Source organism: Streptomyces sp. MMG1121, from assembly GCF_001280015.1.
Classification (GTDB): Bacteria; Actinomycetota; Actinomycetes; order Streptomycetales; family Streptomycetaceae; genus Streptomyces.
In genome coordinates this window covers 1-44,919 of sequence record NZ_LGDV01000217.1, presented here as the reverse complement: position 1 = coordinate 44,919, position 44,919 = coordinate 1, and the positions used below count along the sequence as shown (strand labels likewise).

The following is a 44,919-nucleotide window of genomic DNA, read 5'->3' as shown; positions in this document are numbered from 1 at the left end:
CTCGGCGGTGGCCGCGGTCTTGCGGGTGCGGCGGGGCTTGGCCTCCGTGGCTTCTGCCGTGTCGACGGCGGTTTCGGCTACGGCGGCGGCCGTCTTGCGCGTGCGGCGCGGCTTGGCCTCCGTGGCTTCTGCCGTGTCCGCGGTGGTCTCCGCTGCGGTGGCCGTCTTGCGGGTGCGGCGCGGCTTGGCCTCGGGGGCGGGCTCGTCCGTGACCTCGACGGTCTCGGCCGTGGCGACGGCCGTCTCCGCGGCGGGCGCGGCCGTCTTCCGCGTGCGACGGCGCGGCTTCGCCTCCGGCGCTTCCACGGTCACGGTGTCGGACGCCGTCACGGTCTCCGTCACCGTCACGATCGTCTCGGCCACCGGCTCGGCGGCAGGCGCGGGCACCGTCGGCTCCGCCGTCTTGCGGGTGCGGCGACGGCGCGGTGCCTCCGGGGCGTCCGGCGCGGCCGGGGTCTCGACCGTCTCCACTGCCTTGACAGCGGACTCGGCGGACTCGGCGGCCGGCACGGGCTGCGTCGACGCTCCGCCGCGCGTACGGCGACGGCGGCGCAGGGTGCGGGGCCCGGACGGGGACTCCTCCGCCGGGCCGGACTCGGCGGCCGGAGCCGTCGTAGCGGCCGGCGTGGCAGTGGTGGCGTCCAGCGGGGTACCACCGCGCGTGCGACGGCGACGGCGCGGCGTACGGGACGGACGCTCGCGCTCGGCCGGGGCGGCGGCCACCTCGGCGCGGCCACCTCGGCCACCTCGGTCACCGCGCTCCCCTCGGCCACCGCGACCGCGCGCACCGCGGCCACCGGTCTCGCCCAGGTCCTCCAGCTCCTCCGCGTCCAGACCCGCACGGGTCCGCTCCGAGCGCGGTAGGGTGCCCTTGGTGCCCGCGGGGATGCCGAGGTCGGAGAACAGGTGCGGAGAGCTCGAGTACGTCTCCAGCGGGTCGTTGAAGTCCAGCTCCAGCGCCTTGTTGATCAGCTGCCAGCGCGGGATGTCGTCCCAGTCGACGAACGTGATCGCCGTACCCTTGGCGCCCGCGCGGCCGGTTCGTCCGACCCGGTGGAGGTACGTCTTCTCGTCCTCGGGGGACTGGTAGTTGATGACGTGGGTGACACCCTCGACGTCGATGCCGCGCGCGGCGACGTCGGTGCAGACGAGGACGTCGACCTTGCCGTTGCGGAAAGCCCGCAGCGCCTGCTCGCGGGCGCCCTGGCCGAGGTCGCCGTGGACCGCGCCGGAGGCGAAGCCGCGGCGCTCCAGCTGCTCGGCGATGTCGGCGGCCGTGCGCTTGGTCCGGCAGAAGATCATCGCCAGTCCGCGGCCGTCGGCCTGCAGGATGCGGGCGACCATCTCCGGCTTGTCCATGTTGTGCGCGCGGTAGACGAACTGCTTGATGTTCGCGACCGTCACGCCCTCGTCGTCCGGCGCGGTGGCACGGATGTGCGTGGGCCGGGACATGTACCGGCGGGCGAGGCCGATCACCGCGCCCGGCATGGTCGCCGAGAACAGCATGGTCTGCCGCTTGACCGGCAGCATGTTGATGATCTTCTCGACGTCGGGCAGGAAGCCCAGGTCGAGCATCTCGTCGGCCTCGTCGAGGACCAGGCTCTTGATGTGCTTCAGGTTCAGCTTCTTCTGGCCCGCGAGGTCGAGCAGTCGGCCCGGGGTGCCGACGACGACGTCGACGCCCTTCTTCAGGGCCTCGACCTGCGGCTCGTAGGCCCGGCCGCCGTAGATCGCCGTCACGCGCACGTTACGGACCTTGCCGGCCGTCAGCAGGTCGTTCGTGACCTGCTGGCACAGCTCGCGCGTCGGGACGACGACGAGCGCCTGCGGGGCGTCCGTGAGGGCCTCGGGAGCGGCGCGTCCGGCCTCGACGTCGGCGGGGACGGTGACGCGCTCCAGGAGCGGGAGGCCGAAGCCGAGCGTCTTGCCGGTGCCGGTCTTGGCCTGGCCGATGACGTCCGTGCCGGAAAGGGCGACCGGGAGCGTCATCTCCTGGATGGGGAAGGGCGAGATGATGCCGACGGCCTCCAGGGCCTCGGCGGTCTCGGGAAGGATTCCGAGTTCTCGAAACGTCGTAGTCAGGGTGCTGCCTCTTCTGTGTGGTGCGGTGCGAGGCGAGCGCGGGGGTCATGACTGACCGTGCCGGGGACGTCGGCTGCCGTACGGGCGAACCACTCGGGCAAGCCGTATGACACGGGACCTCTGCCGACGCTCTAGCGCTCGTACCGCTGAGGGTGTCCCTCCGGTCGTCGTACGTACTGAAAGCCGTACGGCCAGGGAGGGCTGTCGGGTCGGAGCCGATCGGGCCACCGACCGGGCATCCTCATGCGTGCGGCCTGTCGGGACACGTCGAACATCGTCAACGCACTCATCAGGCGCATTACCACCATACCCCGGATCGGCGCACATGCGATGGCCGATTTGGTCACGTAGTCGTGGTCACACTGATCGGCCAGGCACTTCCGGGGCGGCGCAAGCGGACTATTGTGCGCCTCATGACTAGCTCTGACAAGCCTGAGAACGCGTCCGCCGCTTCCGCCGGACCCACCGGTGTCGCCGCCCAGGACTGGGCGCAGGCCTCCGCCGAACCGCAGTACCGTGCCGCGGTCGTGGACCTGCTCGGTGCGCTCGCGTACGGGGAGCTGGCGGCGTTCGAGCGGCTCGCGGAGGACGCCAAGCTGGCGCCGACCCTCGCGGACAAGGCCGAGCTGGCGAAGATGGCCTCGGCCGAGTTCCACCACTTCGAGCGCCTGCGGGACCGGCTGACCGAGGTCGGCGAGGAGCCGACGGCCGCCATGGACCCGTTCGTCGCGGCGCTGGACGGCTTCCACCGGCAGACCGCGCCCTCGGACTGGCTGGAGGGCCTGGTCAAGGCGTACGTCGGCGACTCGATCGCGAGCGACTTCTACCGCGAGGTCGCCGCCCGGCTCGACTCCGACACACGCGAGCTGGTCCTCGCCGTGCTCGACGACACCGGGCACGCCGGGTTCGCGGTGGAGAAGGTACGGGCCGCGATCGACGCCGACCCGCGCGTGGGAGGCCGGCTGGCGCTGTGGGCGCGGCGGCTGATGGGCGAGGCGCTGTCGCAGTCCCAGCGGGTGGTCGCGGACCGGGACGCGCTGTCCACGATGCTCGTGGGCGGGGTGGCCGACGGGTTCGATCTCGCGGAGGTCGGCCGGATGTTCTCGCGGATCACCGAGGCTCACACGAAGCGGATGGCCGCGCTGGGCCTGGCCGCGTAGCGCTCCGTGGGGCGGGTGCGGTGCGTTGCGCGGCCGCGGGTCACTCGTGGCTGGTCGCGCAGTTCCCCGCGCCCCTCGGGGCGCGGTCCTACGCCGTCGCTGATCGGCGCAGGCCCGTCGACGGGCGCAGGAGGAGGGACAGGGAGGCTGCCGAGACGACGGCGGCTCCCGCGAGGCTCAGCCAGGCGACGCCGGGGCCCAGCGCGGTGTGGGTGACGAAGTCGCCGAAGAGGGCTCCGGCGATGCCTGTCGAGAACACCAGGGGGCGGGCCGGGAGCCGGTGGGAGAGGCGGTGCGCGGCCGCCCACGCCAGGGCGAGACCGAGCACAGCGGATCCGAGCGCTTCCAGGATCATCTCGAGGTCCTCCCACGGCACGCCTGCCCTTGACGGTCGTAGCCCGTCATACCCGTGACCTGCGGACGGCAATCCTCCGCTGTGCGGGAGTTGTGCGCCGTCTGTGCGCATATGCCCATGAAGAAAGGGCCCGGCGGCGACAAGCCACCGGGCCCTTCTCACTACGTCGGCCTACAGCGTGCCGAATCCGACCTTGCGCACGGTCGGCTCGCCGATCTCGACGTACGCCAGACGGTCGGTCGGCACGAGGACCTTGCGGCCCTTCTCGTCCTGGAGGCTCAGCAGCTGCGTCTTTCCGGCCAGCGCGTCGCTCACCAGACGCTCGACCTCCTCGACGCTCTGACCGCTCTCCAGAACGATCTCGCGGGGCGCGTACTGCACGCCGATCTTGACCTCCACGGCTATGTCCCTCCGACGGCCAGTGATGTGCGCGATCTTCCGCGCCGTACGCAGCACACATTAGCCCGGTGAGGGGAGGTACACGCTCCCGGCCGGAACGCCATCAGCGAACAGCTGCCGGGAACAAACGGCCGTCAGTGGGGTTCGGTGCCGTGCAGCGGGAAGCCGGCGATGCCCCGCCAGGCCAGCGAGGTCAGCAGCTGCACCGCCTGCTCGCGCGGGACGCTGCGGTCGCTGTGCAGCCAGGAACGGGCCACCACCTGGGCGAGACCGCCGAGACCGGAGGCGAGCAGCATCGACTCCGCGCGCGAGAGCCCCGTGTCCTCGGCGATGACCTCGCAGATCGCCTCGGCGCACTCGTTCGTGACCTTGTCGACGCGCTCGCGCACCGCGGGCTCGTTCGTCAGGTCCGACTCGAAGACCAGCCGGAAGGCGCCGCCGTCGTCCTCGACGTACGCGAAATAGGCGTCCATGGTGGCGCGCACGCGCTGCTTGTTGTCCGTCGTGGACGCGAGTGCGGTGCGCACGGCCTGGATCAGTGACTCGCAGTGCTGGTCCAGCAGGGCGAGGTACAGGTCGAGCTTGCCCGGGAAGTGCTGGTAGAGCACCGGCTTGCTGACGCCGGCCCGCTCGGCGATGTCGTCCATCGCCGCGGCGTGATAGCCCTGCGCGACGAAAACCTCCTGTGCGGCGCCCAGCAGCTGGTTCCGCCGGGCTCGGCGCGGTAGACGCGTGCCACGCGGGCGTGCTGCCTCAGTCTGCTCGATGGCTGTCACGCCGCCTCCCAAAGTCGTCCACATGCGGTGTCGGCCGCGCGGCCATCGTACTTTTCGGTAACCCTGGTGTGCGCGGTGCGAGCGCAGAATTTCACGTACCGGACGTCGGCGAAAGCCGCAACGAGGGCCTTGTGAGGCCGGAGGCGTCCGCCGAGGTCACCGGAGGGGTCCGCCGCGGGAGCCCGCGGGGTCAGCGGTAGTCGTCCTCGTCGAGCGCGACCACCCGTGACTGTTCGACCAGATCGGCCACGTTCGCGCGGTCCTGGTTCACTCCCGTCAGCGGGTCGTCGCGGAGCGGCGCGATGTCGGCGTGCTGTTCCGCGGCGTCCACTTCGGGGGCCTCGACGTCGACCTCCGCGGCCGTCTCGGCCTCCAGGTCGTCGGTCACATCGGGCTCTGTGGGGTCATAGGCCATGGTGGGCTCCCTTCCTACGAACGTCCCTGGAAGCAGCAGGGGCCACAATGCGGGTGCCCTGGGTACGAGCCTAGGAGAGAGCAGATCCGGACGCCATGCATCGCACCCCTTCGCCGCCCGGTTCACCGGACTCGTGCGACTCACGCTGTGACGGCGAACACACGAGCCCCGGCGTGATCACCTCGTAACATTGCCGCATGTCTTCGACCGAGTCGCCGTCCGTGCCGGCCGCCAGTGTGCTTCACCCGGCGTCGCCCGTACGGGTCGGTGAGGGCGAGCGGCTGCGGCCCGTGGGGCTGCCCGGTGTCACCCTGTCGATCCGTTCCCGCCGTCCCGCGCGCGAGGGCCTGCCGCCCGCGCTCTACGTCCATGGGCTCGGCGGTTCCTCGCAGAACTGGTCGGCACTGATGGCCGAGCTGGACGGCGTCGTCGACAGCGAGGCGCTCGACCTGCCGGGCTTCGGCGACTCCCCGCCCCCGGACGACGGCGACTACTCCGTCACCGGGCACGCGCGCGCGGTCATCCGCTATCTCGACGCCTGCGGCCGTGGCCCGGTCCACCTCATCGGCAACTCGCTGGGCGGCGCCGTCACCACGCGCGTGGCCGCCGTACGCCCCGACCTCGTCCGTACGCTCACACTCGTCTCGCCCGCCCTGCCCGAGCTGCGCATCCAGCGCACCGCGGCACCGACCGCCCTGCTCGGGGTGCCCGGCATCGCCGCCCTCTTCACCCGGCTCACCCGCGAGTGGACGGCCGAGCAGCGGGTGCGCGGGGTCATGGCCCTCTGTTACGGCGACCCCGGGCGAGTGTCACCGGAGGCGTTCCGGTACGCCGTCGAGGAGCTGGAGCGGCGGCTGGGGCTGCCGTACTTCTGGGACGCGATGGCTCGCTCCGCGCGCGGGATCGTCAACGCCTACACGCTCGGCGGACAGCACGGGCTGTGGCGCCAGGCCGAGCGCGTGCTCGCGCCGACCCTGCTGATCTACGGCGGCCGTGACCAGCTGGTCGGCTTCCGCATGGCCGCCAAGGCCGCCCGTTCCTTCCGCGACTCCCGCCTGCTGTCCATGCCGGACGCCGGGCACGTGGCGATGATGGAGTACCCGGAGGTGGTGGCCGGGGCGTTCCGGGACTTCCTGGCCGGTACCGGGGAGTCCGGAACGGGCGCCACGCGCGTGTCCGCGGCCGGCGACGTCACTGCCCCGGGCGCGGGGAGCTGAGGCCGGCGTGGGACGCCACAGCCGCCGCGGACCGGCCCCCAAGGGCAACGCCGCGGACATAGCCGCGAGGCGCGCTCAGAACGCTGAGAGTGCTGCGAGTGCCGAGAACGCCGAGAACGCCGAGAGCGCCGCGAACCCGGACAGGGCGGTTCGGGCGGAACGGAGGGTGCCGCCGCCTGTGCGCGGGGTGCCCCGGCTGCCCGACGGCACGCCCGCCCATGGGGTGCCGCGTCTTCCTGACGGCACGTCTGCGCATGGTGTGCCGGGTTTCGCCGGTGGCCCTCGCGCGCGCGATGTGACTCGTTTTCCCGACGGGACGCCCGCTCAGGGGGTGCCCCGGCTGCCCGACGGCACGCCCGCCCATGGCATGCCCCGATTTCCTGACGGCACCCCGGCTCACGGTGTGCCCCGGTTCCCCGATGGCACCCCCGCCCACGGTGTGCCCCGTCTCCGTGAGGGCGGTCCCGTGCGGGGCGGCCATCCCGAGCAGCGGGAACGTGGCGGTGGCTGGGGGGAGTTCGCCGACCGGGCCCGGGCCGCCGAGGGACCCGGTGTCGTGCTTCCGCGGCAGCGGCAGGCGGGGCCGGGGGGCGGGCCCCGGCAGGACTACCTCGACGCCTTCGGCGATGCGCGTGGCAGCGGTGCGGACCTTGAGGACGTCGACGTCTTCGCGGCCCGCGCGCGCGGGCCACGCCGTATCGACGAGATGCCGGCGGACGCTCCGGACGCTCCGGACGCTCCCAAGGCTCCGGGCGAGGCGAACGAGGGGGACGGCGGCGATGTACCACCCCCCGTCGCCCTGCCCGCGCAGCGCTCCGGCGGCAAGGGGCGGGCCTTCACCGGTGTCGCCGCGGCCGCCGTCACCACCGTGCTCGCCGTGATCGTCGCAGGTCAGGTGACCGGCAGCCGGGACGGCGGCGCCACGCGGTCGCGGTCCGCCACCGACCAGGCCGGTGACGCGCGGGCCCCGGGAGAGTCGACGCCCTCCCCCTCGGCGAGCGCGGCGACGCTGACGTACGAGCAGGCGATGGACCGGACGTACCCGCTCAGCGCCAAGCTGAAGGCTTCGGGGAGGTTCGACGCCGTGCCCGGTTTCGACAAGGCGCCCGGCGGCGGGCGCAAGTACACCTACCGCGTGGACATCGAGCAGGGGCTGGGGCTGGACGGCGCGCTGTTCGCCGAGGCCGTGCAGAAGACCCTGAACGACAAGCGCAGTTGGGCCCACGGCGGGGCCCGTACCTTCGAGCGGATCTCCTCCGGCAAGCCCGACTTCGTGATCACGCTGGCCAGCCCCGGCACGACCGCCGCATGGTGCGCCAAGTCCGGGCTGGACACCACGGAGGACAACGTCTCCTGCGACTCCGCTTCCACCGAACGAGTGATGATCAATGCATACAGGTGGGCACAGGGCAGCGTGACATATGGGGACAAAATCCACCCGTACCGGCAAATGTTGATCAATCATGAGGTCGGGCACCGGCTCGGCTACGGCCACGTGACCTGTCAGAAGAGCGGCGAACTCGCCCCTGTCATGCAGCAGCAGACCAAGTTCCTCGACCATGACGGAATCCACTGTCTGCCCAATCCCTGGCCTTATCCCGGGAGTTGACAGGAGCCGCTCATGTCACATTGACATGAGCCGCAAGTTCGTTCATATTTCTGCGCATGTGGTCTAGTCATGCCGTCCGTAGGAGCGCCGCCATCGAGCTGGCGCTCATCGGCGTGACCGCGCTCTGCGTGGCCGACATCCACTGTCGCTGACGCCGCCTCCCTGGCGTTCGCGTCGCGACTCTTCCTTTTCCTCTCCGTCCGTGACCCTGTCACGGGCTTTTCGACGACCCGGCGCCGGGGCCGACGTCTGCTCGCAGTCGTCTCACTCCTCGTCCACATGTCTCACTCTTCGAGAAAACCTCGATCAGTCCCCGAGAGGTCGTCATTCCGATGCGTCAACCGTCCGTCATAGCGCGCCGCGTGGCAGCGGCATCCGTCAGCCTGGTCGTGGCAGCGGGCGCCGCCGCCTGCGGCCCGAAGGACAGCGATGCCAAGGGCTCCGGTGGCGACTCCACGCCCCACAAGGGCGGCACCCTGACGGTGCTGAACTCCCAGCCCCAGACCGACTTCGACCCCGCCCGCCTCTATACGTCCGGCGGCGGAAACGTCCCCTCGCTCGTCTTCCGCACCCTCACCACCCGCAACCGCGAGAACGGCGCGGCCGGCTCCAAGGTCGTCCCCGACCTCGCCACCGACACCGGGCGCCCCAACAAGGACGCGACCGTGTGGACGTACACCCTGAAGAAGGGCCTCAAGTACGAGGACGGCACGCCGATCACCTCGGCCGACATCAAGTACGGCATCGAGCGCTCCTTCGCCCCCGAGCTGTCCGGCGGTGCCCCCTATCTGCGGGACTGGCTGGCCGGCGCGGCCGACTACCAGGGCCCCTACAAGGACAAGAAGGGGCTCTCGTCGATCGAGACGCCCGACGCCCGGACTATCGTCTTCCACCTGGACAAGCCCGAGGGCGAGTTCCCGTTCCTCGCCACGCAGACGCAGTTCACGCCGGTGCCCCAGAGCAAGGACGACGGCACCAAGTACGAGGAGCACCCGATCTCGTCCGGCCCGTACAAGGTCGTCAAGAACGAGAACGACGGCGAGCACGTGCTCCTCGAGCGCAACACGTACTGGTCCGCGGCCACCGACGACGAGCGCAAGGCGTACCCGGACACCATCGACGTCCGCTCCGGCCTCGACTCCTCGGTGATCAACCAGCGGCTGTCCGCGTCCCAGGGTGCGGACGCGGCCGCGGTCACCACGGACACCAACCTCGGCCCGGCCGAACTCGCCAAGGTCAGCGGCGACAAGGGCCTCGCCGCGCGTGTGGGCACCGGCCACTTCGGCTACACGAACTACATCGCGTTCAACCCGACCGTGAAGCCGTTCGACAACCCCAAGGTGCGGCAGGCGATCGCGTACGCGGTCGACCGGTCCTCGGTGGTCAACGCGGCCGGCGGCAGCGCGCTCGCCGAGTCCGCGACCACCTTCCTGCCCAACCAGAAGTCCTTCGGCTACACGCCGTACGACCCGTTCCCGGCGGGCGCGTCCGGCAACGCGGCCAAGGCCAAGGAGCTGCTCGCGCAGGCCGGTTACAAGAACGGGCTCACCGTCACGCTGACCCACTCCAACGCCAAGGACTTCGAGACCAGCCCGGAGATCGCGACCGCCGTCCAGGACGCGCTCAAGAAGGCCGGCATCACGGTCAAGCTGCAGGGCCTGGAGGACAACGACTACCGGGACACGATCCACACCGTGAAGACCGAGCCCGGCTTCTTCCTGGCCCACTGGGGTGCCGACTGGCCCTCCGGCGGCCCCTTCCTCGCCCCGATCTTCGACGGCCGGCAGATCGTCAAGGACGGCGCGAACTTCAACACGGGCCTGCTCAATGACAAGTCGGTCAATGACGAGATTGATGCGATCAACAAGTTGACCGACCTCGACGCCGCCGCCCAGCGATGGGGCGCACTGGACAAGAAGATCGGCGAGCAGGCCCTCGTCGTGCCGCTGTTCCACCCGGTCTACAAGCGCCTGTACGGCTCTGACGTCAAGAACATCGTCATCAGCGACTGGACCGGCGTCCTCGACATCTCCCAGGTCGCGGTGAAGTAGCGCCGTGAGCGAGGCACTTGTCGCCGTCGAGACCGCCGGGACGGATCCGTCCGTCCCGGCGGCCTCGGGGGCACGTCAGTTCTGGCGGCGGCTGCGCACACAGCGCGCCGCCCTGGTCGCCGCGGCCGTCGTCGCGCTGCTCGTCCTGATCGCGCTCGCCGCGCCGCTGCTCACCGCCCTGGAGGGCCAGGACCCCACCACGTACCACCCGTCCCTGATCGACTCCGCGCGCGGGGGCGTGCCCATCGGCTCCTTCGGCGGCATCGGCGCCGACCACTGGCTGGGCGTCGAACCGCAGACCGGCCGCGACATGTTCGCCCGGCTCGTCTACGGGGCTCGCGTGTCACTGGGTGTCGCACTCGCGGCCACGGTGGTGCAGGTGGCCCTCGGCGTCGCCGTGGGCGTGGCCTCCGGTCTGGGCAACCGCTGGGTCGACCTGGTGCTGAGCCGGATCACCGACATCTTCGTCTCGATGCCGCTGATGATCATGGCGCTGGCGCTGTTGGCGGTCGTCCCGAACAGCTTCCCGCGGCCCGTGCTCGTCGCCCTCGTCATCGCCCTGGTCTCCGGCTGGAGCACCACGGCGAAGATGGTGCGCGCCCAGACCCTCACCCTGAAGAACCTCGACTACGTCGCCGCGTCCCGGCTCAGCGGCTGGAGCACCTGGCGCACCGCCGTACGCGAACTGCTCCCGGGCCTCGCCGCCCCGGTCATCACGTACTCCGCGCTGCTGATCCCGTCGAACATCAGCGCCGAGGCGGCCCTGTCCTTCCTCGGTGTCGGGGTGAAGCCGCCGACGGCCTCGTGGGGACAGATGCTCACCTCCGCCGACGTCTGGTACCAGGCCGCGCCGCAGTATCTGCTGCTGCCCGCCGCCGCGCTGTTCGTGACCGTGCTCGCGCTGACCGTCCTCGGCGACGGCGTGCGCGTCGCCCTCGACCCGCGCGCGGCCTCGCGCCTGCGCATCGGCACCGGCCGCAAGCGGGAGTCCCGCGCCAGGACCGCCGTACCGAAGCGGGAGTCCCGCGCCGAGACCGCCGTACCGAAGCGGGAGACCCGCGCGGAGACGGTCGCACCGAAGAAGGAGGACCGGGCATGAGCGGCCTCACCGGCTTCGTCCTGCGCCGCGTCATCGGCGCCGTGGTCACCCTGTTCGCGCTCTCGGTGATCATCTACGTCGTCTTCTACGTCACCCCCGGCAACGTCGCCCAGATCACCTGCGGACCGCGCTGCTCCCCGGCACAGGTCCACCAGGTGGCCCAGCAACTGCACCTGGACGACCCGCTGTACGTGCGCTACTGGCACTTCCTCCAGGGCCTGTTCGTGGGGCAGGACTTCTCGACCGGTACGTCCGTCGAGCACTGCTCGGCGCCCTGCCTGGGCCAGTCGTACCAGACCGACCAGCAGGTCACCGACATCATCCTGACCAAGCTGCCGGTCAGCTTCTCGCTGGTGCTCGGCGGAATGGTGATCTGGCTGGTGCTGGGCGTCGGCACCGGTGTGCTCTCCGCCTGGCGGCGCGGCCGGTTCAGCGAGCGCGTGCTGACCGCGATCACCCTGGCGGGCACGGCCACGCCCGTCTTCGTGATCGGCCTGATCCTGATGATCGTGGTCTGCGGCGAACTCCAGCTGCTGCCCTTCCCGGAGTACGTGAACTTCACCGACGACCCCGAGCAGTGGGCGTGGAACCTGCTGCTGCCCTGGCTCTCGCTCGCCCTCATCGAGGCGGCCGGCTTCGCCCGCCTCACGCGCGCGTCGATGCTGGAGACGCTCGCCGAGGACCACATCCGCACGTTCCGCGCGTACGGCGTCGGCGAGCGCGCGATCATCGCCCGGCACGCGCTGCGCGGCGCGACCGCGTCCGTCATCGCGCTCAACGCGGTCACCTTCGGCTCGGCCGTCGGCGGCGCCGTCCTCACCGAGACCCTGTTCGGGCTGCCCGGCATCGGCCAGGAGCTGGTGCACGCGGTGCAGGTCGTGGACCTGCCGGTGGTCGTCGGCATGGTCCTGGTCATCGGCTTCTTCGTGGTCCTCGCCAACGCTGTCGCGGACGTGCTGTACGCGGTGGCCGACCGACGGGTGGTGCTCGCATGAGTCTGGTGGACGTCACGGACCTGACCGTCGAGTTCGGCTCCCTGCGGGCCGTGGACGGACTCTCCTTCAGCCTGGCGAAGGGCGCCGCCCTGGCCCTCGTCGGCGAGTCCGGCTCCGGCAAGTCCACGGTCGCGGGAGCCCTGCTGGGCCTGCACCGGGGCACCGGGGCACGGGTCGCCGGCTCGGTCCGGGTGGCCGGCACCGACGTCCAGGACGCCTCCGACGAGGAACTGCGGCGGCTGCGCGGCGCCAAGGCCGCCATGGTCTTCCAGGACCCGCTGTCCTCGCTCGACCCGTACTACGCGATCGGCGACCAGATCGCCGAGGTCCATCGCGTGCACACGCGCGTGTCGCGTCGCAGCGCACGCGCGCGTGCCGTGGAGGTGCTGGAGCGGGTTGGAATTCCGGACGCGGTACGGCGGTCCCGGTCCCGCCCGCACGAGTTCAGCGGCGGCATGCGCCAGCGCGCCCTCATCGCCATGGCCCTCGCCTGCGAGCCGGACCTGTTGATCGCCGACGAGCCGACCACCGCCCTCGACGTCACCGTCCAGGCCCAGATCCTCGACCTGCTGCACACGCTGCGCGAGGAGACCGGCATGGGCCTGCTGCTCGTCACCCACGATGTGGGCGTCGCAGCCGAGAGCGCGGACGACATCCTCGTCATGCGGCACGGCAGGGCCGTCGAGCACGGCCCCGTCGGCACCGTCCTCGCGGCGCCCGACCAGGCGTACACCCGCGCACTCCTCGACGCCGTCCCGCGCGTGGACGCGCGCCGCACCGGCTCCCCGGCCACCGAGGAGGTCGTGCTGGAGGCCACCGGGCTGCGACGCGAGTTCGGGCGCGGCAAGCGGGCGTTCGCGGCCGTGGACGGCGTCTCGCTGACCGTCCGCCGCGGCGAGACCCTCGGCGTGGTCGGGGAGAGCGGCAGCGGCAAGACCACGCTGGGCCGGATGCTGGTGGGCCTGCTGGAGCCGACCGCCGGCGCGATCCGCTACGAAGGCCACCCGCACACCGCGGTGGATCCGGCGGTCCAGATGGTCTTCCAGGATCCGGTCTCCTCCCTCAACCCCCGCCGCAGCGTGGGCGAGTCCATCGCCGACCCACTCCGCGCGCGTGGCGAGGGGGACGAGCAGCGCGTCCGGGGGCGCGTGGCGGAACTGCTGGAGCGCGTGGGGCTCGAAAGGGCGCACTACGACCGCTACCCGCACGAGTTCAGCGGTGGCCAGCGCCAGCGCATCGGCATCGCCCGCGCGCTCGCCGCCGAACCGCGCGTCATCGTCTGCGACGAGCCCGTCTCCGCGCTCGACGTCACCACGCAGGCCCAGGTGGTCGACCTGCTCGGCGAACTCCAGCGGGAACTCGGTCTCGCGCTGGTCTTCATCGCCCACGACCTCGCCGTCGTACGGCAGGTCAGCGACCGGGTCGCGGTCATGCGGCGCGGCCGGGTCGTCGAGTACGGCCCCGCCGACGAGGTGTACGACAGCCCGCGCGAGCCCTACACCCAGCAGCTCCTGGCCGCCGTACCCGCGCTCGACCCGGCGCTGGCGGCCCAGCGGCGCGCGGCCCGCCGGGAACCGGCCGTGGCGTAACGTTTCGTGCATGGTTGATCGCCGTATGAAGCCTTAGCGCGGCGGAACGCGACCCGCACGCGAAAGTTACGACCGTTCACCCCTTTTGGTGGCGCGATGGACAACCGTCCGTCGCGCCACCGCCTCGCCCCCTTACGTTCGTCCCGCTGCGAGCCGCCGGGACAACGGCGGCTCCCCAAACGGGAGATCGGGGGTGCACGCGTGCGCATCGGACTGATTACGGAGGGTGGCTACCCGTATGTGAGCGGTGACGCCGGACTCTGGTGCGACCGGCTCGTGCACGGGCTCGAGCAGCACGAGTTCGACCTCTACGCGCTCAGCCGCGGCCGGCACCAGGAGGACGAGGGTTGGGTCCCGCTCCCGCCGCAGGTCGGCCGGGTGCGTACGGCACCGCTGTGGACGGCGGAGGACGACGGGGTCACGTACGGACGGCGCGCGCGCCGGCGCTTCACCGAGTGCTACGGGGAACTGGTCGGCGCGGTGTGCGCCGGAGCCGCCCCGGCGGTCGACGGCGCGTCCGGGCAGGGGGCCAGGGGCGGGGTCGGGGCCGGGGGTGGGGCCGAGGATCTGGCGGACCGTTTCGGCAGCGCGCTGTACGGACTCGCCGACCTCGCGCGTGAGAAGGGCGGACTGGTCGGCGCCCTGCGCTCGGACGCCGCCGTACGCACCCTGGAACGCGCCTGTCGCGCCCCCGGCGCGCTGCGCACGGCGCGCGAGGCACGCGTCCCCGACCTGCTCACCGTCACCGCGCACCTCGAACGCGCCCTGCGGCCGCTCTCCCTCGACTGGTACGGCGACGACGGCCTCGGCGCGGCCGACCTCTGTCACGCCACCGCCGGCGGCTCCGCCGCCCTTCCCGGGCTGCTCTCCCGGCACTTCGGCGGCGTACCGCTGCTCGTCACCGAGTACGGTGTGCCGCTGCGCTCGCACTACCTGGCGCTCGGCCCCGACGCCGCCGCCCCCGCCGTGCGCGCGCTCCTCGGCGCCTTCCACGGCCGGCTCGCCGCCGAGGTCTACCGGTGCGCCGAGATCCTCACGCCCGGCAACGCCCATGCCCGCCGCTGGCAGGAACGGTGCGGCGCCGACCGGGCCCGGATCCGCACGGTCTACCCGGGCATGGACGCCACCCGCTTCGCGGAGGTCGGCGAGTCCGCCGACCGCGCCGACCCCGACACCCTGGTCTGGGTCGGGCGCGTCGAACCCGCCAAGGACCTGATCTCGCTCCTGCACGCCTTCGCCGAGGTCCGCAAAGAGGAGCCCAAGGCGTGCCTGCGGATCGTCGGCGCGCCCGTCGGCCCCGAGGGCGCGGCCTACCTCGGACACTGCCGGGCGCTCGCCGCCCAGCTCTTCCCGGACGAGGCGGAGGGCGTGCACGCCGTCGGCGACAACCCGGTCTCCTTCGAGGAGATCGGCGGCCCCGAGGCTCCGACGTTGGCCGACGCGTACGCCGCCGGCGCGGTCGTCGTGCTGTCCAGTGTGGTGGAGGGCTTCCCGATCAGCCTCGTCGAGGCCATGCTCTGCGGCCGGGCCACGGTGTCCACGGACGTCGGCGCGGTGGTGGAGGTCATCGGCGGCACGGGACTGGTCGTGCCCCCGCGCAATCCACGGGCGCTCGCCGAGGCCTGCGTGGCGCTGCTGCACGACCCCGAGCGCCGTGAGCGCCTCGGCGCCGCCGCACGCGCCCGCGCGCTCGAACTGTTCACCGTCGAGCAGAACATCACGGCATTTAACGGCATTTACTTGCAGATCGTGTCGCACTGCCCGGTGCGCCGGGTCGTCCTCGACGAGGCCGGCGGACCACGGCCGTTCGCCGCCCCCGCCGAGTCCCACGTCCCAGGCCGCTGGACCGGCCCCACGGCCCGCGTGCTGCCCAGGACCGCCCCCGGCTGGGCCACGACCGCACCGGTACGCGCGACACCACTGGCGGCTGCGGAGGGGGCGTGATGGACGTACGGGACGACGGCAACGGCAACGGCCGCGGCAGCGGGGACGGGCTCAGCAGATCGGGGCTGCCCGGAATGCCCAGCGGCGCGGAGCCGTGGGACTCGAGGACGGGGGAGTGGTTCGGGCAAGAGGACCGAGAGGACCGAGAGGGCCAAGAGGACAGGGACAAGCACAGGGGCGCGCGGAGCGCTGTGGGAGCAGGCGGTGGGGAGGCCACGTCCGCCGCGCCTGCCGAGACCTCGCCCGACGGCCCTGGGTCTTCTGTGCCGACGGCCTCCGTGAGCGCCCCCGGCGCGTCGGTGCGCACCGCGCCCCGGCGTGGAGCCGCCGACCCCGTGAAGGCCCTGCTGCACCGGCACCGTGAGCTGTGTGAGCGGGCCGTGGACCCGCTGGAGATCGCCGCCGGGCTGGAGGCGCACGGCATCACCGATCGGACCGCCGCCCGGTTCCGTCACCGTGACGTCTTCTCGCTGGCCGAGGAGCTGTACGCGCGCGTGCCGCGCAGCAGTGGTGACGCCTGTTCCGCGCCCGACCCCCTTCCCGTGCCCCGTATCCGGGCCGACTGGGTGCTGCTCTCCCTGCTGCCCGGTGCCCTCGGCGCGGCCACCGCGGCCGGAGTGCGCCTCAGCCACGGGCAGCTCCGTCCCCTCGTGGCCCTGGCCGGCCTCCTCGCCGTCGCCTTCGCCACGCGCACGGCGCTGCGCCGCGGGCCCCTCGCGGACCCGACCGGCACGCCCGCGTGGCGCACGGCCTGCGGCACGCGGGCGTGGACCCTCTGGCTGCTCGGGTACGCCGTCTTCGGCGACGGTCTCCTCGACGCCGTCCTGACCGGCGGCCCCGACGCCCTCCCGACCGGCGCCCCGGACGGCCCCTGGCCCACGGCCACCGCGCCCGCCCTGGCCCTCACGCTGGCCTGCGCTCCGGCGGCCTGGTGCGCCCGTCTGCTCAGCGCGGGAGCCCGCCGCAGGCTCGTCGGCAGCCGGGGCCTGGAGGACTTCAAGGCCGCCGCGAAACCCCTGCTGTTCGGCGCGTTCGCCCTGTTCCTCGGCGCGCTCACCGCACTGCTCCTGCTCTGCGGCACGCTCCTGCACGAGCCCGCGGCCTACGCACAGGCCCTCACCCTGGGCGCCCTGCTCCTGCTCGCCCGACTGCTCGTCGTGCACCACCACCGACGCGCCCCGGCCCTCACGCTGGGCGCCGCGGCGGCGACGGAGGTGGCTGCCAACGCCCTGCCGCTGGCCGGCCGGCTGCCCGGCTGCGCCTTGCTGGCGACCCCCGTCCGGACCCTCGTGAACACGTGGGGCGTCGCCGCCGTCCCGGCCCTCGCCTGCGGCGTCGCGGCCCTGGCCCTGCTCCTGCACGCCGGCCGCACCCTCACCCAGGCCTCGGCACACGCGCCCACGGGAGCCCCCGAGTGAACCCTCCGCCGACGGCCCACCGCCGCAGGCACCCGCGCCACCCCTTCGAAGGAGAAGACCAGATGACCACCTCCCGACCCGGAGCGTCCGGAGCCACCGGAACCGCCGGAGCGCCCGCAACGACCGGAGCCTTCGCCACGGCCGGTTCCGCCGGCGCGCACACCCCGGGAGCCGACCGATGAGGGTCCTGCTGATCGGAGCCAACGGATACATCGGCCGCTTCGTCGCCGACCGCCTGCTCGCCGACCCGGCCGTCCAGCTCACCGCGCTCGGCCGCGGCGACGACGCCGACGTCCGCTTCGACCTCGCCAGCGGCAGCCCGGGCGCACTCACCCGCTTCCTCGACGCCGTCCACCCCGGAGTCGTCGTCAACTGCGCGGGCGCCACCCGTGGCGGCGCCCGCGAACTCACCCGGCACAACACCGTCGCCGTCGCCACCGTCTGCGAGGCCCTGCGCCGCAGCGGCTGCGGCGCCCGCCTGGTGCAGATCGGCTGCGGCGCGGAGTACGGACCCAGCCAGCCCGGCTCCTCCACCGCCGAGGACGCCGTGCCCCGTCCCGGCGGTCCGTACGGCGTCAGCAAGCTCGCCGCGACCGAACTGGTCCTCGGCTCGGGCCTGGACGCCGTCGTGCTCCGCGTCTTCTCCCCGGCCGGACCGGGCACCCCGGCCGGTTCCCCGCTGGGCCGGCTCGCCGAGGCCATGCGCCGCGCCATGCAGTCCGGAGACGGCGAACTCAAGCTCGGCGGGCTCGGCGCACAGCGCGACTTCATCGACGTACGCGACGTCGCCCGCGCCGTGCACGCCGCCTCACTCTCCGCCGCGCAGGGCGTCATCAACATCGGCTCCGGCCGCGCCGTCCGGCTCCGCGACGCCGCCGCCGTCCTCGCCCGGGTCGCCGGGTACGGCGGCGCCCTGCACGAACTCGACGCCCCGCCCGGGCCGCTGCGCGCCACGATCGGCCACCCCCGCTCCGACCCCGACCACGCGGCCCCGGTCGCCTACCCGTACCCGGACGGCTGCGGCAGCTGGCAGCAGGCCGACGTGCGCACCGCGCGGGACCGGCTCGGCTGGCGGCCCCGCATCAACCTCGAAGAATCCCTGGCCGACATCTGGATGGAGGCGGCATGCCGCATCTGACCAGCACCACAGCGGGCGCCACGAGCACCGGCCTGCGCACCGCACTCGGCGTCCCCGGCTACGCCCACCCGCTCGTCGCCCCCGCCCAGTGGGCCGAACTCGCCCGTCCGGGCACCCCGCTGGACTGGGTGGTCCTCAACGTGTCCGCGGGGCCCGGCACCCGCCCCGACCCGCACTGCCTGGAGGCCGTGAGCCGACTGCGCAACGTCGGCGTCCGCGTCCTCGGTCAGCTGGACGTCACCTACGGCGCCCGCCCCTTCGCCGACCTGCTCGGCGACGCGCACCGCCACCTCGACTGGTACCGCGTCGACGGCTTCCTGCTGGACCGCTGCCCCACCGAGCGCACCGCGCTCCCCGAGGTCCGCCGGGCCGTCACCACGCTCCGGGCGATCAGTGACAGCGCCCACATCGTCCTCGGCCACGGCAGCCACCCGCACCCCGGCTACGCGGAGAACGCCGACCAGCTGGTGACCTTCTCCGGCTCCTGGTCCGACTACCGCTGGTCGCAGGTCGCCGAGTGGACCGCCGACTTTCCGCCGGACCGCTTCTGCCACTTCGTGCACGGCGTACCCCGCGGTCATCTGGACGAGGCACTGCGCATCGCCCGCTGGCAGGGAGCCGCGACGATCTACATCACCGACCGCACGGACCGGGGCGGCCGCACCGACCCCTGGGAGACGATGCCCGGCTACTGGGACGAAATCGTCTCGCGTATCGGAACAGGTGTCTCGGAATGAAGAAGGCCGTGGCAGTGTTACGGGGAGAACAACTGTAGTGATTGACCGACCAACGGAGTCCCCGTGTCGCTGCCACCCCTGGTCGAGCCAGCTTCTGAGCTCACCGTAGACGAGGTCCGCCGGTACTCCCGCCACCTGATCATCCCCGACGTGGGCATGGACGGGCAGAAGCGGCTGAAGAACGCCAAGGTGCTCTGTGTCGGCGCCGGCGGCCTGGGCTCGCCCGCGCTGATGTACCTGGCCGCCGCGGGCGTGGGCACGCTCGGCATCGTGGAGTTCGACGAGGTCGACGAGTCGAACCTGCAGCGCCAGATCATCCACAGCCAGGCCGACATCGGCCGCTCCAAGGCCGAGTCGGCGCGTGACAGCGTCAAGGGCATCAACCCGTACGTGAACGTGATCCTTCACGAAGAGCGGCTCGAAGCCGAGAACGTGATGGACATCTTCAGCCAGTACGACCTGATCGTCGACGGCACCGACAACTTCGCGACCCGCTACCTGGTCAACGACGCCTGCGTGCTGCTGAACAAGCCGTACGTGTGGGGATCGATCTACCGCTTCGACGGCCAGGCCTCCGTCTTCTGGTCCGAGCACGGCCCCTGCTACCGCTGCCTCTACCCGGAGCCGCCGCCCCCCGGCATGGTCCCCTCCTGCGCCGAGGGCGGCGTCCTGGGCGTGCTGTGCGCGTCCATCGGCTCCATCCAGGTCAACGAGGCCATCAAGCTCCTGGCGGGCATCGGCGAGCCGCTGGTCGGCCGCCTGATGATCTACGACGCCCTGGAGATGCAGTACCGCCAGGTCAAGGTCCGCAAGGACCCGAACTGCGCGGTCTGCGGCGAGAACCCGACCGTCACCGAGCTCATCGACTACGAGGCCTTCTGCGGCGTCGTGTCCGAGGAGGCCCAGGAGGCGGCCGCCGGTTCGACGATCACTCCGAAGCAGCTCAAGGAGTGGATCGACGACGGCGAGAACATCGAGATCATCGACGTCCGCGAGCCGAACGAGTACGAGATCGTCTCCATCCCGGGCGCCAAGCTGATCCCGAAGAACGAGTTCCTCATGGGCACCGCCCTGCAGAGCCTCCCGCAGGACAGGAAGATCGTCCTGCACTGCAAGACCGGTGTCCGCAGCGCGGAGGTCCTCGCGGTCCTGAAGTCCGCCGGCTTCGCCGACGCCGTCCACGTGGGCGGCGGCGTCATCGGCTGGGTCAACCAGATCGAACCGCACAAGCCGGTCTACTGAGCCGGTTCCCGGTGCGGATGGCGGGGGCTTCGGGCGCGTACGGCGCCCGGGGCCCCCGTCGCCGTCAGGAGCAGACCTTCCCGTCCTTGGGCACCGTCCCGTTCAGCAGGTAGCTGTTCACCGTGCTCTGCACACACTTGTTCTTGCTGTCGTACGCGCCGTGCCCCTGGCCCTTGTACGTCAGCTCGACGCCGACTCCCCTGCCGAGCGCGTCGACCATCTTCTTCGCGCCCTCGTACGGGGTGGCGGGGTCGCCGGTGTTGCCGACGACGAGGATGGGTGCCGACCCGGGTGCGCTGACGTCGGGATGGTCGGCGGCGCCCGGCACGGCCCAGTTGTTGCAGCTGATCAGGCCCCAGGCCAGGTAGTCCCCGAACAGCGGGGCGGCGGCGCGGAATTCGGGCACCTTGCGCTGGATGTAGTCCACGCTGTACCGCGGCTTCTCGTCGGCGCAGTTGATCGCGATGTTGGCCGCGGTGAGGTTGCTGTACTGGCCGTTCTGGTCGCGGCCGTTCAACGCGTCGGAGAGCAGCATGAGGATCTTGCCGTCGCCGGCGTAGGCGTCCTCCAGGCCCTCGGTCAGGTACTCCCAGAAGTCCTTCGAGTACAGGGACTGCGCGATGCCGTTCGTCGCGGCGGTCTGGGTGAGCTGGCGCGGGGGGATGCCGGGGATCGGGTTCTTCTCCAGGTCGTTCAGCAGTTTCGCGATGCGGTTCTTCACGTCCTGCGGGGTGTCGCCGATCGGGCACTGCGTGGTCTTCGACGTGCAGTCCTCGGCGAAGTTGTCCAGCGCGAGCTGGAAGCCCTTGGCCTGTCCGAGCGCGCTCTGCTCGGGGTTCTGCGTGGGGTCGACGACGCCGTCGAATACGGCCCGGCCGACGTTCTGGGGGAACAAGTGGGCGTACACGCCGCCGAGTTCGGTGCCGTAGGAGATGCCGAAGTAGTGCAGCTTGTCGTCTCCGAGCACCTGGCGCAGCAGGTCCATGTCGCGGGCCGCGTCCGTGGTCGCCACGTGCGGCAGGACCTTCTTGGAGTTCTTCTCGCAGGCCGCGTTGAACTGGTTGGTGCGGTCCACCAGTTGGGTGCGCTCGGCGCTGGTGTCGGGTGTGGCGTCCTGCTGGAAGTACACGTCCAGCTGGTCGTCGCTCTCGCATTTGACCGGCGCGCTGCGGCCGACCCCGCGCGGGTCGAAGCTGACCAGGTCGTAGCGGGTGCGCAGGACGTCGTAGTCCGAGCCGAACGCGGGCAGCGTGCTCACACCGCTGCCGCCGGGGCCGCCGAAGTTGAACACGAGTGAGCCGATCCGCTTGCTCGCGGGTCCGCTGGTCCTGGCCCGGATCAGGGCGATGTCGATCGTGTCGCCCTTCGGGTTGCCCCAGTCCAGGGGCGCCTTCATGGTGGCGCACTGCCATGTGCCGCCCTTCGGCAGCGGGGACGGAGCAGTGCCGCCGCCCTCGGCCTGGGACGGGGACGGGCAGTCCTTCCAGTCCAGCTTCTGCGCCGTGAGATCCCCGTCCTTGGCGCTGCCGTCGCCGCATCCGGCCAGCAGCGCGGACAGCAGCACGGCGGTGGTGGTGAGGACGGCGGCGCGCAGCCGGGAGGGGTTCGCCATGCATCCATCGTGGCGGCGGGCACGCCGGGGCGCGCGGGGCGCGGGCCGTACGAGGTACGGCCCGCGGTCCTACAGGGCGCCCTTGCGGGTGAGCTGGTTGAAGGCCAGCCAGCCGGGCAGCACCGGCAGCCACAGGGTCAGCAGCCGGAACAGCAGAACGGCCGGGGCGGCGACCTCCTTGGGCAGGCCGAAGGCGATCAGACCGAGCGTGAGGCTCGCCTCGACCGCACCGACACCGCCCGGGGTGGGCGCCGCGGAGCCGAGCGCGTTGCCGGCGAGGAAGACGACGGCGACGCTGGCGATGCTCAGCGAGGTCGTGCCGTCGCCGAACGCGCGGACGGAGGCGTCCAGGCACATCACGAAGCAGGCGGTCAGCAGCAGCATCCCGCCGATGCCGGTGATCAGCTTCTGCGGCCGCTGGAGCACGTCGAGCATGCGCGGGACGACACCGGCGAACAGCGACCTCACGCGCGTGACGACGAATTTCCGCAGGAACGGCACCGAGGTCACCACGAGCACCAGCACCGCCACGGTCAGCAGACCCGCGATGACCGTCCTCGACGGCGACAGCGACGGTGTCTTCTCGGTGCCGGTCAGATAGCCGAAGGACAGCAGCATCAGGATGTGACAGCCGAGCCCGAACAGCTGCGAGGCGCCCACGCTCGCCACCGCGAGCCCCGGGCGCACGCCGGTGCGCTGCAGGAAGCGCGTGTTGAGAGCGACACCGCCGACCGCGGCCGGTGCCACGATCTTCACGAAGGATCCGGCGACCTGCGCCGCCACGGTCCGCAGGAACGGCACCCGCTCCGGTACGAAGCCCAGCAGCGCCATCGCCGCGGCGACGTAGCTGAGCGCGGAGAACACCACCGCGGCGGCCACCCAGCCCCACTGGGCCTGGGCGAACAGGGTGCCGAACTCGATGTGGGTGAGCTGCGTCAGCAGGTAGTACGCGCCGATCGCGCCGGCGATGAAGCTGATGAGCGTGCGCGGCCGCACCCGCTCCAGCCGGGCCGGTTCCACGGGCGCCTGCGGCCTGATCCGCAGCACCTGGTGCCGGATCTGGGTGAGCAGGTCCTCCTCGCGGGCCTCGTCGACGGCTTCGTCGATGGCCCGCTGCTCGGCGCGCTGCTCGGCCCGGACGGTCTTCTTGTCGGGCTTCTCGAGCACGGGCCGGGTCGTCTCGGCCGCCTCCTCCAGGCGGGCCTGCTTCGCCTGCCGGGACGCCTCCAGGACCGCTTCGCGTTCCCGCTCGGCGCGCTCGCGGCCCAGCCGGCGCAGCGTCGCGCGCGTGGAACGCGTCAGCGCGATCGGCTGGAGCATGGGCAGGCAGTCGGCGACCGCGTCAGGGCCGAGCACCCCGACCGCCGAGGCCACCGCCCGCTCGGCGCCCACCCGCAGAGCGAGGGTGGTGACCAGCTGGGCCACGTCCATGCGCAGCAGCAGTTCGCCGGCCGCGATCTCGCCGCCGCGCAGTTCGGCGAGGATCACCGTGCCGGAACGATCCACCAAAATGGCGTCACCCGCGAGCCTGCGGTGCGCGATGCGCCGCGACTGCAGCGCCCGCACCTGGTGCCAGGCGTTGCGCAGCAGCTCGTCGGTGATCTCCTCGTCGGCCAGCGAGTCCAGCGTGCGCCCGCCGGTGTGCTCGTAGACGAGCATGACCGCGTCGGGGCCGAGTTCGGAGGTGGCGATCAGCTTGGGGGCGTTGGCGCCGGCCGCGATCGCCGCGTACGCCAGCAGAGCCTCCTGTTCCAGCGCCTGGCGCAGCGACTGGAGGCTGGAGCGGGTGGCGAAACCGCGCAGGGTCAGATTGCGCCACGCCCGGTAGAAGAAGCCCTGGGCCTGCTGTTCCCGGTCCACGACCGTGACGTCCAGCGGCGGGCCGTCCTCCAGGGTGACGAAGTAGCGTCGGCCGCGGTCGCCGTTCTCCGTCTCCACGGCGTCCTCGCGGGCCGCGCCGACGGGATGGAAGCCGACGTGCCGGAGGCCCGCCATGAGAGTCTGCCCGGTGGGGCGGACGTTGGGGGAGCCGACGGCGTACAGCGTGCCGTAGGCGACGGTCCAGCCGATCAGCACCGTCAGGATGATCGAGAACGGCGTCGTGTAGCCCGTGACCAGCATCGAGAACGCGTCGAGCAGCAGCACGATCCACAGCACCGCGCGCCATCTGGGTCTGCGGGACATGCCGACGGCCGTCATATAGGCGATGACGGGTGCCAGATAGCCGTGCACGGGGTCGGTCAGGGCGTGCAGGTCGCCCGGCGAGGGCTGGGTGAGCGCCTCCTGGATCGAGCCCGGGGCGGCCCGGGCGACCCACAGGTCGGTGGCGAGGGTCACCCCGTGGGCGAGGACGGCCGCGAGGACGCCGTCCGCGATGCGCAGCCCGTCGCGTTTGATCAGCCGTTCGATCGCGAAGGCGACCGGCACCAGCAGGATCGCGATGCTGGACGCCAGCCCCGCGAACCTGATCAGCAGATCGGGTGCCTGGCCGGTGCCTTTGTTGATGTCCTGTTCGAGGCCCGAGGTGGTGCCGTGCGCGAACGCGGCGATCGCGAGCAGCACCGCGATGGCGAGCACGCCCACCAGGAGCCGCATGAGGTCGGACGGGCGGTGCACGCGCGCGGGGAGCAGCGGTTCGTCGCCCTCCACCTCGTCGGCGTGCGGTTCGTCATCGGCGTCCCGACCGTGGCCGGGGGGCGTGTTCTGCGGGACGTGCGCCCCCTCGGTGTCGTCGGTGTCGTCCGCACGCGCGCGGGTGCCGTTGCTCTCTGGAGCCCCGGCATCCTTTCCACGCGCGCGCGTGGCGTCGTCCTTGTGCGGACCGGTGTCTTCCCTGTGCGGACCGGTGTCTTCCTGGTGTGCGTCCGCGTCGCCCCTGCTCCCGCCGGCGGCGCCGGGGCGCGCGGCGGCGTCAGGGGTGCCCGCCGCGCCTTCGGGGTGCACGCCCTGCTGATTCATGGTCTCTTCTTGGTCTCGTATCACCGGTCACCGCCCGCACGATGGTGGCATGTCCCACCGACACATGGGGTCATCAGGGTGCGGATGCGCGGGCGCACAGTCTGCCCGAAGCGCCGTCCGGGGGCGAGAGGGCCGTCCTCGCGGCACCGGGACGTGCTGTCGGTGGAGTGCGGCAGGATGGGACGAATGAGCGAGCAGAGCCCTGCCGAGGACACCCGCGAGGGGCACGCGGACGCGCTGCCGGAGTACGCCGAGCGGGTCCTCCAGGTCGCCGAGCGGATTCCGCCGGGACGCGTGATGACCTACGGCGATGTCGCCGAGTGGCTCGAGGAGGGAGGGCCGCGCCAGGTCGGCCGGGTGATGGCCCTCTACGGAGGCGCCGTTCCGTGGTGGCGTGTCGTGCGCGCCGACGGGGTGCTGCTGCCCGGGCACGAGCTGCGTGCCCTCGCCCACTACCGCACGGAGGGCACGCCGCTGAAAGAGGCGGGCAGGAGTGCCGAGGGGCATCTGCCGCGGCTTGACATGCGGCGGGCCCGGTGGGACGGCGGGGCGGGCGCGGAGGGTCACACCTGACAGCTTCCGCCATCGGATGCCGTCGAGGGGAGCCTGTGGCCCGTACGGGGGACAGAGGGGACGTCCGTGGCATGACGTACGTTCGAGAGGTGTGGGACGCCCGTGGCGCGAGCGCCGCGAGGGAAGAAGCGGAAACTCTGCTTCCGTCCGGATCGGCGGCGTAGCGTCGGCTGGACCCGTCCCCCCGACCTCCTGGCCACCGCCTCGCGCGCGTGACCGACCGCCCATCAGCACGACCACCAGGACCGGCCAACCACGTGAGCTCCTCTTCCTCCACCGGACGCCTGCCGCACCCCCCTGTGCGGCAGGGGAGCCGTGGCGCTTACCGGCTGGTCCGTACCCCGCCGGTCGTGGTGGATCCCCCTCGTCTTGACGCTGCACAGCGCGCCGTGGTTGACCACCGGTCCGGACCGCTGCTCGTCCTCGCGGGCCCGGGCACCGGCAAGACCACCACCCTGGTGGAGTCCGTGGCCGAGCGGATCGCCGGTGGCGGGGACCCGGAACGCATTCTGGTGCTGACGTTCAGCCGCAAGGCCGCCGTCGACCTGCGCGACCGCATGGCCCTGCGCATGGGCGCCGCCCGCGCGCCCAGGGCGACCACGTTCCACTCGTACTGCTACGCCCTGGTGCGCGCCCACCAGGACAGTGACCGGTTCGCCGAGCCGCTGCGCCTGCTCTCCGGCCCCGAGCAGGACGTCACCGTCCGCGAGCTGCTCGCCGGACAGCCCGAGCTGGAGCGGCTCGGGCTCACGCACGTGCGCTGGCCCGACGAACTGCGCGCCTGTCTGACCACGCGCGGCTTCGCCGACGAGGTCCGCGCCGTCCTCGCCCGCAGCCGCGAGCTGGGCCTCGGCCCCGACGCGCTGGACGCCTTCGCCCGTCGTACCGGCCGTCCCGACTGGGGTGCCGCCGCCGCGTTCCTCGCCGAGTACCTGGATGTGCTCGACCTGCAAGGCGTGATCGACTACGCGGAACTGGTCCACCGTGCGGTCCTGCTCGCGGGGCGCCCCGAGACCGCCGCGCGGCTCGCCGCCCGGTACGACGCCGTGTACGTCGACGAGTACCAGGACACCGATCCCGCCCAGGTACGACTTCTGCACGCCCTGGCCGGCGGCGGGCGCACCCTGGTCGCCTTCGGCGACCCCGACCAGTCGATCTACACCTTCCGGGGCGCCGATGTGAACGGCATCCTCGACTTTCCGGCGGCCTTCGCGCGCGCGGACGGCCGTCCCGCCCCCGTCGAGGTGCTGCGCACCTCCCGCCGCTCCGGCGCCGCCCTGCTGGCCGCCACCCGTCTGATCACCCACCGCATGCCGCTGACCCGGCTGCCCGCCGACAAGGTGCGCGCCCACCGCGAGCCGGCCGCCGTACGGGACGGGGGCCAGACCGAGGTCTACACGTACCCGACGCCCGGTACGGAACTGGACAACGTCGCTGACATCCTGCGCCGCGCGCACCTGGAGGACGGCGTCCGCTGGAGTGACATGGCCGTGCTGGTCCGCGCCGGATCCCATACCCTGCCGACCCTCCGCCGCGTGCTCACCGCGGCCGGCGTACCGCTGGACGTCGACGGCGACGACCTGCCCCTGCGCCACGAGCCGGCGGTGGCCCCCCTGCTGACGGCCCTGCGCGCGGTGGCCACGGCGGAGGCCGGGCGCCGCGAGGGGGGCGCCGGCGGACTCACCACGGAGAGTGGGCCGTCCCCGGAAGCAGCCGTCCCCGAAGAAGCAGCCCCTGAGGAAGCCGTCGCCGAAGAAGGTGTCCCTGAGGGCGCCGTGGAGCACACCACGGACACCTCCTGGCTCGGCACAGAAACCGCTCTGACCCTGCTCACTTCCCCCCTCGCCGGCATGGACGCGGCCGATCTGCGCCGGCTCGGCCGCGCGCTGCGCGAGGAGGAGCGGGCGGCCGGGAACGCGCTGCCGCCGCCCTCCGACGAGCTGCTCGCGCGGGCGCTCGCCGAGCCCGAGCGCCTGACCGTGCACGACCCCGCCTACGCGCGCGGGGCGCAGCGCCTCGGCGCGCTGCTGCGCAAGGCCCGCGAACGCCTCGCGGGCGGCGGTACGGCCGAGGAGGCGCTGTGGGACCTGTGGGAGGGCACCCCCTGGCCCGCGCGTCTGGAGCGGGCGGCCCGGCGCGGTGGCGCGGCCGGCCGTAACGCCGACCGGGACCTGGACGCCGTCTGCGCGCTGTTCGCCACCGCCGCGCGCGCGGAGGAACGCACCGGAGGCGGTGGCGCGCTGAACTTCCTGGCGGAGATCGAGGCCGAGGACATCGCCGCCGACACGCTCGCCCGCCGGGCGGTACGCCCCGACGCCGTCCGCCTGATGACCGCCCACCGTGCCAAGGGCCTGGAATGGCGGCTGGTCGTCGTCGCCGGTGTCCAGGAGGGGCTGTGGCCCGATCTGCGCCGCCGCGGCTCCCTCCTGGAGGCCGACCGCATCGGCCACGACGGGCTCGCCGAACCGCTCACGCCGGGCGCGCTGCTCGCCGAGGAGCGCCGGCTGTTCTACGTCGCCGCCACGCGCGCGCGTGAGCGCCTGGTCGTGACCGCCGTGAAGGCACCGGCCGAGGACGGCGACCAGCCGTCCCGGTTCCTGACGGAACTCGGTGTCGAGCCCCGGGACGTCACCGGCCGCCCGCGCCGCCCGCTGTCCGTGGCCGCGCTCGTCGCCGAGCTGCGCGCCACCACCGTCGACCCGCGCGCGTCCGCCGCGCTGCGGGAGGCCGCCGCCCGCCGCCTGGCCCGCCTCGCCGCCCTGGCCGACGAGGACGGCCGCCCGCTGGTGCCGTCCGCGCATCCCCATCGCTGGTGGGGCATGTACGACCCGACGCGGAGCAAGGTGCCGCTGCGCCATCGCGACCAGCCGGTGGTGCTCTCCGGCAGCGCCCTCGACCAGCTCGCCAACACCTGCGCGCTCCAGTGGTTCCTGGGCCGCGAGGTGAAGGCCGACGCGCCCGCCACCACCGCGCAGGGTTTCGGCAACGTCGTGCACGTCCTCGCCGACGAGGTCGCCTCCGGCCGTACCCCGGCCGACCTCGACGTCCTCATGGAACGCCTGGACTCCGTGTGGAACGCGCTCGCCTTCGACGCGCCCTGGAAGTCGCGGCAGGAGAAGGACAACGCGCGCGTGGCGCTCGAACGCTTCCTGAACTGGCACGTGCTGGACCGCACCGGGCGCACTCCCGTGGCGAGCGAGCAGGACTTCGACGTCACCCTCGGAGCGGGCGACTACGAGGTCCGCATCCGCGGCCAGATGGACCGTGTGGAGGCGGACGGCGACGGGCGCGCCTACGTGGTGGACTTCAAGACCGGCAAACAGGCGCCCAGCGCCGCCGAGGTGGCTCGCCATCCCCAGCTCGCCGTGTACCAGCTGGCCGTCCGCGAAGGCGCCGTCGACGAGGCCTTCGACGGCGTACGTCCCCAACCGGGCGGCGCCGAGCTGGTGCACCTGCGCCAGGGTGCCGCCAAACGCGACGGCGGCGAGAGCCTGCCCAAGACGCAGAACCAGGAGCCGCTGTCGGGGGAGTGGGTCGGCGAGCTGCTCGCCACCGCCGCCGGCAAGGTCCTCGACGAGCGGTTCGCGCCGAGCACCGGCCAGCACTGCACGCACTGCGCGTTCCGCGCCTCGTGCAGCGCCCGGCCCGAGGGACGGCACGTGGTCGAGTGAGCCACCGCGGGGCGGGCGTGACGCATGGCACCACCAGCGCTGACCTGCGCGTCTCCCTCCCCGCGGAGTCGATCCGTCCCCGACTGTCAGTGCCCGCCGCTAGCCTTTTGCCACATGTCCGCCCGTATCACCGATCCCGAGCAGCTCAAGGAGCTCCTCGGCATCCCGTTCACCCCGGAGCAGACGGCCTGCATCACCGCGCCGCCCGCCCCGCAGGTGATCGTGGCCGGAGCCGGGTCGGGCAAGACGACCGTGATGGCCGCCCGCGTGGTCTGGCTGGTCGGCACCGGACAGGTCGCCCCCGAACAGGTCCTCGGTCTGACCTTCACCAACAAGGCCGCCGGCGAGCTGGCCGAGCGCGTCCGCAAGGCGCTGGTCAAGGCCGGCGTCACCGACCCCGACGTCATCGACCCGGACAACCCTCCGGGCGAGCCGGTCATCTCGACGTACCACGCCTTCGCCGGTCGGCTGCTGAAGGACCACGGCCTGCGCATCGGCCTGGAACCCACCTCCCGGCTGCTCGCCGACGCCACCCGCTACCAGCTCGCCGCGCGCGTACTGCGCGAGGCCCCGGGCCCCTACCCCGCGCTGACCCGCTCCTTCGCCGACCTCGTCAGCGACCTGCTCGCCCTCGACTCCGAACTCGCCGAGCACCTCGTCGACCCCGAGGAGCTGCGCGCCTGGGACACGGACCTGCTGGGCACCCTCAAGGGCGCCAAACTCACCAACGCCGACCTGCGCAAGGTCCCCGAGACGGCCGCTGCCCGCCACGAACTCGCCGACCTCGTCCAGCGCTACCGGGCCGCCAAACGCGCACGCGACCTGCTCGACTTCGGCGATCAGATCGCCCTGTCCGCCCGCCTCGCGCGCGTGCCCGAGGTGGGCCGCCTGCTGCGCGACGAGTTCCGCGTGGTGCTCCTGGACGAGTACCAGGACACCTCCGTGGCCCAGCGTGTACTGCTGGCGGGCCTGTTCGGCGGCGGCACGGGCCACCCGGTGACGGCGGTCGGCGACCCCTGCCAGGCCATCTACGGCTGGCGGGGAGCCTCCGTCGCCAACCTGGACGACTTCCCCGCGCACTTCGCCCACCCCGGCGGCCGCCCCGCCACCCGGCAGGCGCTCAGCGAGAACCGCCGCAGCGGCGGGCGCCTCCTCGACCTCGCCAACGGCCTCGCCGAGCCCCTGCGCGCCATGCACGCGGGCGTGGAGGCCCTGCGCCCGGCCCCCGGCGCCGAGCGCGACGGCACCGTCCGCTGCGCCCTGCTGGCCACCCACGCGGAGGAGATCGACTGGCTCGCCGACTCCCTCGCCCACCTCGTGCGCACCGGCACGGCCCCCGGCGAGATCGCCGTACTGTGCCGGACGGCGACCGACTTCGCCGAGATCCAGGGCGCCCTCGTGGCCCGCGACATCCCGGTCGAGGTGGTCGGCCTGTCCGGGCTGCTGCACCTGCCCGAGGTCGCCGACCTCGTCGCCGTCTGCGAGGTGCTCCAGGACCCCGGCGCCAACGCCTCCCTGGTGCGCCTGCTGACCGGGCCGCGCTGGCGCATCGGCCCCCGCGACCTCGCCCTGCTGGGCCGCCGCGCCCGCCTCCTCGTCGCCCACGCGCGCGCGGGCGACACCGACGACCCCGACCGCCGGCTCGCCGCGGCGGTCGAGGGGGTCGACCCCTCCGAGGTGATATCACTCGCCGACGCCCTCGACACCTTCCTCGAAACGCCCGTGGAGCGGGACTTCGAGGAGGGGGCCGACGACGGACTGCCGTTCTCCGCGGACGCGCGCGTGCGCTTCGCCCGCCTGGCCGCCGAACTGCGCGACCTGCGCCGTTCCCTGTCCGACCCGCTGATGGACGTCCTGCACCGGGTCCTCGCCGTCACCGGCCTGGAGGTGGAGCTGTCGGCGTCGCCGCACGCCCTGGCCGCCCGCCGCCGCGAGACCCTGTCCAACTTCCTGGACATCGCCGCCTCCTTCGCGGCGAGCGACGGCGAGGCCACCCTGCTCGCCTTCCTCGGCTTCCTGCGCACCGCCGCCCAGTACGAGAAGGGCCTCGACAACGCCCTGCCCGGCGGCGAGAACACCGTCAAGGTGCTCACCGCCCACAAGTCCAAGGGTCTGGAGTGGGACGTCGTGGCCGTCCCGGGACTGGTCGACGGCACCTTTCCCAGCGCCCAGGGCCGCGAGAAGTGGACGGCGCAGGCCAAGGTGGTGCCGCACGCCCTGCGCGGCGACGCCGACACCCTGCCCGACGCCGAGAGCTGGGACTCGCGCGGCATGAAGGCCTTCCACGAGGCCATGAAGGACCACCAGCACACCGAGGAGCTCCGCCTCGGCTACGTCACCTTCACCCGCCCCCGCTCCCTCCTGCTCGGATCCGGCCACTGGTGGGGGCCCAGCCAGAAGAAGCCGCGCGGCCCGTCCGGCTTCCTGCACGCCCTGTACGACCACTGCGCCGCCGGTCACGGCGAGATCGAGGAGTGGGCGGACGAGCCCGCCGAGGACGAGGAGAACCCGGCCCTGCACACGGCGACCGCCGACCAGGTCTGGCCGCTCCCGCTCGACGACGACGCCCTCGCCCGCCGCCGTGCGGCCGCCGAGACCGTCCTCGCCCACCTGGACGGCCTCACCGCCCAGGACACCGGCCGCCCGCCCGCCGCCCACGACCCCGCCGCCTTCGACGACCCGGACTGGCCGACACCGCCGGACGAGAAATTGCACGACGAGGACTTCCCGTACGACGAGGAGCCGTACGACGCGGACGCATACGACGAGGACTTCCCGTACGACGAGGACGCCTTCCCTGACGACGAGCTGCCGTACGCCGTGGACGCCGTACCCATGGACGACGCCGACGAGCCCGCCGGCCGGGACACCGCCCGGCCGACGGTCCCGGACCAGGCGTCCGCCCCACGACACCGCCCCCGCCCCGCCGGGCCGCCGCAGCACACCCGCCTCACCCCGGAGGAGGCCCGCGCCGTCGGCTCTTGGGACCGCGACCTGGACGCGCTCGCCGGAGAGCTGCTGCGCGCCCGGCAGGCCGTCACGGACGTCCCCCTGCCCGCCACGCTGACCGCGTCCCAGCTGCTGCTCCTGGCCCAGGACCCCGACGGGCTTGCGCAGGAACTCGCGCGCCCCATGCCGCGCCCCCCGCAACCGGCCGCGCGCCGGGGCACCCGGTTCCACGCCTGGGTCGAAGCCCGCTTCGAGGAGCTGATGCTCCCCCTCCTGGAACCGGACGAGCTGCCCGGCAGCGACGCGGAGATCGCCGACGAACAGGATCTGGAAGCCCTGAAGGAAGCCTTCGAGCGCACCGCGTACGCCCGGCGCACCCCGTACCGGGTCGAAGCCCCCTTCCAGCTCACCATCGCCGGCCGCGTCGTACGAGGCCGGATCGACGCCGTCTACAAGAACGACGACGGCGACGAGGCGACGTACGAGATCGTCGACTGGAAGACCGGCCGCACCCGCACCGCCGACCCGCTCCAGCTCGCCGTGTACCGGCTGGCCTGGGCCGAGCAGCAGGGCGTGCCGCCCGAATCGGTCACGGTCGCGTTCCTCTACGTGCGCACCGGCGAGGTCGTACGCCCGGCGGGCCTGCCGGACCGGGCCGCCCTCGAACGGCTCCTCACGGAAGACGCCGGAGTGGCACATCCGACAACCCGAGTGTGACGAACCGCCCGCCGAGGTTGTCGGTGCGGGCCGATAGGCTCGTGAGCATGAGCCAGACCCCGGACAGCGCCGTCCGCACGTACATCGAGCAGCACAGCGCCACCTTCCTCGACGATCTCGCCGCATGGCTGCGCATCCCGTCCGTGTCGGCGCAGCCCGACCACGCGGCCGACGTACGGCGCAGCGCCGACTGGCTCGCCACCAAGCTCAAGGAGACCGGTTTCCCGACGGTCGAGGTCTGGCAGACCCCCGGCGCTCCGGCCGTCTTCGCCGAGTGGCCCGCGGACGACCCCGAGGCGCCCACCGTCCTCGTCTACGGCCACCATGACGTGCAGCCCGCCGCCCGCGAGGACGGCTGGGACAGCGACCCCTTCGAGCCGGTCGTCCGCGGAAACCGTCTCTACGCGCGCGGGGCGGCCGACGACAAGGGCCAGGTGTTCTTCCACACGCTCGGCGTCCGCGCCCACCTCGCCGCCACCGGCCGCACGGCGCCCGCGGTCCACCTGAAGCTGTTGATCGAGGGCGAGGAGGAGTCCGGCTCGCCGCACTTCAGGGCCCTCGTCGAGGAGCGCGCGGGGCGGCTCGCCGCCGACGCCGTGGTCGTCTCCGACACCGGCATGTGGTCCGAGGACACGCCGACCGTGTGCACGGGCATGCGCGGCCTCGCCGAGTGCGAGATCCGCCTGTACGGCCCCGACCAGGACATCCACTCCGGCTCCTTCGGCGGTGCCGTACCCAACCCGGCCACCGCCGTCGCCCGCCTGGTCGCCGCCCTGCACGACGAGCACGCGCGCGTGGCGATCCCCGGGTTCTACGACGGCATCGTCGAGCTGACCGACCGCGAGCGCGAGCTCTTCGCCGAGCTGCCCTTCGACGAGGAGCGCTGGCTGCGCACCGCCAAGTCCCGCGCCACCCACGGCGAGGCCGGGCTCACCACCCTCGAGCGCATCTGGGCCCGCCCGACCGCCGAGGTCAACGGCATCGGCGGCGGCTACCAGGGCGCCGGAAGCAAGACGATCGTCCCGTCCTCGGCCCTGGTGAAGCTCTCGTTCCGGCTGGTCGCGGGTCAGGACCCGGACCACGTCGAGAAGGCCGTCCGTGCCTGGGTCGCGGAGCAGGTGCCCGCAGGGATCCGCTGCGAGATCGACTTCGGCTCGGCCACGCGCCCGTGCCTGACCCCGCTCGACCACCCCGCCCTGCAGTCCGTGGTCCGCGCCATGGGCCGCGCCTTCGAGGCACCGGTCCGCTTCACCCGGGAGGGCGGCTCGGGGCCCGCCGCCGACCTCCAGGAGGTTCTCGGCGCCCCCGTGCTCTTCCTGGGCATCTCCGTCCCCTCCGACGGCTGGCACGCCCCCAACGAGAAGGTCGAGCTGGACCTGCTGCTCAAGGGCGTCGAGACCAGCGCCTACCTGTGGGGTGACCTGGCCGAGAACTGGCGTCCCACGCCCTGACCGGACCGCGCTGCACGGGAGGGCCCCGCGCGCGGGGCACACTGGATGGACCGCCCCGCCCGCGCCCGGCCCGGTGCCCCACGCCGTACGTCCCGCCGAACCGCCCGCCGAACGAACCGCTGCACTGGGGGAGTTGGAAGCACCCGTGACCACCTGGACCGACGACACAGACGATCGACCCATCTCGCTGACCGCACCGAGCGGCATCGACCGCGCCGCCCACCACCGGCTCGACGAAGCCTGGCTCGCGGCGGCGTGGAGTCACCCCACCACCCGCTGCTTCGTGGTCTCCGGCGGCCAGGTACTCATCGACGAGACTCCGGACGGCCGGACCGAACTCGTCATGACGCCCTCCTTCGAGGCCCCGCTCACCGAGGCGCACCGCTACTTCCTCGGCATCGACGAGGACGGCGTCAGCTACTTCGCGCTCCAGAAGGACGCGCTGCCCGGCCGCATCGACCAGTCCGCGCGCCCCGCGGGCCTGCGGGAGGCGGGCCTGCTGCTGTCGGCGCGCGACGCCGGCCTCATGGTGCACGCGGTCGGCCTGGAGAACTGGCAGCGCACCCACCGCTTCTGCTCCCGCTGCGGCGAGCGCACGGTCATCGCGGCGGCCGGCCACATCCGCCGCTGCCAGGCCTGCGGCGCCGAGCACTACCCGCGCACCGACCCGGCCGTGATCATGGCCGTGACCGACGCGGACGACCGCATCCTGCTCGGCCGCCAGGTGCACTGGCCCGAGGGCCGCTTCTCCACGCTCGCCGGTTTCGTCGAGCCCGGCGAGTCCATCGAGCAGGCGGTGCGCCGCGAGGTGTCCGAAGAGGTCGGCGTCACCATCGGCTCCGTGGAGTACGTGGCCAGCCAGCCCTGGCCCTTCCCGTCCAGCCTGATGCTCGGCTTCATGGCCCGTGCCACGTCCATCGAGATCGACGTCGACGGCGACGAGATCCACGAGGCGCGCTGGTTCTCCCGCGAGGAGCTCCACGAGGCCTTCGAGACCGGCGAGGTCATGCCGCCCTACGGCATCTCCATCGCGGCCCGCCTGATCGAGATGTGGTACGGCAAGCCGCTGCCGACACGCAGCTTCGTCTGAGACCCGCACCGGTGGCCGGTGACCCGTACTGGAACCACAACGTCCACCACCACCGGGCGGTGCCGGCGGCCGTACCCGACGGCTGCCGCACGGCCCTGGACGTCGGCTGCGGCGACGGCCTCCTGGCCACAAGCTCGCACCCCGCGCGGAGACGGTGACGGGCGTGGACCGCTCGCCGGAGATGATCCGGCAGGCCCGCGCCCGGCAGCCGGCCGGCCGGCACCCCGGGAATGTCGTCTTCGTGGAGGCCGACTACCTGGACGACACCGCGCTCGCGCCGGGCGCCTACGACTTCGTCAGCGCGGTCGCCGTCGTGCACCACGCCCCCTTCGTGACCGCGATCGACGCCCTGACCGGGCTGGTCGCACCCGGCGGCCGGCTGGTCGTCGTCGGGATGGCCCGCAACGAGACCGTGCTCGACCGGGTGATCAGCGGCTGCGGGCTGCCGGCCAGCCTCGCCTACGCGCGTCTGCGCGGCGGTAGACGCGGCCCGGCCGGTATGCCCATGGAGGACTCGGCGATGCACTGGGGCGAGGTCCGCGGGGCGGCCCGCCGTCTGCTGCCGGGCTGCCGCTTCCGCCGCAGACTGCTGTGGCGATACACGCTGGTGTGGGACAACACACGAGAAAGCGGCCCCTGAGGACACCTCGGAGGCCGCTTTTCCGCGCAACCGCGCTGCGATTACGCGCTGATCTTCTGCTTCACCTGGGCCAGCGAGGGGTTCGTCAGCGTGCTGCCGTCCGCGAAGAGCACGGTCGGGACCGTCTGGTTTCCGCCATTCGCCTTCTCCACGAAAGCGGCGGACTCGGGGTCCTGCTCGATGTTGATCTCGGTGTAGGCGATGCCCTCCCGCTCCAGCTGCTTCTTCAGCCGCTGGCAGTAGCCGCACCAAGTTGTGCTGTACATCGTCACAGTGCCCTGCATGTCTCTCGCGCTCCTCAGGCAGCTCGGAAAGGTCGTCCGGCAGAAGAACGTACGCGACGGGCCCGCCATTCCCACCCGGGGTATACACCCTCCCACCCGTGCCCACCCGGGTTTGTCCACAGGCGCCTGTGACACCTGCCGCATTAGTACGACAACGAGTGCCCGCCTGTGGACAACGGTCACGGCAGTCCCGGGCGACCTGGCAGCATTGCGGTGTGACAGCAGCAACGCACTCCACCCTCTTCCCGCCCGTACCGGACTCTGCCGACGCGGTGCTCGAAGGGCTCGACCCGGAGCAGCGCGCGGTGGCCACCGCGCTGCACGGCCCGGTGTGCGTCCTGGCCGGAGCGGGCACGGGCAAGACCCGGGCGATCACGCATCGCATCGCCTACGGAGTGCGCGCCGGCATCCTGCAGCCCTCCAGCGTCCTCGCCGTCACCTTCACCAACCGCGCCGCCGGAGAGATGCGCGGCCGGCTGCGCCAGCTCGGGGCCCAGGGCGTCCAGGCCCGCACCTTCCACTCCGCCGCGCTGCGCCAGCTCCAGTACTTCTGGCCGAAAGCGATCGGTGGCGGCATGCCCCGGCTGATCGACCGCAAGATCCAGCTCGTCGCCGACGCGGCCGCCGCCTGTGGCACCCGGCTCGACCGCGGCGAGCTGCGGGACGTGACCGCCGAGATCGAATGGTCCAAGGTCACCCAGACCGTCCCCGCCGACTACCCGTACGCGGCTGCGAAGACCGGCCGCGAGACCCCCCGCGCTCCCGCCGAGATCGCCCACCTCTACGCGGCCTATGAAGACCTCAAACGCGACCGCGCGGTGATCGACTTCGAGGACGTCCTGCTGCTGACCGTCGCCGTCCTCCAGGACCGGCACGACATCGCCGAACAGGTCCGCGCCCAGTACCAGCACTTCGTCGTCGACGAGTACCAGGACGTCAGCCCGCTCCAGCAGCGGCTGCTGGAGCTGTGGCTCGGCGACCGCGACAACCTGTGTGTCGTCGGCGACGCCAGCCAGACCATCTACTCGTTCACGGGAGCAACCCCCGACCATCTGCTCGACTTCCGGGCCAAGCACCCGGACGCCACCGTCGTCAAGCTGGTCCGTGACTACCGCTCCACCCCCCAGGTGGTCCGCCTCGCCAACGGCCTGCTCGCCCAGGGCCACGGCCGTGCCGCCGACCACCGGCTGGAACTGGTCTCCCAGCGCGCCCCCGGCCCCGAGCCCGTCCACACCGAGTACACCGACGAGCCCGCCGAGGCCGAAGGCGCCGCCCGCCGCATCCGCGAGCTGATCGACGCGGGCGTCCCGGCCGCCGAGATCGCCGTCCTGTTCCGTACGAACGCCCAGTCCGAGACCTACGAACAGGCCCTCGCCGACGCCGGCGTCCCCTACCAGTTGCGCGGCGCCGAGCGTTTCTTCGACCGGCCCGAGGTCCGCAAGGCCGGCATCGCCCTGCGCGGCGCGGCCCGCTTCGGCGGCAACGACTCCCTCCTGGACGACGCCGTCGACCTGCCCTCCCAGGTGCGTGCCGTCCTGTCCGGGGAAGGCTGGACCAGCACGCCCCCGGCCGGCTCCGGCGCCGTCAGAGAGCGCTGGGAGTCCCTGGCCGCGCTCGTCAACCTCGCGCACGACCTCGCCGCCGCCAGTCCGACGGCCACCCTCGGCGACTTCGTGGCGGAGCTGGACGAGCGCGCGAACGCCCAGCACGCCCCCACCGTCCAGGGCGTCACCCTCGCCTCCCTGCACGCGGCCAAGGGTCTGGAGTGGGACGTCGTCTTCCTGGTCGGTGTCGCCGAGGGCATGCTGCCCATCACCTACGCCAAGACCGACGAGCAGATCGAGGAGGAACGCCGGCTCCTCTACGTCGGCGTCACCCGTGCGCGGGAACGGCTCCACGTTTCCTGGGCCCTGTCCCGCTCACCCGGCGGGCGACCGAATCGCAGGCCCAGCCGCTTCCTCGACGGCCTGCGCCCCGGCACCACCGCCACGGTCGGCCGACCCGGCACGGGCGGCACGGCAGGCGTCGAACGGGGCGCCGGCCGTGACACCGCCGCCGTGCCCCGCCGGGCCCAGCGCACCCCTGCTCGCTGCCGGGTCTGCGGCCGGACGCTCACCGAGGCGGGCGAGATGAAGCTGATGCGCTGCGAGGACTGTCCGTCGGACATGGACGAAGGGCTCTACGAACGCCTCCGCGCATGGCGGGCCGTCCAGGCCGAGCGCAGTGGACAGCCGGACTTCTGCGTCTTCACCGACCGCACCCTGATGGCCATCGCCGAGGCGAGGCCCGAGAACTCCGCCGAACTCTCCCGCATCCCCGGTGTCCTCAGCCGCAAGCTGCGCAGCTACGGGACCGATGTTCTGTCCATCTGCGCAGGTCAGGACGTCAATGAAGCCGACGCGGACGACTGATACGAACTCGTCGAAAAAATAGTTTGCGCATGCCCCAGCAATCCCCATAGGTTCTAGGCACGGAAGCAGCGGCCTTCTCGAAGGCCCTGGCTCCGTGATGTACTTGCATATCCGAACGGACTGGTTCACCCCAGTCCCCAAGACGCCGAGAGGAGGCGAGTCCAGTGATCAGCATCACCACCAGCACCATCAGCACGGCCAAACTGACCGATCGCTCGACCGTCTCCACGTGCATGCTCGGCGCCTCGAACCAGGGCACCGGTCTGTCCGGCATTCGTGCCGTCCGTCCGGCGTCCTCCCCTGCTCTCACGGCTCTTCCGGTGCGTGAGCGCAATGAGCGACCGACCAAGGCACTGGAAGCGGTAGCGGCACAGGCACATGCCTATGCCTTTGCGGCAGCCGGTGCCGGATTCCGGAAGCAGACGACGCACCACCTGATGTGGGCCTTCCGTGGGCCAAAACCCTGGAGTGATCCAGCCTGATCGCCGATCAGGCCGGCGCCTTCAGGGCCGCGGAACCCCACCCGGGATCCGCGGCCCTTCTGTTTTCCCTCAAGAGGGAAACGGAGCGAAGGGGCCTCGGGACAAGAGAACCCGGTACCAAGCCGACACCCGGTCAACCGGCCGGAACGACCAGACGAGGAAGACCAACCGTGCAACTCGAAGCGCACGCCCCGTCCGTACCGCCTTCGCAAACGATCCCCCCGCCCGGCCTCACGGAGGACTCCACCTTGATCCCCCTCACCGCGCTCACCGCGCTCGACGACGCCATCGAGAACCTCGGCGTACCCGTCCCCTGCCGTTCCTACGACCCGGAGGTCTTCTTCGCGGAGTCGCCGGCGGACGTCGAGTACGCCAAGTCCCTCTGCCGCACCTGCCCGCTGATCGAGGCCTGCCTCGCCGGCGCCAAGGAGCGGCGTGAGCCCTGGGGCGTCTGGGGTGGCGAGTTGTTCGTCCAGGGTGTCGTCGTCGCCCGGAAGCGGCCGCGTGGCCGCCCGCGGAAGAACCCGGTCACGGCATGAGCACCGCAGGAACGATCGACCGCCCCCTCACGCACGACCCGAAGAAGCAGGCCCCGATGAAGCCGTCCACCAGCGAGCTCGCAGGCTCCGCGACCACAGACTTCACCACCACCGGCGCGACCGAAGCGCGCCAGAACAGGAACCGTGAGATGCAACTCATGCAAGAAGCCCTGGCTCGTGCGCATATGCACGAGCGACTCCATGACGCCGGGAGAGAGCGCCGGGCCCTGCGCCTGGTGGTCGCCGAGCGGATGCAGCGCCGGGCCGAGCGTGCCTCGCTCCGTGCCCGCCGCGCGCTCGCCATGGCCGTCATGCAGTAACGATCACACCCGAGAAGCGGTGGCCTCCCGACTCAGGGAGGCGAAGACTTCCCCGCGGGGACCGGTCCGGCCGAACGGACCGGTCCCCGCGGTGCGTTGTGCACGACGATCGGCCGGTGCGGAGTTATCGTCACCGGGTGACGAGTCCTCCCGGAGGCAGTGATCAGGGCGGCTCCACCACGGAGCCCCGGCTTCCCCTCACCTGTGCCCGCTGCGGCGCCCCGGCCGACGGCCCCCAGCCGGCCACCTGGACCTGCTCCGTGGAGAACGGCATCCGCCAGTACTTCTGCGACGTCTGCTCCCGGGAGAACCTACGGGCGATCGAGGGGCGGCTGGACTCGGCCTGGTGGTGAGCCCTCGCGCCGGGTCACGCCTCCGCGGCCTCCTCCTCGGCCAGGTCATCCCCGGCCAGGTCCGCCTCGGCAACGAAGCCCGGCAGCCACTCCTCCAGTTCCTCCCGGAGCCGTACGGTCGCACCCAGCTGGCACAGGACGCCGATCGTGCTCAGGGTCACCCGGTGGATCAGGAGGTAGGACGGGGGCAGGTTGAGGCGCTTGCCCAGTTGGTAGGCGGGGGAGCGGGGGTCGGCGATGCGAGCGGCCTGGCTGCGCATCCAGGTGCGGGTGAAGGTGAAGGACTCGACCCGGGCCGGTTCGATGATCGGCAGCAGATAGTCGAGCACCGCGTCGGGGTGCAGCTCTATGGACTCCTTCACGAACCCTTCCGCGCAGAGCAGTTCGTAGACCGTCTCGGCGTCGCCGTCCAGCGTCAGCCGCAGCGAGACGCCGATCGGTGTCGGCAGGCCGCCGGGGAGCCGGTCGACCGTGCCGAAGTCCAGGACCCCGAGCCGCCAGTCGTCCTCGCCGGACGGGCCGCCGGGCAGCAGGCGGAAGTTGCCCGGGTGCGGGTCGGCGTGCAGCAGGCCGGTGCGGGCCGGGCCCGAGAACAGGAAGCGGGCCAGGAGCTGGCCGGCGCGGTCGCGCTGGTCCTCGGTGCCATCCGTGATGATCTCCGACAGCGGAATCCCGTCGATCCACTCCGTGACCAGGATCTGCTCGCACTGGTGCACCACCGCCGGGACCACCACGTCCGGGTCGTCCGCGAACTCCTCCGCGTGCACGGCCTGGGCCTGGGCCTCCAGCGCGTAGTCCAGCTCCTCGGAGACGCGGTCCTTGAGCTCCGTGATCAGCGGCTTGATGTCCATGCCGGGGATCAGGGGGCCCAACAGGCGGGCGAAGCGGCTCAGTTGGCCCAGGTCGGAGATCAGGGCCTCGCCGGCGCCGGGGTACTGGACCTTGACCGCCACCTCGCGGCCGTCGTGCCACACCGCCCGGTGCACCTGTCCGATCGAGGCCGCGGCGGCCGGCTTGTCCTCGAACTCCTCGAACAGATCGCGCCAGTCCGCACCCAGCCGCTCGGCGAGCACGGCGTGCACCGTGCGCGTCGGCATCGGCGGTGCGGCCTCCTGGAGCTTGGTCAGTGCCGCGCGGTAGGGACCGGCGACCTCCTCGGGCAGCGCGGACTCGAAGACGGACAGGGCCTGCCCGAACTTCATCGCACCGCCCTTCAGCTCGCCGAGCACCTTGAACAGTTGCTCCGCCGTGCGCTGTTGCAGCTCTCTGCCGACGATCTCCGCGGACTCGCCCACGATCCGCTTGCCCAGCCCCCAGGTGGCCCGGCCGGCGAAGCCGAGCGGGAGCGCGGCGAGCTTGGCGGTACGGGTGACCGCCTTCCGGGGAAGATCAGACATGCGCCCTCCAAGTCCCAGTCGGCCGCGCCGCGCCTGACTCGCTTCGTCGCTCCGTCGACGGCCGTTGCACCGCCATTGTCGCGCGCGGCTTCCCGTTGGTTGAGGAGTGCTCCCCCTTGGCTTTCTCCTCGGCTTTCTCCACGGCCTGCTCCGCCGCTCCGCATCCGCATGCCGGATGCGCCCGGACCGGTCGGGCGCGCCAGTCCAGACCGGGCAGGGACACCTCCCAACGGGTTCCCGCGCCGACCGGCGGTTCCCCGTCGAGGAAGGCCAGCGCGTGCGCCGCGGCCAGTCCGGCGACCGCCGTGGCCAGCGTCAGATCGCAGGCCCCGACCCGGCGGGCCCGCGCGGAACGCCACTGGGCGATCAGCCGGGGCCAGGCCGGATCCCGGTCCCCGCGGTCGAAGTGCAGGCAGCCGGCGCAGCTGGACTCGCCGGGCAGGACGAGCGGACCGACGATCCCGGTGCCTTCCACGACACCGGCGTACAGATGAGGCGTTCCGGATGCCATGAGCGGCTCCGCGGCGACCGGGTCGGGTGCGTACACGGCCACGTCGTCCCGCGGCGTGACGATCACCAGGCAGAGGCCGGGGTCCCGGGCGCCGGAGCCCGGGGAGTGGGCGTGGCGCCGCGGGCGGTGCGGTGCCGCGCGGCGGACGGCGGCCCGCGCCGCCGCGTCCCGGCGCTCACCGATCGACTCGGCGGGCAGCCCGCCCGGGGCCACGTCCCAGGGCTCCACGCGTCCCGTGTCGCGCACGTCGACCTCGCCGACGCCGGCGCCCGAGAGCGCCGACGCCAGCACGGCGCCGACCCGTCCCGCGCCGTCCACCCGCACGCTGAGCGCACGGCGGGCGGCGAGCCGGGCGAGCGCGCCGCCCGGTTCGGCCGTGGTCAGGGAAAGCGAGGTGAGGTCGGGGCGCAGTCGGCTCAGGACCTCGTCCTGCGTGCGCAGCGCGTCCGCGGCCGGTCCGCCGCCGCGCGCGTCGTCGACGAGGCCCGCGCGGGTGAGCCGCTCCAGCAGGGTGTCGATCCGGCCGGCCGGCAGGTCCATGCGGCGGCCCTCCTCGCGCAGTAGCGACAGCCCGCGGGTGCCGTTGAGCAGGTCGAGGAAGCCGCGCGTCGCCGCGTCCATCGGCCCCAGTGTCTGCGCGTGCGCCGGGGTCATACCGAACTGCACGGTGTCGCGATCACGCCAGCCGCGCCGCAGCGCGGGTTTCATCACCGGATGCATGACTGGCCCCCGTCCGTTGAAGCATCCCGGAACGTCCTCGTCGCCGGTGGAGCCGGTCACGCCCCGCCGACGCCTGCCAGCATGCCGCGTCCGCCCGACCGGTGGCGAGAGTTATCCACAGGGCAGGGGTGTTTGTCATATAAACCGGTCGCTTGGCGGTAATTCGGTCGCACAGTTGGTCATGGAAAGTCGATTTGTTCGAGAGAAATCCTCAAATCCGTCCAGATGGAGAGGGAGGAGCTGGATAAAGAGTGCCAAATCGGATGGGCGGATTCGTGCAAACCGGATGTGCGGATCAGTCGTAGGAATCATAGAAATCAAACGCATGGTGGGGGATCGGCATCGAACCGTTCCGGAGCCGGGACTTTGCCCGTGCCCAACGGGTAACGTCAGGGCGTGCCCGCCGACCCACTGCACCGCGCCGGAATGCCACAGCGCAGTACGACGAGTCAGTCGCCCATCGGCTCGGGGGCGAGCGCGATCGAGGTCCGCAGGAGTTCCCGGCGCCGCCGGACGGTCTCCGCGTACCGCGAGGGCGATCGCACCGTCGTGCTGATCCCCGCCCGGATGTCGAAGGCGGAGGAGCAGCGCTGGATCACCGTCATGCTCGACAAACTCGCCGCCCAGGAGAGCAAACGGGTCCTCGGCGACGCCGAGCTGGCCGAGCGGGCCGAGCGGTTGTCGGCCCAGTACTTCGACAGCCGGGCGCGTCCCGCCTCCGTGCGCTGGGTCACCAACCAGAACACCCGCTGGGGTTCGTGCACCCCGGCCGAGGGCAGCATCCGGCTCTCGCACCGGCTGCAGGGGATGCCCGAGTACGTCATCGACTACGTCCTCTGCCATGAGCTGGCGCATCTGCTGGTCCCCGGTCACGGGCCGGACTTCTGGCGGCTCTTGGAGGCCTATCCGCGCACCGAACGGGCCCGCGGCTATCTCGAAGGGGTCGTCGCGGCCGAACGGCTGCCGCACGTGCCCGGCGCGCGCGGGGAGTGAGCCGGGCGCCGTTCACGCGCCCCCGGGCGCGGTTGTGTACCGGGTCTGTACCGGCTGCGTTCGTTGTCGGACTTTGCCGTTAGCCTGGCGCGACGCACTCACATCGGGATGGGGGACGGTCGTAACGCATGGCCAGGGAATTCCAACGCGGCCACAAGGCCAGGATCAGTGACCTGACGGCGGGCACGGATCTGTACGTAGGCGTGCAGATCTCCGGGCCCGGACTGACCTTCGACATCAGCTGCTTCGGTCTGGACGGCGACGAGCGCCTCTCGGACGACCGGTACTTCGTCTTCTTCAACCAGCCGAAGTCCCCCGAGGAGTCCATCCAACTGCTGGGTGCCCAGGCGGGCGACACGGAGTCGTTCCGCGTCACCCTGGACCGGATCCCGTCGCAGATCCGCAAGCTGTCCTTCACGGCGACCATCGACGGGGCCGGGCAGATGTCGCAGGTCGCCCCCGGCTACCTGCGCATCGTGGCGGGCGGTGAGGAGGTCGCGCGGTACTCCTTCACCGGCGCGGAGTTCTCCACCGAGCGGGCCGTGATGCTCGGTGACATCTACTTCAAGGACGCGTGGCGGTTCGCCGCGGTCGGACAGGGCTTCGACGGCGGACTGGAGGCGCTGCTGAAGAACTTCGGCGGCGAGGTGCTGGAGGAGGAGGCGCCCGCCGCCCCGCAGCAGCCGCAGACCGGCGCCGCCCCGGGCTTCGCCCCGCCGGCCCAGGCCACGGCCTCGCCCGCGTTCGCCGCCCCGGCCGCCCCCGCGCCTGCTCCTGCCGCCCCCGTACCCGCCCCGGCCCCCGTGTCGCAGCCCGCCGCCCAGGGCTTCGCAGCGCCGGCCGGAGCCACGCCCCCGCAGGGTTACGCCCAGCCCGTCGGAGCCACGCCCCCGCAGGGCTACGCTCCACCCCCCGGCCAGGTCCCGCCCGGCCACACCCCGACACCGGCCCCCGTGCCGTACGTGCACGGCGCGCCGGCGGGTGGGGCCAGGGGGGGGGAGATCGTCGGCGCGGCGCGCACG

Annotated in this window: 37 protein-coding genes; 27 read left to right on the top strand and 10 right to left on the bottom strand. The window is 72.4% G+C overall.

What is annotated here, in order from left to right:
* The coding region (locus tag ADK64_RS31875) for a DEAD/DEAH box helicase (RefSeq protein WP_053664751.1) at nucleotides 1-1,989 on the bottom strand (1,989 nt) is incomplete at its 3' end.
* A gap of 506 nt (nucleotides 1,990-2,495) precedes the next feature.
* Here ADK64_RS31875 and ADK64_RS31870 point away from each other — a divergent pair.
* On the top strand, nucleotides 2,496-3,242 hold the full coding sequence (locus ADK64_RS31870) for a ferritin-like fold-containing protein (RefSeq protein ID WP_053664749.1): 747 nt from the start codon (nucleotides 2,496-2,498) through the stop codon (nucleotides 3,240-3,242).
* Between the two features lie 88 nt (nucleotides 3,243-3,330).
* Here ADK64_RS31870 and ADK64_RS31865 read toward each other — a convergent pair whose 3' ends face one another.
* The 4 genes from ADK64_RS31865 to ADK64_RS31850 all read right to left on the bottom strand — a co-directional run bounded on the left by ADK64_RS31865 (nucleotide 3,331) and on the right by ADK64_RS31850 (nucleotide 5,187).
* Nucleotides 3,331-3,597 carry a hypothetical protein gene (locus tag ADK64_RS31865; protein WP_053664747.1) on the bottom strand — a complete coding sequence of 89 codons (267 nt, stop codon included), beginning with the start codon at nucleotides 3,595-3,597 and terminating at the stop codon, nucleotides 3,331-3,333.
* A 171-nt stretch (nucleotides 3,598-3,768) separates the two neighbouring features.
* On the bottom strand, nucleotides 3,769-3,996 hold the full coding sequence (locus ADK64_RS31860; RefSeq protein ID WP_031163497.1) for a DUF3107 domain-containing protein: 228 nt from the start codon (nucleotides 3,994-3,996) through the stop codon (nucleotides 3,769-3,771).
* A 134-nt stretch (nucleotides 3,997-4,130) separates the two neighbouring features.
* Nucleotides 4,131-4,772, bottom strand: coding sequence for a TetR/AcrR family transcriptional regulator (locus tag ADK64_RS31855; RefSeq protein WP_053664746.1), 642 nt, complete (start codon nucleotides 4,770-4,772; stop codon nucleotides 4,131-4,133).
* A gap of 190 nt (nucleotides 4,773-4,962) precedes the next feature.
* The gene (locus ADK64_RS31850) at nucleotides 4,963-5,187 is read right to left on the bottom strand and encodes a hypothetical protein (protein ID WP_053664744.1); all 225 of its coding nucleotides are present in this window, start codon (nucleotides 5,185-5,187) and stop codon (nucleotides 4,963-4,965) included.
* Nucleotides 5,188-5,384: 197 nt separating this feature from the next.
* Here ADK64_RS31850 and ADK64_RS31845 point away from each other — a divergent pair, with 197 nt between their 5' ends.
* The 12 genes from ADK64_RS31845 to moeZ all read left to right on the top strand — a co-directional run bounded on the left by ADK64_RS31845 (nucleotide 5,385) and on the right by moeZ (nucleotide 20,226).
* A complete protein-coding gene (locus ADK64_RS31845; RefSeq protein WP_053664742.1) occupies nucleotides 5,385-6,404 on the top strand; it encodes an alpha/beta fold hydrolase in 1,020 nt (339 codons plus the stop codon).
* 7 nt (nucleotides 6,405-6,411) lie between these two features.
* The gene (locus ADK64_RS31840; RefSeq protein ID WP_053664740.1) at nucleotides 6,412-8,013 is read left to right on the top strand and encodes a DUF3152 domain-containing protein; all 1,602 of its coding nucleotides are present in this window, start codon (nucleotides 6,412-6,414) and stop codon (nucleotides 8,011-8,013) included.
* Nucleotides 8,014-8,069: 56 nt separating this feature from the next.
* Nucleotides 8,070-8,165 (top strand): Ms4533A family Cys-rich leader peptide, encoded by a 96-nt coding sequence (locus ADK64_RS48745; RefSeq protein WP_324614463.1) that lies wholly within the window; start codon nucleotides 8,070-8,072, stop codon nucleotides 8,163-8,165.
* A 180-nt stretch (nucleotides 8,166-8,345) separates the two neighbouring features.
* Nucleotides 8,346-10,064 carry an ABC transporter substrate-binding protein gene (locus ADK64_RS31835; RefSeq protein WP_053664737.1) on the top strand — a complete coding sequence of 573 codons (1,719 nt, stop codon included), beginning with the start codon at nucleotides 8,346-8,348 and terminating at the stop codon, nucleotides 10,062-10,064.
* A 4-nt stretch (nucleotides 10,065-10,068) separates the two neighbouring features.
* Nucleotides 10,069-11,163 (top strand): ABC transporter permease, encoded by a 1,095-nt coding sequence (locus ADK64_RS31830; protein ID WP_053664735.1) that lies wholly within the window; start codon nucleotides 10,069-10,071, stop codon nucleotides 11,161-11,163.
* On the top strand, nucleotides 11,160-12,158 hold the full coding sequence (locus ADK64_RS31825; protein WP_053664733.1) for an ABC transporter permease: 999 nt from the start codon (nucleotides 11,160-11,162) through the stop codon (nucleotides 12,156-12,158). The genes ADK64_RS31830 and ADK64_RS31825 overlap by 4 nt, the downstream gene beginning before the upstream one ends.
* A complete protein-coding gene (locus ADK64_RS31820; RefSeq protein WP_053664731.1) occupies nucleotides 12,155-13,747 on the top strand; it encodes a dipeptide ABC transporter ATP-binding protein in 1,593 nt (530 codons plus the stop codon). The genes ADK64_RS31825 and ADK64_RS31820 overlap by 4 nt, the downstream gene beginning before the upstream one ends.
* A 201-nt stretch (nucleotides 13,748-13,948) precedes the next feature.
* Nucleotides 13,949-15,691 (top strand): DUF3492 domain-containing protein, encoded by a 1,743-nt coding sequence (locus tag ADK64_RS31815; RefSeq protein WP_234384778.1) that lies wholly within the window; start codon nucleotides 13,949-13,951, stop codon nucleotides 15,689-15,691.
* A 278-nt stretch (nucleotides 15,692-15,969) separates the two neighbouring features.
* Nucleotides 15,970-17,109, top strand: a complete 1,140-nt coding sequence (locus ADK64_RS31810) for a hypothetical protein (RefSeq protein WP_324614462.1) — start codon at nucleotides 15,970-15,972, stop codon at nucleotides 17,107-17,109.
* 178 nt (nucleotides 17,110-17,287) lie between these two features.
* A complete protein-coding gene (locus tag ADK64_RS31805; protein ID WP_053664725.1) occupies nucleotides 17,288-18,247 on the top strand; it encodes an NAD-dependent epimerase/dehydratase family protein in 960 nt (319 codons plus the stop codon).
* The gene (locus tag ADK64_RS31800; RefSeq protein ID WP_053664723.1) at nucleotides 18,235-18,984 is read left to right on the top strand and encodes a spherulation-specific family 4 protein; all 750 of its coding nucleotides are present in this window, start codon (nucleotides 18,235-18,237) and stop codon (nucleotides 18,982-18,984) included. Before ADK64_RS31805 ends, ADK64_RS31800 begins: the two co-directional genes overlap by 13 nt.
* A gap of 63 nt (nucleotides 18,985-19,047) precedes the next feature.
* Nucleotides 19,048-20,226 carry an adenylyltransferase/sulfurtransferase MoeZ gene (moeZ, locus tag ADK64_RS31795; RefSeq protein ID WP_053664721.1) on the top strand — a complete coding sequence of 393 codons (1,179 nt, stop codon included), beginning with the start codon at nucleotides 19,048-19,050 and terminating at the stop codon, nucleotides 20,224-20,226.
* A gap of 64 nt (nucleotides 20,227-20,290) precedes the next feature.
* Here moeZ and ADK64_RS31790 read toward each other — a convergent pair whose 3' ends face one another.
* Complete coding sequence (locus ADK64_RS31790; RefSeq protein ID WP_053664719.1) at nucleotides 20,291-21,838, bottom strand: alpha/beta hydrolase; 1,548 nt, start codon at nucleotides 21,836-21,838, stop codon at nucleotides 20,291-20,293.
* A gap of 69 nt (nucleotides 21,839-21,907) precedes the next feature.
* Nucleotides 21,908-24,796 carry a lysylphosphatidylglycerol synthase transmembrane domain-containing protein gene (locus tag ADK64_RS31785; protein ID WP_053664717.1) on the bottom strand — a complete coding sequence of 963 codons (2,889 nt, stop codon included), beginning with the start codon at nucleotides 24,794-24,796 and terminating at the stop codon, nucleotides 21,908-21,910.
* A 186-nt stretch (nucleotides 24,797-24,982) separates the two neighbouring features.
* Here ADK64_RS31785 and ADK64_RS31780 point away from each other — a divergent pair, with 186 nt between their 5' ends.
* The 7 genes from ADK64_RS31780 to ADK64_RS31755 all read left to right on the top strand — a co-directional run bounded on the left by ADK64_RS31780 (nucleotide 24,983) and on the right by ADK64_RS31755 (nucleotide 35,887).
* Nucleotides 24,983-25,369, top strand: a complete 387-nt coding sequence (locus ADK64_RS31780) for an MGMT family protein (RefSeq protein WP_053664716.1) — start codon at nucleotides 24,983-24,985, stop codon at nucleotides 25,367-25,369.
* 257 nt (nucleotides 25,370-25,626) lie between these two features.
* A complete protein-coding gene (locus ADK64_RS31775) occupies nucleotides 25,627-29,040 on the top strand; it encodes an ATP-dependent helicase (RefSeq protein ID WP_078992959.1) in 3,414 nt (1,137 codons plus the stop codon).
* Between the two features lie 114 nt (nucleotides 29,041-29,154).
* Nucleotides 29,155-32,706, top strand: a complete 3,552-nt coding sequence (locus ADK64_RS31770; RefSeq protein ID WP_053664712.1) for an ATP-dependent helicase — start codon at nucleotides 29,155-29,157, stop codon at nucleotides 32,704-32,706.
* Nucleotides 32,707-32,753: 47 nt separating this feature from the next.
* Nucleotides 32,754-34,157: a dipeptidase gene (locus ADK64_RS31765; protein WP_053664710.1), complete on the top strand. Its 1,404-nt coding sequence runs from the start codon at nucleotides 32,754-32,756 to the stop codon at nucleotides 34,155-34,157.
* A 145-nt stretch (nucleotides 34,158-34,302) separates the two neighbouring features.
* Nucleotides 34,303-35,247, top strand: coding sequence for an NAD(+) diphosphatase (gene nudC / locus ADK64_RS31760; protein ID WP_053664708.1), 945 nt, complete (start codon nucleotides 34,303-34,305; stop codon nucleotides 35,245-35,247).
* Nucleotides 35,248-35,258: 11 nt separating this feature from the next.
* Complete coding sequence (locus tag ADK64_RS47735) at nucleotides 35,259-35,405, top strand: hypothetical protein (protein WP_234384777.1); 147 nt, start codon at nucleotides 35,259-35,261, stop codon at nucleotides 35,403-35,405.
* Nucleotides 35,406-35,410: 5 nt separating this feature from the next.
* Nucleotides 35,411-35,887: a class I SAM-dependent methyltransferase gene (locus tag ADK64_RS31755; protein WP_234384776.1), complete on the top strand. Its 477-nt coding sequence runs from the start codon at nucleotides 35,411-35,413 to the stop codon at nucleotides 35,885-35,887.
* A gap of 41 nt (nucleotides 35,888-35,928) precedes the next feature.
* Here the strand turns inward: ADK64_RS31755 and ADK64_RS31750 are convergent, their stop codons facing one another.
* Complete coding sequence (locus tag ADK64_RS31750; protein WP_053664706.1) at nucleotides 35,929-36,171, bottom strand: mycoredoxin; 243 nt, start codon at nucleotides 36,169-36,171, stop codon at nucleotides 35,929-35,931.
* A gap of 158 nt (nucleotides 36,172-36,329) precedes the next feature.
* On the opposite strand from ADK64_RS31750, the gene ADK64_RS31745 reads away from it, so the two are divergent.
* The 5 genes from ADK64_RS31745 (at nucleotide 36,330) to ADK64_RS31730 (ending at nucleotide 40,276) form a co-directional block, all read left to right on the top strand.
* Nucleotides 36,330-38,582 (top strand): ATP-dependent DNA helicase UvrD2, encoded by a 2,253-nt coding sequence (locus tag ADK64_RS31745; RefSeq protein WP_324614461.1) that lies wholly within the window; start codon nucleotides 36,330-36,332, stop codon nucleotides 38,580-38,582.
* Between the two features lie 164 nt (nucleotides 38,583-38,746).
* Nucleotides 38,747-39,064, top strand: coding sequence for a hypothetical protein (locus ADK64_RS43765; RefSeq protein WP_078992958.1), 318 nt, complete (start codon nucleotides 38,747-38,749; stop codon nucleotides 39,062-39,064).
* A 170-nt stretch (nucleotides 39,065-39,234) separates the two neighbouring features.
* Nucleotides 39,235-39,603 carry a WhiB family transcriptional regulator gene (locus tag ADK64_RS31740; protein WP_053664703.1) on the top strand — a complete coding sequence of 123 codons (369 nt, stop codon included), beginning with the start codon at nucleotides 39,235-39,237 and terminating at the stop codon, nucleotides 39,601-39,603.
* Entirely contained in the window at nucleotides 39,600-39,923 is a 324-nt protein-coding gene (locus ADK64_RS31735) for a hypothetical protein (protein WP_053664701.1), read from the top strand. The genes ADK64_RS31740 and ADK64_RS31735 overlap by 4 nt, the downstream gene beginning before the upstream one ends.
* A 137-nt stretch (nucleotides 39,924-40,060) precedes the next feature.
* Nucleotides 40,061-40,276 (top strand): hypothetical protein, encoded by a 216-nt coding sequence (locus ADK64_RS31730; protein WP_053664699.1) that lies wholly within the window; start codon nucleotides 40,061-40,063, stop codon nucleotides 40,274-40,276.
* Nucleotides 40,277-40,290: 14 nt separating this feature from the next.
* Here the strand turns inward: ADK64_RS31730 and ADK64_RS31725 are convergent, their stop codons facing one another.
* A complete protein-coding gene (locus ADK64_RS31725; protein WP_053664697.1) occupies nucleotides 40,291-41,673 on the bottom strand; it encodes an ABC1 kinase family protein in 1,383 nt (460 codons plus the stop codon).
* Complete coding sequence (locus ADK64_RS31720; RefSeq protein WP_053664695.1) at nucleotides 41,666-42,904, bottom strand: ThiF family adenylyltransferase; 1,239 nt, start codon at nucleotides 42,902-42,904, stop codon at nucleotides 41,666-41,668. The genes ADK64_RS31725 and ADK64_RS31720 overlap by 8 nt, the downstream gene beginning before the upstream one ends.
* Nucleotides 42,905-43,300: 396 nt before the next feature.
* On the opposite strand from ADK64_RS31720, the gene ADK64_RS31715 reads away from it, so the two are divergent.
* Nucleotides 43,301-43,897: a M48 family metallopeptidase gene (locus ADK64_RS31715; RefSeq protein ID WP_078992957.1), complete on the top strand. Its 597-nt coding sequence runs from the start codon at nucleotides 43,301-43,303 to the stop codon at nucleotides 43,895-43,897.
* 128 nt (nucleotides 43,898-44,025) lie between these two features.
* On the top strand, nucleotides 44,026-44,919 hold an 894-nt coding region (locus ADK64_RS31710), incomplete at its 3' end, for a TerD family protein (RefSeq protein WP_234384775.1).

What these genes read in the sequence shown, in the direction of transcription:
- ADK64_RS31870 (WP_053664749.1), top strand. Translation starts at nt 2,496, where the DNA reads ATGACTAGCTCTGACAAGCCTGAGAACGCGTCCGCCGCTTCCGCCGGA.
- ADK64_RS31865 (WP_053664747.1), bottom strand. Translation starts at nt 3,597, where the DNA reads ATGATCCTGGAAGCGCTCGGATCCGCTGTGCTCGGTCTCGCCCTGGCG.
- ADK64_RS31850 (WP_053664744.1), bottom strand. Translation starts at nt 5,187, where the DNA reads ATGGCCTATGACCCCACAGAGCCCGATGTGACCGACGACCTGGAGGCC.
- ADK64_RS31845 (WP_053664742.1), top strand. Translation starts at nt 5,385, where the DNA reads ATGTCTTCGACCGAGTCGCCGTCCGTGCCGGCCGCCAGTGTGCTTCAC.
- ADK64_RS48745 (WP_324614463.1), top strand. Translation starts at nt 8,070, where the DNA reads ATGTGGTCTAGTCATGCCGTCCGTAGGAGCGCCGCCATCGAGCTGGCG.
- ADK64_RS31835 (WP_053664737.1), top strand. Translation starts at nt 8,346, where the DNA reads ATGCGTCAACCGTCCGTCATAGCGCGCCGCGTGGCAGCGGCATCCGTC.
- ADK64_RS31825 (WP_053664733.1), top strand. Translation starts at nt 11,160, where the DNA reads ATGAGCGGCCTCACCGGCTTCGTCCTGCGCCGCGTCATCGGCGCCGTG.
- ADK64_RS31820 (WP_053664731.1), top strand. Translation starts at nt 12,155, where the DNA reads ATGAGTCTGGTGGACGTCACGGACCTGACCGTCGAGTTCGGCTCCCTG.
- ADK64_RS31805 (WP_053664725.1), top strand. Translation starts at nt 17,288, where the DNA reads ATGAGGGTCCTGCTGATCGGAGCCAACGGATACATCGGCCGCTTCGTC.
- ADK64_RS31800 (WP_053664723.1), top strand. Translation starts at nt 18,235, where the DNA reads ATGCCGCATCTGACCAGCACCACAGCGGGCGCCACGAGCACCGGCCTG.
- ADK64_RS31790 (WP_053664719.1), bottom strand. Translation starts at nt 21,838, where the DNA reads ATGGCGAACCCCTCCCGGCTGCGCGCCGCCGTCCTCACCACCACCGCC.
- ADK64_RS31785 (WP_053664717.1), bottom strand. Translation starts at nt 24,796, where the DNA reads ATGAATCAGCAGGGCGTGCACCCCGAAGGCGCGGCGGGCACCCCTGAC.
- ADK64_RS31780 (WP_053664716.1), top strand. Translation starts at nt 24,983, where the DNA reads ATGAGCGAGCAGAGCCCTGCCGAGGACACCCGCGAGGGGCACGCGGAC.
- ADK64_RS31770 (WP_053664712.1), top strand. Translation starts at nt 29,155, where the DNA reads ATGTCCGCCCGTATCACCGATCCCGAGCAGCTCAAGGAGCTCCTCGGC.
- ADK64_RS31765 (WP_053664710.1), top strand. Translation starts at nt 32,754, where the DNA reads ATGAGCCAGACCCCGGACAGCGCCGTCCGCACGTACATCGAGCAGCAC.
- ADK64_RS31750 (WP_053664706.1), bottom strand. Translation starts at nt 36,171, where the DNA reads ATGCAGGGCACTGTGACGATGTACAGCACAACTTGGTGCGGCTACTGC.
- ADK64_RS31735 (WP_053664701.1), top strand. Translation starts at nt 39,600, where the DNA reads ATGAGCACCGCAGGAACGATCGACCGCCCCCTCACGCACGACCCGAAG.
- ADK64_RS31725 (WP_053664697.1), bottom strand. Translation starts at nt 41,673, where the DNA reads ATGTCTGATCTTCCCCGGAAGGCGGTCACCCGTACCGCCAAGCTCGCC.
- ADK64_RS31720 (WP_053664695.1), bottom strand. Translation starts at nt 42,904, where the DNA reads ATGCATCCGGTGATGAAACCCGCGCTGCGGCGCGGCTGGCGTGATCGC.